The organism is Pantoea sp. DY-15, assembly GCF_019795935.1.
In the GTDB taxonomy this organism is placed as follows: domain Bacteria; phylum Pseudomonadota; class Gammaproteobacteria; order Enterobacterales; family Enterobacteriaceae; genus Pantoea; species Pantoea leporis.
Genome location: NZ_JAIMIF010000001.1, coordinates 1,201,291 through 1,258,729 on the forward strand (window position 1 = coordinate 1,201,291; position 57,439 = coordinate 1,258,729).

At 55.1% G+C, this 57,439-nt stretch carries 52 protein-coding genes (2 of these 52 running past the window's edge); 27 read left to right on the forward strand and 25 right to left on the reverse strand.

Features of this window, described 5'->3' with window-relative positions:
• Positions 1–133, forward strand: partial view of a sugar transporter gene (locus tag K5Y32_RS05760; RefSeq protein WP_101764346.1) — the 3' portion only. 1,052 nt of this gene lie to the left of the window's left edge; only the last 133 of its 1,185 coding nucleotides appear in the window; its start codon lies off the left edge, out of view; the stop codon is at positions 131–133.
• Positions 134–215: 82 nt separating this feature from the next.
• Here K5Y32_RS05760 and K5Y32_RS05765 read toward each other — a convergent pair whose 3' ends face one another.
• Positions 216–473, reverse strand: coding sequence for a YdgH/BhsA/McbA-like domain containing protein (locus K5Y32_RS05765; RefSeq protein WP_101764345.1), 258 nt, complete (start codon positions 471–473; stop codon positions 216–218).
• Between the two features lie 295 nt (positions 474–768).
• Between K5Y32_RS05765 and K5Y32_RS05770 the strand changes: the two genes are divergently transcribed.
• Positions 769–1,422: a TetR/AcrR family transcriptional regulator gene (locus K5Y32_RS05770; RefSeq protein WP_222182152.1), complete on the forward strand. Its 654-nt coding sequence runs from the start codon at positions 769–771 to the stop codon at positions 1,420–1,422.
• Between the two features lie 67 nt (positions 1,423–1,489).
• Here K5Y32_RS05770 and rhaM read toward each other — a convergent pair whose 3' ends face one another.
• Genes rhaM through rhaB form a run of 4 tightly spaced genes read right to left on the reverse strand, consistent with a single transcriptional unit; the run spans position 1,490 to position 5,368 of the window.
• Positions 1,490–1,804 carry an L-rhamnose mutarotase gene (gene rhaM, locus K5Y32_RS05775; protein ID WP_008108878.1) on the reverse strand — a complete coding sequence of 105 codons (315 nt, stop codon included), beginning with the start codon at positions 1,802–1,804 and terminating at the stop codon, positions 1,490–1,492.
• The gene (gene rhaD, locus K5Y32_RS05780) at positions 1,794–2,636 is read right to left on the reverse strand and encodes a rhamnulose-1-phosphate aldolase (RefSeq protein ID WP_110866196.1); all 843 of its coding nucleotides are present in this window, start codon (positions 2,634–2,636) and stop codon (positions 1,794–1,796) included. Before rhaD ends, rhaM begins: the two co-directional genes overlap by 11 nt.
• Positions 2,637–2,646: 10 nt before the next feature.
• Positions 2,647–3,903, reverse strand: coding sequence for an L-rhamnose isomerase (locus K5Y32_RS05785; protein ID WP_222182154.1), 1,257 nt, complete (start codon positions 3,901–3,903; stop codon positions 2,647–2,649).
• Positions 3,896–5,368 carry a rhamnulokinase gene (gene rhaB / locus K5Y32_RS05790; protein ID WP_222182156.1) on the reverse strand — a complete coding sequence of 491 codons (1,473 nt, stop codon included), beginning with the start codon at positions 5,366–5,368 and terminating at the stop codon, positions 3,896–3,898. The genes K5Y32_RS05785 and rhaB overlap by 8 nt, the downstream gene beginning before the upstream one ends.
• A gap of 290 nt (positions 5,369–5,658) precedes the next feature.
• Here rhaB and rhaS point away from each other — a divergent pair, with 290 nt between their 5' ends.
• Positions 5,659–6,480, forward strand: a complete 822-nt coding sequence (gene rhaS / locus K5Y32_RS05795; protein ID WP_222182158.1) for an HTH-type transcriptional activator RhaS — start codon at positions 5,659–5,661, stop codon at positions 6,478–6,480.
• 15 nt (positions 6,481–6,495) lie between these two features.
• Positions 6,496–7,362 carry an HTH-type transcriptional activator RhaR gene (gene rhaR / locus K5Y32_RS05800; protein ID WP_222182160.1) on the forward strand — a complete coding sequence of 289 codons (867 nt, stop codon included), beginning with the start codon at positions 6,496–6,498 and terminating at the stop codon, positions 7,360–7,362.
• Between the two features lie 27 nt (positions 7,363–7,389).
• On the opposite strand, the gene rhaT is transcribed toward rhaR, so the two are convergent.
• Entirely contained in the window at positions 7,390–8,424 is a 1,035-nt protein-coding gene (gene rhaT, locus K5Y32_RS05805) for an L-rhamnose/proton symporter RhaT (protein WP_222182162.1), read from the reverse strand.
• Positions 8,425–8,790: 366 nt separating this feature from the next.
• Here rhaT and K5Y32_RS05810 point away from each other — a divergent pair, with 366 nt between their 5' ends.
• The 3 genes from K5Y32_RS05810 (at position 8,791) to aldA (ending at position 10,866) form a co-directional block, all read left to right on the forward strand.
• Positions 8,791–9,114 carry a hypothetical protein gene (locus K5Y32_RS05810; RefSeq protein ID WP_101764337.1) on the forward strand — a complete coding sequence of 108 codons (324 nt, stop codon included), beginning with the start codon at positions 8,791–8,793 and terminating at the stop codon, positions 9,112–9,114.
• 14 nt (positions 9,115–9,128) lie between these two features.
• On the forward strand, positions 9,129–9,227 hold the full coding sequence (locus K5Y32_RS05815) for a YoaK family small membrane protein (protein ID WP_008108862.1): 99 nt from the start codon (positions 9,129–9,131) through the stop codon (positions 9,225–9,227).
• A gap of 202 nt (positions 9,228–9,429) precedes the next feature.
• A complete protein-coding gene (gene aldA, locus K5Y32_RS05820) occupies positions 9,430–10,866 on the forward strand; it encodes an aldehyde dehydrogenase (protein ID WP_222182163.1) in 1,437 nt (478 codons plus the stop codon).
• Positions 10,867–11,465: 599 nt separating this feature from the next.
• On the opposite strand, the gene K5Y32_RS05825 is transcribed toward aldA, so the two are convergent.
• Positions 11,466–12,740, reverse strand: coding sequence for an MFS transporter (locus tag K5Y32_RS05825; protein ID WP_222182165.1), 1,275 nt, complete (start codon positions 12,738–12,740; stop codon positions 11,466–11,468).
• On the reverse strand, positions 12,737–14,158 hold the full coding sequence (locus tag K5Y32_RS05830) for a M20 family metallopeptidase (RefSeq protein ID WP_222182167.1): 1,422 nt from the start codon (positions 14,156–14,158) through the stop codon (positions 12,737–12,739). Before K5Y32_RS05830 ends, K5Y32_RS05825 begins: the two co-directional genes overlap by 4 nt.
• A gap of 148 nt (positions 14,159–14,306) precedes the next feature.
• Between K5Y32_RS05830 and K5Y32_RS05835 the strand changes: the two genes are divergently transcribed.
• Positions 14,307–15,233: a LysR family transcriptional regulator gene (locus K5Y32_RS05835; RefSeq protein WP_137385838.1), complete on the forward strand. Its 927-nt coding sequence runs from the start codon at positions 14,307–14,309 to the stop codon at positions 15,231–15,233.
• Between the two features lies 1 nt (position 15,234).
• Here K5Y32_RS05835 and K5Y32_RS05840 read toward each other — a convergent pair whose 3' ends face one another.
• Positions 15,235–16,830 carry an ABC transporter substrate-binding protein gene (locus K5Y32_RS05840; RefSeq protein WP_192234519.1) on the reverse strand — a complete coding sequence of 532 codons (1,596 nt, stop codon included), beginning with the start codon at positions 16,828–16,830 and terminating at the stop codon, positions 15,235–15,237.
• A gap of 126 nt (positions 16,831–16,956) precedes the next feature.
• On the opposite strand from K5Y32_RS05840, the gene pepT reads away from it, so the two are divergent.
• Positions 16,957–18,183 (forward strand): peptidase T, encoded by a 1,227-nt coding sequence (gene pepT / locus K5Y32_RS05845; protein WP_222182169.1) that lies wholly within the window; start codon positions 16,957–16,959, stop codon positions 18,181–18,183.
• 34 nt (positions 18,184–18,217) lie between these two features.
• Here pepT and K5Y32_RS05850 read toward each other — a convergent pair whose 3' ends face one another.
• Complete coding sequence (locus K5Y32_RS05850) at positions 18,218–18,997, reverse strand: transporter substrate-binding domain-containing protein (RefSeq protein WP_110866208.1); 780 nt, start codon at positions 18,995–18,997, stop codon at positions 18,218–18,220.
• 16 nt (positions 18,998–19,013) lie between these two features.
• The gene (locus tag K5Y32_RS05855; protein WP_222182171.1) at positions 19,014–20,180 is read right to left on the reverse strand and encodes a methionine aminotransferase; all 1,167 of its coding nucleotides are present in this window, start codon (positions 20,178–20,180) and stop codon (positions 19,014–19,016) included.
• Positions 20,181–20,306: 126 nt separating this feature from the next.
• Between K5Y32_RS05855 and K5Y32_RS05860 the strand changes: the two genes are divergently transcribed.
• The gene (locus tag K5Y32_RS05860; protein ID WP_222182173.1) at positions 20,307–21,149 is read left to right on the forward strand and encodes a LysR substrate-binding domain-containing protein; all 843 of its coding nucleotides are present in this window, start codon (positions 20,307–20,309) and stop codon (positions 21,147–21,149) included.
• Here K5Y32_RS05860 and K5Y32_RS05865 read toward each other — a convergent pair.
• A complete protein-coding gene (locus K5Y32_RS05865; RefSeq protein WP_222182175.1) occupies positions 21,146–22,813 on the reverse strand; it encodes a methyl-accepting chemotaxis protein in 1,668 nt (555 codons plus the stop codon). The genes K5Y32_RS05860 and K5Y32_RS05865 overlap by 4 nt on opposite strands.
• Before the next feature lie 213 nt (positions 22,814–23,026).
• Positions 23,027–24,544 (reverse strand): carboxylesterase/lipase family protein, encoded by a 1,518-nt coding sequence (locus K5Y32_RS05870; protein ID WP_222182177.1) that lies wholly within the window; start codon positions 24,542–24,544, stop codon positions 23,027–23,029.
• A 192-nt stretch (positions 24,545–24,736) separates the two neighbouring features.
• On the opposite strand from K5Y32_RS05870, the gene K5Y32_RS05875 reads away from it, so the two are divergent.
• The gene (locus K5Y32_RS05875) at positions 24,737–25,171 is read left to right on the forward strand and encodes a DoxX family protein (protein WP_222182179.1); all 435 of its coding nucleotides are present in this window, start codon (positions 24,737–24,739) and stop codon (positions 25,169–25,171) included.
• Between the two features lie 54 nt (positions 25,172–25,225).
• Here K5Y32_RS05875 and K5Y32_RS05880 read toward each other — a convergent pair whose 3' ends face one another.
• Together K5Y32_RS05880 and K5Y32_RS05885 are read right to left on the reverse strand one after the other, a co-directional pair.
• A complete protein-coding gene (locus tag K5Y32_RS05880; RefSeq protein ID WP_222182181.1) occupies positions 25,226–26,563 on the reverse strand; it encodes a VOC family protein in 1,338 nt (445 codons plus the stop codon).
• 88 nt (positions 26,564–26,651) lie between these two features.
• Positions 26,652–27,986: an aromatic acid/H+ symport family MFS transporter gene (locus K5Y32_RS05885; RefSeq protein WP_222182183.1), complete on the reverse strand. Its 1,335-nt coding sequence runs from the start codon at positions 27,984–27,986 to the stop codon at positions 26,652–26,654.
• 322 nt (positions 27,987–28,308) lie between these two features.
• On the opposite strand from K5Y32_RS05885, the gene K5Y32_RS05890 reads away from it, so the two are divergent.
• Positions 28,309–29,229, forward strand: a complete 921-nt coding sequence (locus K5Y32_RS05890; RefSeq protein ID WP_101764323.1) for a LysR substrate-binding domain-containing protein — start codon at positions 28,309–28,311, stop codon at positions 29,227–29,229.
• Here the strand turns inward: K5Y32_RS05890 and smrA are convergent.
• Positions 29,226–29,792, reverse strand: coding sequence for a DNA endonuclease SmrA (gene smrA / locus K5Y32_RS05895; protein WP_137385845.1), 567 nt, complete (start codon positions 29,790–29,792; stop codon positions 29,226–29,228). The genes K5Y32_RS05890 and smrA overlap by 4 nt on opposite strands.
• 296 nt (positions 29,793–30,088) lie before the next feature.
• Here smrA and K5Y32_RS05900 point away from each other — a divergent pair, with 296 nt between their 5' ends.
• Positions 30,089–30,841 carry an FNR family transcription factor gene (locus K5Y32_RS05900; RefSeq protein WP_008106391.1) on the forward strand — a complete coding sequence of 251 codons (753 nt, stop codon included), beginning with the start codon at positions 30,089–30,091 and terminating at the stop codon, positions 30,839–30,841.
• A 118-nt stretch (positions 30,842–30,959) separates the two neighbouring features.
• A complete protein-coding gene (gene uspE / locus K5Y32_RS05905) occupies positions 30,960–31,916 on the forward strand; it encodes a universal stress protein UspE (protein WP_222182185.1) in 957 nt (318 codons plus the stop codon).
• 79 nt (positions 31,917–31,995) lie between these two features.
• Here uspE and pntB read toward each other — a convergent pair whose 3' ends face one another.
• Both pntB and pntA read right to left on the reverse strand, forming a co-directional pair.
• A complete protein-coding gene (gene pntB / locus K5Y32_RS05910; protein ID WP_101764320.1) occupies positions 31,996–33,384 on the reverse strand; it encodes a Re/Si-specific NAD(P)(+) transhydrogenase subunit beta in 1,389 nt (462 codons plus the stop codon).
• Between the two features lie 11 nt (positions 33,385–33,395).
• A complete protein-coding gene (gene pntA / locus K5Y32_RS05915) occupies positions 33,396–34,925 on the reverse strand; it encodes a Re/Si-specific NAD(P)(+) transhydrogenase subunit alpha (RefSeq protein ID WP_101764319.1) in 1,530 nt (509 codons plus the stop codon).
• Positions 34,926–35,464: 539 nt separating this feature from the next.
• On the opposite strand from pntA, the gene ydgH reads away from it, so the two are divergent.
• The gene (gene ydgH / locus K5Y32_RS05920; RefSeq protein ID WP_222182186.1) at positions 35,465–36,421 is read left to right on the forward strand and encodes a DUF1471 family protein YdgH; all 957 of its coding nucleotides are present in this window, start codon (positions 35,465–35,467) and stop codon (positions 36,419–36,421) included.
• 225 nt (positions 36,422–36,646) lie between these two features.
• A complete protein-coding gene (locus K5Y32_RS05925; RefSeq protein ID WP_192233953.1) occupies positions 36,647–38,038 on the forward strand; it encodes an amino acid permease in 1,392 nt (463 codons plus the stop codon).
• Here K5Y32_RS05925 and K5Y32_RS05930 read toward each other — a convergent pair.
• Positions 38,035–38,448, reverse strand: a complete 414-nt coding sequence (locus K5Y32_RS05930) for a hypothetical protein (RefSeq protein ID WP_222182189.1) — start codon at positions 38,446–38,448, stop codon at positions 38,035–38,037. The genes K5Y32_RS05925 and K5Y32_RS05930 overlap by 4 nt on opposite strands.
• 176 nt (positions 38,449–38,624) lie before the next feature.
• Here K5Y32_RS05930 and rstA point away from each other — a divergent pair, with 176 nt between their 5' ends.
• The 5 genes from rstA (at position 38,625) to K5Y32_RS05955 (ending at position 43,883) form a co-directional block, all read left to right on the forward strand.
• A complete protein-coding gene (rstA, locus tag K5Y32_RS05935) occupies positions 38,625–39,350 on the forward strand; it encodes a two-component system response regulator RstA (RefSeq protein WP_101764317.1) in 726 nt (241 codons plus the stop codon).
• Positions 39,347–40,657, forward strand: coding sequence for a two-component system sensor histidine kinase RstB (gene rstB, locus K5Y32_RS05940; protein ID WP_222182191.1), 1,311 nt, complete (start codon positions 39,347–39,349; stop codon positions 40,655–40,657). The genes rstA and rstB overlap by 4 nt, the downstream gene beginning before the upstream one ends.
• Positions 40,658–40,669: 12 nt before the next feature.
• Positions 40,670–42,157: a carboxypeptidase M32 gene (locus K5Y32_RS05945; RefSeq protein ID WP_222182193.1), complete on the forward strand. Its 1,488-nt coding sequence runs from the start codon at positions 40,670–40,672 to the stop codon at positions 42,155–42,157.
• Positions 42,158–42,327: 170 nt separating this feature from the next.
• Positions 42,328–42,798 (forward strand): acid resistance repetitive basic protein Asr, encoded by a 471-nt coding sequence (asr, locus tag K5Y32_RS05950; RefSeq protein WP_007888004.1) that lies wholly within the window; start codon positions 42,328–42,330, stop codon positions 42,796–42,798.
• A 278-nt stretch (positions 42,799–43,076) separates the two neighbouring features.
• The gene (locus K5Y32_RS05955; protein ID WP_137385851.1) at positions 43,077–43,883 is read left to right on the forward strand and encodes a serine protease; all 807 of its coding nucleotides are present in this window, start codon (positions 43,077–43,079) and stop codon (positions 43,881–43,883) included.
• A gap of 155 nt (positions 43,884–44,038) precedes the next feature.
• Here K5Y32_RS05955 and hrpA read toward each other — a convergent pair whose 3' ends face one another.
• Positions 44,039–47,935, reverse strand: a complete 3,897-nt coding sequence (gene hrpA, locus K5Y32_RS05960; RefSeq protein WP_222182195.1) for an ATP-dependent RNA helicase HrpA — start codon at positions 47,933–47,935, stop codon at positions 44,039–44,041.
• Positions 47,936–48,166: 231 nt separating this feature from the next.
• On the opposite strand from hrpA, the gene K5Y32_RS05965 reads away from it, so the two are divergent.
• The 3 genes from K5Y32_RS05965 to K5Y32_RS05975 all read left to right on the forward strand — a co-directional run bounded on the left by K5Y32_RS05965 (position 48,167) and on the right by K5Y32_RS05975 (position 50,268).
• Positions 48,167–48,766, forward strand: coding sequence for an FMN-dependent NADH-azoreductase (locus K5Y32_RS05965; RefSeq protein ID WP_222182197.1), 600 nt, complete (start codon positions 48,167–48,169; stop codon positions 48,764–48,766).
• A gap of 89 nt (positions 48,767–48,855) precedes the next feature.
• Complete coding sequence (locus K5Y32_RS05970) at positions 48,856–49,560, forward strand: GNAT family N-acetyltransferase (protein WP_222182199.1); 705 nt, start codon at positions 48,856–48,858, stop codon at positions 49,558–49,560.
• 48 nt (positions 49,561–49,608) lie between these two features.
• Positions 49,609–50,268: an NAD(P)H-binding protein gene (locus tag K5Y32_RS05975; RefSeq protein ID WP_222182201.1), complete on the forward strand. Its 660-nt coding sequence runs from the start codon at positions 49,609–49,611 to the stop codon at positions 50,266–50,268.
• A 5-nt stretch (positions 50,269–50,273) separates the two neighbouring features.
• Here the strand turns inward: K5Y32_RS05975 and K5Y32_RS05980 are convergent, their stop codons facing one another.
• Genes K5Y32_RS05980 through K5Y32_RS05995 form a run of 4 tightly spaced genes read right to left on the reverse strand, consistent with a single transcriptional unit; the run spans position 50,274 to position 54,758 of the window.
• Positions 50,274–51,587, reverse strand: a complete 1,314-nt coding sequence (locus tag K5Y32_RS05980) for an MFS transporter (protein ID WP_101764308.1) — start codon at positions 51,585–51,587, stop codon at positions 50,274–50,276.
• A gap of 35 nt (positions 51,588–51,622) precedes the next feature.
• Positions 51,623–51,943: a YdbL family protein gene (locus K5Y32_RS05985; RefSeq protein ID WP_222182917.1), complete on the reverse strand. Its 321-nt coding sequence runs from the start codon at positions 51,941–51,943 to the stop codon at positions 51,623–51,625.
• Between the two features lie 11 nt (positions 51,944–51,954).
• Entirely contained in the window at positions 51,955–52,143 is a 189-nt protein-coding gene (locus K5Y32_RS05990; RefSeq protein ID WP_008106429.1) for a YnbE family lipoprotein, read from the reverse strand.
• Positions 52,140–54,758, reverse strand: a complete 2,619-nt coding sequence (locus K5Y32_RS05995) for a YdbH family protein (RefSeq protein WP_222182203.1) — start codon at positions 54,756–54,758, stop codon at positions 52,140–52,142. The genes K5Y32_RS05990 and K5Y32_RS05995 overlap by 4 nt, the downstream gene beginning before the upstream one ends.
• A gap of 171 nt (positions 54,759–54,929) precedes the next feature.
• Between K5Y32_RS05995 and K5Y32_RS06000 the strand changes: the two genes are divergently transcribed.
• Positions 54,930–55,922 (forward strand): 2-hydroxyacid dehydrogenase, encoded by a 993-nt coding sequence (locus K5Y32_RS06000; RefSeq protein WP_222182204.1) that lies wholly within the window; start codon positions 54,930–54,932, stop codon positions 55,920–55,922.
• 16 nt (positions 55,923–55,938) lie between these two features.
• Here K5Y32_RS06000 and K5Y32_RS06005 read toward each other — a convergent pair whose 3' ends face one another.
• The gene (locus K5Y32_RS06005; RefSeq protein WP_061718809.1) at positions 55,939–56,211 is read right to left on the reverse strand and encodes a DUF333 domain-containing protein; all 273 of its coding nucleotides are present in this window, start codon (positions 56,209–56,211) and stop codon (positions 55,939–55,941) included.
• A 189-nt stretch (positions 56,212–56,400) separates the two neighbouring features.
• Here K5Y32_RS06005 and K5Y32_RS06010 point away from each other — a divergent pair, with 189 nt between their 5' ends.
• Positions 56,401–57,057, forward strand: coding sequence for an MgtC/SapB family protein (locus K5Y32_RS06010; RefSeq protein ID WP_061718808.1), 657 nt, complete (start codon positions 56,401–56,403; stop codon positions 57,055–57,057).
• Positions 57,058–57,195: 138 nt separating this feature from the next.
• Positions 57,196–57,439: the start of a pyruvate:ferredoxin (flavodoxin) oxidoreductase gene (gene nifJ, locus K5Y32_RS06015; RefSeq protein ID WP_222182206.1), read on the forward strand. 3,284 nt of this gene lie beyond the right edge of the window; only the first 244 of its 3,528 coding nucleotides appear in the window; the start codon lies at positions 57,196–57,198; the stop codon falls past the right edge of the window.

Sequence of the window (57,439 nt, forward strand, 5' to 3'; positions counted from 1 at the left end):
ACTGGGTAATCAGGTCAGTTTGCATATGCAAATGTCGGATGTCGGTAACGTCGGCGGCATTATTGGCCTTGCCGCACTGTTCTGGTGTATCGCTATCTTCCGCCGCTATCCTCAGCTGCGTTCTAACGGATAAGAAAAAAGGCTTCAGAAGGTTATCTTCTGAAGCCTTTTAAACACTTCCTGCGGAATGCTTAATTGACCTCCGCTCAATTCTCTTAGTTATAAATTACTGCTGTGCCATTTAGCTTGTTGTTGCCAGAGGTCGAAGTGATGCGGAATGACTTTGCTCCGGCAGCACTGGCCTTTTCCGCTAGCTGATTCTCCAGCGATGTCAGGTTAGTGCTACCTGATGCGCTAACCACACCAATTTGTTGTTGATTCAGCGGCGCTTCGTTTACTAAGTCTGCAGCCATGCTACCAAACGCGATTGAAGACAATGCTACAGCGGCCAAAGTCAGTTTGATGCTTTTCATAGTTTTGCTCTCTTAAACAGGTGAATTGGGGTCGGTCGCGATTAAGTTAACAACCGTTAATTAAATGCTACTGCCGAATGGGTCCGCGCGTCAATCATTTTATTAACGGTCATTATTTTAATCGGAAGTGGCGTGATTATGGGCTTCCCAGCCCTTTTTAACTTATCCATTTGGGTGCTTGCGCCAGCCAAAAGCACAAACGGGCAAAGACGAATAGACTCATTCCGGGCTGCGCTTGCATATTTATTTAATGATCGGTAATTTAATGGGGTGTTTTTACGCTTTGAGGTGCCCAATGACAGAAGTTATCGATGTGGTGAACAGGAAAACGCGCGGCCGTCCGAAAGTGTTTGATCGCAACGATGCCCTGGACAAGGCATTGATGTTGTTCTGGGCGCATGGCTATGAAGGCACTTCGCTGTCCGATTTGGTTAACGCTACCGGCGCTAAGGCCCCAACCCTTTATGCTGAGTTTGAAAATAAAGAAGGGTTATTCCGTGCGGCGATGCAGCGATACATTGAAACGTTCAGCGCGCAGCGCAACGCCGTGCTAAATGATGATGCTTTAGACGTGAAAACGGCCATTGAAGCCTATTTTCGCGCAACCGCCGCATGCTTCACCGAATGTGATAAGCCTGCTGGCTGTTTCTTTATTTGTACCTCGAGCGCGCTCTCTTCCGGCTCAGAAGAAGTGGCGCAAATGCTGGCTCAACAGCATCACGCGCAGGAATCAGCGTTAAAAGCATTTCTTGATACCCGGCAGCAGCGCGGCGAGTTACCGCAATGTGCCAATAGTGCAAGGTTAGCCCGCTACCTGGCGTGTTTACTGCAGGGAATGTCGGTGCGTGCGCGTGAAGGCGCTAATCGTGAGGACCTTGACCAGATCGTGGATACGCAGATGGCAATCTGGCCCGCTCTGGCGGGATATTGTGAATTGAGCACCAAATAAAATTCAGGCCGACTTCCGTGTCGGCCTAAAATTATTGCCTCCATACAAATACTGAGGTGAGCGAGCGTTAAGGCAGGAAAAACATCGGTTTCAACGCTGCACTCACCGGACTGTTATCCGGATTCGATGGCATTAAATCCTTCATCGATGCCCACCAGCGCTGACACACTTCCGTTTTTGCCACTGCTTCCCAGCGCGCTTCAGACTCAATTTCCACGCTGGCAAACAGCAGATTGCGTTCAGCATCCAGCCAGATAGCGTAATTGTGCGCGCCATGCGCTTTTAGCGTCTCAGCCAGCTCCGGCCAAATTGGCGTATGACGGCGCAGATACTCATCGTGGCAGTGTGCATGCACCTGCATCACAAAGGCTTTACGCAACATCGCTGCGCTCCGCCTGCAGCGCGGCTTGCCACGGCTTAACGTTGAAGCGTTCACCCAGCGCGATCAGCTGCTCAGTAGTGATGCTTTGACGAATACCGCCCATTGACAGCGCTTTTACCACCACTTCGGAGGATTTCTCCGCCGTATCGATCAGGCCGAAAGTCTCGTCGAGGTTTGGACCCGCGCCAAAGATGCCATGGAACGGCCACATCACAATGCTGTGATTTGCCATTGCGTCTGCCGTTGCCTGACCAATTCCATCGGTACCGGGCACCATCCATGGCAGAATACCTACGCCATCCGGGAACACCACCAGACATTCGGTGCTGCCTTCCCACAACAGGCGTGTGAAGCGTGCGGAATCCAGATCGACCACATAGCTCAGCGCCATAAAGTTGGTGGCGTGGCAATGCATGATGACGCGATCAACGCCGTTTGAGACCTGCTTGCGCACGCTGTGCGACTGGAAGTGAGCTGCCAACTCTGATGTTGGCAGGCCGCCGTTACTCAAACCCCAATGGATTTTGTATGACAAGCCTTTGTCATCCACCTGAAGCAGCGCCAGACAGTCGGCCGGGTCGAGCTGAACGTTACGGAAAAACTTACCCGACCCGGTGACCAGGAACCAATCATTGGCCAGTGCTGGAGCAGGTTTGGTTAGCTCAATACAGCGCGGCTCGGCATAGAAATCACCGGCGAAATCTTTAACTTCTTCCGGCAGTAAACGTAAGCTGACGTTGCCGCCGTTACGTTCATCCCAGCCCTTCAACCACATGTCGCTGGTCGCTTTAACCATTCCCTGAACAAAAGCGGAAGAGAGAATATTTTGCATGGTGTGTCCCTTAACGTTGACGCAGTGTTTGTTGTTCATAATGACGGACTTCGCTCAGCCAGCTAGCATCAGCAGGGACATCGTGGCGCAGACACCAGGCTTCCCACACCGCTTGCCACGGCAACGATTTTTGTTCTTCCAGCATCGCCAGGCGGCCGGTGTAATCCCCTTCGCTCTCTAGCTTGCGTAACTGGTCGGTAGGTTCCAGCAGAGCACGCAGCAGCGCTTTTTTGGCATTGCGTGTCCCAATTACCCACGCCGCGATGCGGTTGATCGACGCATCGAAGAAGTCGAGACCGATGTGCACCTTGTCGAACAATTTGTGGCGCGCGATCTCGGTAGCGATGGCTTGGGTTTCATCGTCGAGAATCACCACGTGATCGCTGTCCCAGCGCACCGGACGGCTTACGTGCAGCAGCAGGCGCGGCACATAGAGCATGGCCGTGGAAATTTTGTCGGAAATCACTTCGGTTGGATGGAAGTGGCCGGCGTCCAGAGTCAGCGCGGTCTGGCGGCTGCTGGCATAACCCAGGCAGAATTCATTGGAACCCACGGTGTAGCTCTCTGCGCCGATGCCAAACAGTTTGCTCTCTACCGCATCAATGTGGTGCGCAGGATTGATTTTTTCACTGATCACTTCATCAAGCGCACTCGCCAGGCGTTGACGCGGTCCTAAACGATCGACGGTGAGATCTTTCATTCCGTCCGGCACCCAGATATTCATAACGGATGCAGTACCCAGTTGCTCACCAAAGTGTGCAGAGATACGACGGCTGGCCTTGCAGTGATCGATCCAGAACTGACGAATCCCTTTGTCGGCGTGTGACAACGTAAAACCATCGGCGCTCAGCGGATGTGAGAAGCAGCTTGGATTAAAATCGAGGCCCAGCTTGTGCGTTTTGGCCCATTCTACCCAATTGCTGAAGTGTTTCGGTTCAATCGCATCACGATCGACCGGCTTATCGCTCTCCAGATAAATCGCATGCAGGTTGAGGCGTTTTGCTCCGGGAATGAGTGACATCGCTTTTTCAACATCAGAGCGCAGCTCATCAGCATTACGTGCACGTCCCGGATAGTTGCCGGTGGCCTGAATACCGCCGGTCAGTTCACCGTTGGGATTTTCGAAGCCGCGTACGTCATCGCCTTGCCAGCAGTGCATCGAGACCGGAATGCCATCCAGCTGCGCCATTACCTGTTCCACATCCACACCGATGGCGGCGTAACGTTGTTTGGCCAGTTCGAAGGCCTGTTCAATCAGCTTAGTCATATGCAAGTTCCTTAGCAGGTTGGCTGAGCGCGGTAAAGCGTGCCTGATGGGCAGCGAAGGCGCTGTTGTTCAACGGTTCAAATTTTTCTAACGGGAAGTTTTGGCTAATGCAGCGGCGTAAATCGCTGACGTCACGCAGTTCGCCCAAAGCAATGAGCTGGCAGCCGACGTTGCCGAGCGTCGAGGCTTCAATCGGCCCCGCCAATACCGGCAGCTGGCAGGCATCGGCACACAATTGATTTAACAGCGGGTTCTGACTGCCGCCGCCCACCACATGCAGTTGACGCAGCGGTGCCGCGCGCAGTGTGCCGAGTTCGCCAATCACCTGGCGATAGAGCAAGGCCAGACTGTCGAAGATGGTGCGAGCCAGCGCAGCCGGCGTCTGCGGCACGGGCATGTTCTGTTCGGCGCAGGCGTTTTGAATCTCCTGAACCATGCTGTCTGGATTGATAAAACGACTATGATTGGGGTTAACCAGCGCACGACAGGCGGGCTCTTTTGCGGCTTCTTTGATCAGCGAACAGAGATCGGTAATTTGCAGCTCGGTGCAGACACGTTGCAGCAGCCACAAACCCATAATGTTTTTCAGAACGCGGTAGCCTTCTGCTCCACCTTCATTGGTTACGTTGGCATTGAGCGCCGCCGTGCTGACACAAGGCTGCAAGCTCTCAATTCCCATCAGTGACCAGGTTCCCGAGCTGAGATAAGCGGCATCATCCTGCATTAACGGGGTGGCCAAAACCGCGCTCGCCGTATCGTGAGTCGCAACCGCGATCACCGGAATGTGGTTGCCGCTGGCGCTGGTCCAGTAACCGACAGTGTTACCTGGCGATGTGGGTTTGCCGAACCACTTAGCTGGCACGCCAGCCCACGCAAGCAAATCGCTGTCCCATTCGCCGCTGTGAATATTAAGCAGTTGTGTGGTGGTGGCGTTGGTGTATTCCCAGTTCATCTGGCCGGTAAGGCGATAGTGCAGATAGTCAGGAATCATCAGCGCATGCTGCACTTTTTCCTGCCAATCTGGCTGCTGCTGATGCAGTGCGTGCAGTTGATAAAGGGTGTTGAACGGCAAGAATTGAATGCCGGTGCGCTGATAGATTGCACCTTTGCCGAGATCGTTAATGGCCTGAGCCATGTGCCCTTCTGTACGCTTATCTCGATAACTTACCGCCTCGCCGACGCGTTTACCGTTGGCATCCAGCAACACCAAATCAACGCCCCAGGTATCGATGCCAATGCTGTCCGGCACAATGCCTTCATCATCAAGCTGGGCCAGCCCTAAACGAATCTCTTGCTCCAGTCGCTCCAAATCCCAACAATCATAATCTGCACGGCGCACACGCTGATTGGTGAAGCGACGCACTTCGCGCAGGCTGATCTGCTGATTCGCTGAACTCCATTGTGCGAGCATCACGCGCCCGCTGGATGCGCCTAAATCAATGGCAACAATGTTACGCATACTCATGGCGTGTTCTTCCTGTAATGAGATGACTACAGATTAGAAATCTCCGCTTTTTGCCACCTTCCCCTTACTGCCAGTGCGTAATAGTCACTGGCAGGCTGACAAAGAAGTTCGTGAGAAAGCTCACAGAACCACACAAGTGGCGAGATGTGAGCCTTGCCGCATTTCTGTCAATCGCCGGTGAGATCTTGAAAAATTAGCCATTTTCCTGCGTCACTAAGATGAAAATTCAAGGTAAGGTGCGGGGCGCCTGCGTAGACTCGGCAACGGTTGAGTTAATTAAGAGGCGAATCATGACCGTTCTACATAGCGCAGATTTCTTCCCTGAAGGGAATTACGCCATCGCCATCGAGCCGCGTGTGCCGCAGCAGGCATTTCCGGAGCACCATCATGATTTCCATGAAATCGTGTTGGTGGAACACGGTTCTGGCATTCATGTGTTTAACGGTCAGCCACAAGCTTTATCCGCAGGATGCGTATGCTTTGTGCGCGATCACGATCGTCATCTTTATGAGCAAACGGAAAATTTGTGCCTGACCAACGTGCTGTATCGCAGTCCGGCGTCATTTCGTTTTCTCTCGGGTTTGCAGGCGCTCCTGCCGCGCGAAGAAGAGGATCACTACGCGTCGCACTGGCGCATTAATCACAAGGTGATGGCGCAGGCGCTGCAAATCGTTACGCAGATGAAGCAGCAAGATGTGTGGTCGCTGGAACGTCACGCACGCCAGGAGCAACTTTTTCTGCAACTGCTGGTGTTGTTGCGCGAAGCGGCTCACAACGATCAATTACAGGATCAGGAAGCACGCTTACATCGGTTGCTCGACTGGCTCAATGAGCACTACAGTGAAGAGATTGTGTGGGATGCATTAGCCGATCGTTTTTCATTGTCGCTGCGCACTCTGCACCGCCAGATGAAGCAGCAAACCGGTAATACACCGCAGCGTTACCTTAATCGGCTTCGCCTGTTACAGGCACGGCATTTACTGCGTCATAGCGATATGCGCATTACAGACATCGCCTACCAGTGTGGATTTGGTGACAGCAACCACTTCTCCACGCTGTTCCGGCGGGAATTTGGCTGTGCGCCCAGAGCGGAGCGCCAGCAGATGCTATAACTGGAGCGTTTCCTCATGTCGCTGATCTTAACGCGCGAAGACTATTTTCCGGCCACCAATCTGCCGATTGCGGTGGCCGAGCGCATGCCGCAGCCCTCCTTTCCTCCGCACCGTCATGAATTCAGTGAAATCGTTATCGTCTGGCGCGGTAACGGCCTGCATGTGTTGAACGATCGTCCATGGTTGGTAACCTGCGGCGACGTTTTTTACATTCACGATAACGACTGCCACAGCTATGACAGCGTCAACGATCTGGCGCTGGATAACATTCTTTACTGCCGCGATCGCTTTCGCCTTGGCCTTGACTGGAGCCAGTTGTTGCCGCCGCAAGAAGAAGATTCGCCGGGCTGCTGGCGTTTGACCACTCGCGGAATGGCGTTAGCGCGCGGTGTGATTAGCCAGCTGGAACGCGAAAGCCGCAAAAGTGATTCGCTATCAATTCAACTCTCTGAAGCGCTGTTTCTGCAACTCGCGCTGATTTTGCGCCGTCACGGTTATGCTGCCGATCGGCCCTGGGCGTTACCTGAGGGAGAACAACTGGATCTGCTGATGTCGGCATTGCAGGGTGCCATCAGCCGTCCGTTCGATTTGGCGGTGTTTTGCCAGCAGAATCAGTTGAGCGAGCGCGCGTTGAAGCAACTGTTTCGCCAGCAAACCGGTATGACCGTGGGACACTATCTGCGGCAACTACAGCTGTGTCAGGCGAAGTATCTGCTGCGGACGCAGGATTGCTTAATCAGTGAAGTGGCCGCGCGTTGCGGCTTCGATGACAGTAACTACTTTTCGGTGGTGTTTACGCGGGAAACCGGTTTAACGCCGAGCGCCTGGCGGCAGCGTTTCCTGCCGCAGCGTGAACTCTCAACAGAGAAAGTGAAGGCCTGACGTGCCGTAGCGGCGTCAGGCTATACATCAGGCTGCCATGCCTAATCCAACAATGTTGGCAGCAATGATAATCACCACACAACCCAGTGACAGAACGCGAACCGGACGTTGACCCGCCGATTTCCACTCTTTTAGTACCAGACCAACCAAACCACCGCAAAGCACGTAGAGGCTCATATGCAGCATCCAGCTGATGAAGTCATACTGTGCCGGAATTTTGGCGTGTCCCCAGGCGTAGAAGAAGAACTGCAGATACCACATGGTGCCGCCCAGCACAGCAAACGCGATATTGGCCAGCAGCATTGGTTTAGCGACGGAGAAATCACGGCGTACAGAAATATCGGTTTTTACCACCAGACGGATAAAGCAGTAAGCCAGATTGATTAACGCACCACCGCCCATAATCACCACATAGCTTGGCAACGCAACATAGAGTGGATTGATGCCCAGATTGGCTGCGGCTTCATGCATCGGCTTAGCGGCATCCATCGCAAACGACATGCCGGCCGAAAAGATGCCACACATCACGGCCAGAATCAGCCCTTTTTTCAGGTTGAACTCTTCGGCATTGATGCCCAGCGCCCGCTCTTTTAACAGACCGGCACGCGATACAATCCCCACGCCGATCAGCGCAACTAACACGCCGAGCAGCGTCATGCGTCCGCCGGGTGAGCTGAACAGCTCGACAAAGCGGCCTTGTAGCAGCGGTGTCATCAGGGTTCCCACCACTAGAGTGATACCGATGGCAATACCGATGCCCATTGACATCCCGAGGTAGCGCATGGTCAAACCGTAGTTGATGTTACCGATGCCCCACATGGCGCCAAACAGAAATACCGGCATCAGTTGAGAGAAACTAAAGCTGCCGTAATACGCCCAGAAGTTCGGCAGTAATACCGCACTGACTGCCCAGGGAAGAATCAGCCACGACATGACGCCGCCTACCGACCACATCGTTTCCCAGGACCACTTTTTCACCTGCTTAAATGGAGCATAAAAACAGGCGGCACTGGCGGCACCCACTAGATGCCAGAAAATACCTGCAATGATGGCACTGTTCATTGTTATTCCTTCGTAAGGTTGAGGCCAACAGGAAACCGGCGGTTTCCCGATTACCGGCAGTCTACGGTGAGCAGCTTTTCGTCAGCCTTTGGATGGCTGCCGGAATGCGGAGGTTGCTGGCAAAATTCGGTGGGTCGTCAACATAAGGATCACAAAATCGCATTTGCAGGCAGGTCACGGGGTGATTTTTATAAGTGGCTTATTCTTCAGCATATTTTTCTATTATGCTGTGCCGATCAGCACAGTTTTTGATCCACTGCCACTGCAACAGTTAACATGGCAGTCACACAAAGCCGCGTACCAGACTTTCCCCGCAGGCGTTTAATCCGTATAACGTTGGGAAAATCATCAGGACGAAGGATTGAGATGAATACCAAAAGATTGCGGCTGTTGCTGTCACAATCGGTGAGCCGCGTGATGCTGGATGACATCCGGGCCATCGTGCCGGCGCAGGCGCTGAACGTCTTTATTAATGGATTAGATGAAGCACATTACGCCACACTGGATTGCGTGCAGAGCGAGGAGAATTGCGCCCTGCTGGCTTCGGTGATTGTGGTGTGGCGACAGCTGGGTCACGTTCATGCAATTCATTATCAGAAAGGTGAGCATCTGCGTCAGGTCGACGACGCCACGCAATTCCAGTTGTTCAGTATGATGAAAACCCATCGCGCGATCGTGCAGATCGCTTAACTCTCGGGATAACTATGAAAATCGGACTGCTTTTCCCTATTGCCATCATCATTGCTGGCGTCAGTTTTTTGGCGTGGTTTATTGCCAGCGGCGCGGCGATGCCAGGTTCCTGACATTTATTTAACATACGTTGAATCGCCTCTAAGCCGCTGAAAGCGCGGCATTTCGCCAGGAATGCTGCGTCTGTCGTGCTGTTCTTCCCTTCTTTGCCATCCCTCAAGTTGCATTGGCAATAGCAAAAAGGTACTGCACCTTGATCTGTTTCACTCTGCACTTCACAAATCTTTAACGAAACCGATCGCGGAGAACCTGCACATGACAACACACCATCAACATTACATTAATGGCGCGTTTGTTGCCGTTCAGAACGACAAGTGGATAGAAGTGATTAACCCGGCAACTGAGGCATTATTGTCGCGCGTGCCGGAAGGCAGTAAACACGACGCCGCGCAGGCCATCGACGCTGCTGAAGTGGCGCAGCCGGATTGGGAAGCGCTCCCCGCCGTTGAACGCGGCAACTGGCTGCGCAAAATTGCCGCTGCTATTCGTCAGCGTGAACCGGAACTGACCGCCACTATCGTCGCCGAAGGCGGCAAAACTCAAGGTCTGGCGCAAACCGAAGTGCTGTTTACTGCTGATTATCTGGAGTACATGGCCGAATGGGCACGCCGTTATGATGGCGAGATCGTTAACAGCGATCGTCCCAACGAAAACATCTTCGTGTTCAAGAAGGCGATTGGCGTCACCACCGGTATTCTACCGTGGAACTTCCCCTTCTTCCTGATTGCACGTAAAGCCGCGCCCGCGCTGGTGACCGGCAATACCATTGTTATCAAGCCAAGTGAGCTGACGCCTAATAATGCGGCGATTTTTGCGCAGATCATCCATGAAATTGGTCTGCCAAAAGGCGTAATCAACTTTGTTTACGGCTATGGCCCGGAGATTGGTCAGGAGCTGGCAGGTAACCCGAAAGTCGGCTTGGTCAGTCTGACCGGCAGCGTCAACGCCGGTATCGCCACCATGGAAGCTGCGGCGAAAAATGTTACCAAAGTCTCGCTTGAACTGGGCGGAAAAGCGCCAGCCATCGTCATGGATGATGCCGATCTCGATCTGGCGGTTAAAGCGATTGTTAGCTCTCGCGTGATCAACAGCGGACAGGTGTGTAACTGTGCTGAGCGCGTTTACGTGCAGGAAGGCATCTACGACCGCTTTATCAGCGCGCTGACTACCGCCATGCAGCAGGTGAAGTTTGGTAATCCGGCCGAGCAAAACGATATCGATATGGGGCCGCTAATCACTGCGGCCGCGCTGGAACGCGTTGAGCAGAAAGTGGCGAACGCGGTCGCGGATGGCGGCAAAGTAGTGCTAGGCGGGAAGCGTGCAGGCAGCAAAGGCTTCTATTTTGAACCAACCATTATCACGGGCGTGCGTCAGGATATGGAGATCATGCAGCAGGAGATTTTTGGTCCAGTGCTGCCAGTGATGACCTTTAAAACCCTTGATGAAGCCATAGCGCTGGCGAATGACTGTGAATATGGTCTGACCTCATCGATTTACACTCAGAACCTCAACACCGCGATGGTTGCCCTGCGTAAGTTGAAGTTTGGTGAAACCTATATCAACCGTGAGAACTTCGAAGCGATGCAAGGCTTCCATGCGGGCTGGCGTAAATCGGGCATTGGCGGCGCTGATGGCCGTCACGGTTTGGAAGAGTTCTTGCAGACGCACGTGGCGTATTTGCAGTTCTCGTAGATAGTGATCTCCAGAAGCCATGAACAGCGAAATGCTTGTTAGTAAGAAAGCATTTTTCTTCAGGATTGTTATTCGTGCGGGCACTGACACATCTGCTGCGTCACGGGCCGTCCTCGCGCCGCTAACGCGGTACCTTCGGCTTCCACGTTGTGCCAACGGACCGTTCGCGGATCGGCCATCCATGGCCGGCCCCGAACTGCCTCAAGCATCCATGCGTGAGGCTCCTGGCCCAACGTAAAAGCCTCAGCGCTTCGATTAGCCCTTTTGCCGCAGCAGAAGCGCCAGCGCCTCTGGCAAATGAGCCCTTTTCAATAATACGCACTGAAGTTGATGAGCAGGCCGGGGCCGCTTTTGGGCCGGCAATCCGCAGCGCTGAACGAAGCGAGGAAGCCAGGAGAGCCCGCAGGACGCGGGCGAAAGGCGGAGCCGGGACAAGGACGTCCCGTCTCCGCCGGTCCGTCAGGCAGACGAGTGAAGTGAAGGTACCGCGCTAGCGGCGCGAGGACCGCCGGACCAAAAGTGGCCCCGGCCAGCACACTCGCCGTTGCCTTAGCTGACAAGCATTACGCCATAAGTGGCGACCTGTAACCCTGAAACCTCTATGAAACCCGCTTCTGGCTGCGCAGCAGCGCCAGGCCGCTTAACACCGACATCGCCATCAGATAATAACCGGGCGCCAGACTGGTGCCGGTCACGCTAATCAGCAGTGTACAAATCAGCGGGGCAAAGCCACCAAACACCGTAACCGCCACGTTATAGCTGATCGCCATGCCGCTGGCGCGCGTACCCATCGGGAACAGATCCGCCATCACCGACGGCACCGTTGAGAAGTAGATCGACTTCAGCAGCGCCATCCAGCACACCAGCAAAATCAACGTAGTCGGCGTGGTGTGATCAACCACCAGCTTAAACGCCGGATAGATGGTGACGATCAGCAAAATCAACGATCCCCACATCAGCGGCACGCGCCCCACCCGCTCGGCCCATAACCCCATAATTGGCGTGACCACCGTCAGAATCACACCCGCCAACAAGGTAGAAGTAAACGCCACGCTGCCCGACAGGTGCAGATTTTTGGTGGCGTAAGTCGGCACATAGTTCAGCATGTAGTTCACCGCAGTCGAAATCACCATCAGGCCGATCGCCAACAGCATCAACTCCTTCTGGCGACCAAACAGACTTCTCAGCGGCGCGGCTTCCGGTTTGTGCTCAGCAAAGCTCGCCGGTTCATGTACGTGACGTCGAATATAGATCCCCAGCGGGCCAATCAGCAGGCCGAAGGCGAAGGGAATACGCCATCCCCAATCCTGAATCTGGCTTTCGCTGAGAATCTGCGTCAGTCCGAGGCCAAACGCCGATGCCATCAACGTACTGGCGCCCTGCGTGGCGAACTGCCAGCTGGCGATAAAGGCTTTGCGCTCCGGGAAATGCTCAACCAGGAACGCCGTCGAGCTGCCAAATTCGCCCCCGGCAGAGAAACCCTGCACCAGACGCGCCAGCAAAATCAGCAGCGGTGCCATCAGGCCAATGCTGCTGTAGCTCGGCATAAAGGTGATGACCGCGCCGCCGAGCATCATCAGGTTGATCGATAACAGCAGCGCTTTTTTTCGACCGTGACGATCGGCATAGTTGCCCAGCACAATCGCGCCCAGCGGACGAATCAGGAATGACACACCAAAACTGCCAAAGGTGAGCAACATTGAAACCGACGGATCGCTGGTAGGAAAGAAAGCATGCGCAATGTAGCTGGCAAAAAAGCCGTACACGGCGATATCAAACCACTCCAGCGCGTTACCGATACAGGTCGCGAACAGCGTTTTGTGCAGATTGGGCTTCGCTGCGTTCAACGGCATCGTGGTATTTAATGTACTCATTGGCCACCTCCAACGTGCGCACGATGCTGCGCCACCAGTTCCGTTCCCTGCTCGCCGAGATCCCACAGCAGACGCGTCATAATCTGCAAACCTTCGCGGGCAATCGATTTCAACATATGCTCGTTGACGCCATGCTGGCCGCAGGCTGGATACGAGTGCGGCACCCACAAGGTTGGCAAACCGAGAATGTCGGAGAACACGTCATTGGGCAGCGAGCCGCCGAGGTTAGGCAGCAGCGCCGGTTTCTTGCCGCTGGTTTCCGCCATGCTGGTCAGCACCCAATTGACCAGCGGATCGGTGGGATCAAGGCGTGTCGCGGGCGATCCGCGCATAAACTCCACGTCCACATAGTCAAAACCGTGCTGATGCAGATGGGCGCGCACATGCTGGGCGAGATTTTCCCAGTCGGTACCCACCACAAAACGCAGCTGACAAACGGCGGTGGCGCTGCCCGGAATAGCATTCATCGGACGCGCCGGATTGCCGGTGAGAAACGACAACACTTCCAGCGTGTTCCAGCCATACAGGCGTTCGGTTGGCGTCAGTCCCGGCTCGCCCCAGTTCACATCGATATCGGGATCGCCCGGCATGCCGCCCACCTCGATATCGCCGAGAATATCGCGCACCTGCGGCGTCAAAGAGTTGGGTTTCAGCGCCTCAACCTGCAACACGCCCTGCGCGTTGACCAGCGAGGCGATGGCGTTGGCCAACTGCGTACCCGGATTGCTCAACAATCCGCCCCAGTTGCCGGAGTGATAGGCGTTGTCACGCGCGTTGATCGTCAAACGGAAATTAACCGCGCCGCGTGAGCCCAGGAACAGCGTTGGACGAACCGCATTGAGACGCGGACCGTCTGAAGCAATAAACAGATCGGCTTGCAGCAGTTCGCCATGCTGCTGGCACAACTGCGCCAGCCCTGGCGAGCTGATCTCTTCACCCATCTCGAACAGTATTTTGCAGTTAAAGCCCAGGCTGCTGCCGCGCAACGCAAACACCTGCTCCAGCGCCGCCAGATTGACGCAGTGCTGACCCTTATTATCTGCGCTGCCACGCGCATACCAGCGATCGCCCTCTTCAACCATCTGCCATGGCGATAAGCCGTCGCGCCAGTTTTCATCATCACCAAACACCACATCGCCGTGACCATAGCTGAGCAAGGTTGGCAGCATGGGATCTTCAATGCGTACCGCCACGAGGAACGGTCGATTAGCAGCTTCCGCGTTGTCGATGAAATGCAACGTGAAGCCCAGAGCGATCAGCTGCGGGCCGATCTCATCCTGCAAATAGCGCTGTAATTCGCTGTCACGATCGTCGCGCTGGCTTTCGGTACGTTGCGCCACGCGACGCGCCAAAATTCGTTGAAATTCCCCGCTGTCAAAATAAGCGGTGGCCTGTTGAACCGCCTGTTGTGCTGTCATGTTTGCCCTGTCTTTTATTGTTTTGTCGTTAAGGCATCTTTGCGGAAACACTGCTTTGCCACAATTATCAATTTATCGAGTAAGATTTGCTTTTATAGCAAAGCTAGCCTGCCCGATTTCGAGGCATGCACCACCATGAGGCATCCGCATGTTAAGCAGTGAAATCCGCTATTTTCTCGCCGTCGCTAATACTGGCTCGCTCAGCGCCGCCAGCGAACAGCTGTTTGTGGCGGTGTCGGCGATCAGCAGGCAAATTCAGCGGCTGGAAAATCAGGTTGGCGTGCCGCTGTTTGCGCGTCACGCGCGCGGCATGGTGTTGAACGAAGCGGGCGAAATCTTTGCACATCACGTACGTAAGAACCTGCTGGATATGGAGTATGCGCTGGCGGAAATTAAGGGACTGAAAGCGGTGCGCCGCACGTTGATTCGCGTGGCATGCACCGATGGGCTGGCATTTACGCTGCTACCGCGTTTGATCGCAGATTTTCGCAATGACAATCCGGGCGTGCTGTTTGATGTGAAAGTCGCCAGCACGCAAGGCGTGGCGGAAGCGCTGCGCAACGGCGAGTGTGACGTGGCGCTGCAATTTAGTCTTCACGCTGAGCGCGGTGTGGAAGTGATGGGTTCGTGGCCGGCACCGGTATTAATCGTGATGCATCAAACGCATCCGCTGGCCAACGCGCCGCAGGTCACGCTCGCCGATCTCAGTCACTATCCGCTGGCCTTGCCGCAGCAAAACACCACCGTGCGGCAACTGTTTGAGCTCGCCAGCCATATGAACGGCAGCCTGGTTGAGCCGGTGATGACCTGCGATACCTTTTCGATGCTGTTTCAATTCCTGCTGCGTACGCCGCAGGCGGTGACAATTTGCAGCGCCTTTACCGTGCTGCAGGAAGCGGAAACGCACGGTTTGATTTTGCGCTCGGTAGGCATCGATCAGCTGAGCCAGCGCACCTTGCAGCTGCAGACGCAATCAGGGCGACCTCGCAGTGCCGCCCTGAATGTGTTTCTCACCTTTATGCTGCAACAGCTGGATGCGTTAGAGGAACCGCTGCGCCAGCGCTGGAAGCCGTGACTCAGTTCTTGATATCCACCGGGTAGAAGATGTGTTTACCGAACGGATCGACCTGATAACCACTCACCGATTTGCGCACCGGCTCGAAGATGGTTGAGTGAGCAATCATCACCGCTGGCATTTGATCATGCATAATCTGCTGCGCTTGCTGATACAGCGCCACGCGTTTGTCGTGATTTTGCTCGGCGCGCGCTTCGGTAATGATCTTCTCAAACGGCTGATAACACCATTTCGACGAGTTGGAGCCGCCATTTGCGGAGGTGCAGCTGTAAAGCGGACCGAAGAAGTTATCCGGATCGCCGGTCGCCGTGGTCCAGCCCATCAGCGCCGCCTGATGCTCACCGCCTTTCACGCGCTTGAGGTATTCGCCCCACTCATAACTGACGATATTGGCTTTGATACCCACTTTGGCCCAGTCCGCCTGAATCATCTCCGCCATTCGTCGCGCATTCGGGTTATACGGTCGCTGTACCGGCATCGCCCACAGGGCGATTTCGGTGCCTGGCTTAATCCCCGCCTCCTGCAGCAGCGCTTTGGCTTTCTGCGGATCGTAGTCGTAATCCTTCAGATCTTTATCCGCACTCCACACGTCCGGCGGCAGGATGTTTTTCGCTACCGTGCCAGTACCTTTGAAGATGGCATCAATGATCGCCTGCTTATTGATCGCCATCGCCAGCGCCTGACGCACCTTGACGTTATCCAGCGGCGCTTTGGTGGTGTTGAACGACAGGAAACCGGTATTCAGGCCTGATTTCTGTTCCAGCGTTAAATCGGGATTGGTGCGCATCTTCTCCAGATCGGCCGGATTGGGGAACGGCATAATCTGGCATTCGTTTTTCTCCAGCTTGGCATAACGCACCGAGGCGTCCGGCGTGATCGAGAAGACAATACGATCGAGCTTCGCCTTGCCCTGCCAGTATTCCGGGAAGGCTTTATAGAGAATGCGCGAATCTTTTTGATACTGCACCAGCTCAAACGGCCCGGTGCCAATCGGCTCCATATCGACCTTCTCCGGCGTGCCGGCTTTCAACATCTGGTCGGCGTATTCAGCCGAATGGATCGAGGCAAAATACCAGGCTAAGTCGGCGAGGAATGGCGCTTCAGCGTGAGCTAAGGTGATGCGCACGGTATTGTCATCGACCTTCTCAATGCTGGTGATCAGCTTCGCCAGCTCGAGGCTTTCGAAGTTGGCATAGTTACCGCCGGAGACATTGTGGTAGGGGTTTTTGGCATCCATCTGGCGCATAAACGAGAAGATTACGTCGTCGGCGTTAAAATCGCGCGACGGCTTAAATAGCTTGTTGCTCTGGAATTTCACCCCTTTGCGCAGATGGAAGGTGTAGACCTTACCATCCGGGCTGATATCCCAGCTCTCGGCGAGGCTCGGCACCAGTTCGGTGGTGCCGGGCGTGAAGTCCACCAGTCGGTTAAAAATCGGTACCGCGCTGGCATCGACGCTGGTTCCCGACGTGTACAATTGCGGGTTAAAGTTCTCTGGCGATCCTTCTGAACAGTACACCAGCGTTTTTGCCGAAACCCCGCCCGCGACCGCCAAGCCGATTGCAGTGAGAGTGAGATTTGCCATCATTTTTTTCATCATGATCCTCGCTTTTTATTGACTTCCATGAGTCTGCTTCGTTATGTAATGTTCATCTGATTAATAAATAACATGATTTAACCAGCACGCGTACTACAGACGCCGCAATGCTAATAAGGAATTGTGATGACAGACCAACTTGCCAGCCAATTGACCCAGCGTTTCTACCGTTATCTGGCGGTTTCCAGCCAGAGCGATGCCAAATCAACCACGCTGCCGAGTACGCCGTCCCAACATGCGATGGCGGAGTTACTGGCAAAGGAGCTGGGCGAACTGGGATTACAGGATATCGTGATTGACCAGCACGCCACGGTCACCGCGGTGAAACCTGGCAATCGCCCTGATGCGCCGCGCATCGGTTTTATCACCCATATTGATACCGTGGATGTTGGCCTATCGCCGGACATCCACCCGCAAACCCTCAGGTTCACCGGGGAAGATCTGTGCCTCAACAGCACGCAGGACATCTGGCTGCGCGTGGCGGAACATCCGGAGATCCAACCTTATCTCGGGCAGGAGATTATCTTCAGCGACGGCACCAGCGTGCTGGGCGCCGATAACAAAGCGGCGGTGACGGTGGTGATGACGCTGCTGGAGAACCTGCGTGGCGATCACGGTGATATCGTGGTGGCATTTGTGCCCGATGAAGAGATTGGCCTGCGCGGCGCTAAAGCGCTGGATCTGGAGCAACGCTTTAACGTCGATTTCGCCTGGACTATCGACTGCTGCGAGCTGGGTGAAGTGGTGTATGAAAACTTCAATGCCGCTGCCGCAGAGCTGGTGTTCACCGGCGTGCCGGCGCATCCGATGTCGGGCAAAGGCGTGTTGGTCAATCCGCTGCTGATGGCGCATGACTTCATCTCCCGCTTCGATCGCTTAAAAACCCCCGAACATACCGAAGGCCGCGAAGGTTATATCTGGTTTAACGATATGAATGCCAACGCCAGCCGTGCGGTGTTGAAAGCGTCGATTCGTGATTTCGATTTGCAGGGTTTTGATGCGAAGAAACAGCAACTGGTGGAAGTGGCCGATGAAATCGCCGCGCGTTATCCCACCGGCCATGTGGCGCTAACGATTAACGACACTTACAGCAATATCAGTAATGCGATTGGCGAGGATCGTCGGGCGATTGATTTGATTTTTGCCGCGCTGCAGCAGGTGGGCGTGGAGCCGAAAGTGATCGCGATGCGCGGCGGCACCGACGGTGCAGCGCTATCAGCGAAAGGATTATTGACGCCGAACTTCTTCACCGGCGCGCACAATTTCCATTCGCGTTTTGAGTTTTTGCCGGTTCCCTCATTTGTGAAGTCGTATCAGGTGGCCGAAGCGTTGTGTTATTTAGCCGCGAAATAAAAAAAGGTCGCCATTCATGGCGACCTTTTTTAGGTTATTTACTCGCTGAAACATCAATCCCAGGGAAGAATTTCGCCGCCAGCTTAGTGACGGTGCCATCGGCTTGCACCTTGGTGATTGCCGCATCCAGCTCTTGTTTCAGTTTGTCATCGCCTTTACGCAGACCAAAACCGATACCGGTGCCGAGAATAGTGTCATCTTCTACCGGCTTGCCGGCAAAGGCGAAACCTTTACCCTGCGGCTTTTCGAGGAAGCCCGATTGACCGGCCGCTGACATCACCAGCGTGCCGTCAAGACGACCGGCAACCATGTCGTTGTAAACCTGGTTCTGATCCTGATAAGAGGTCACTGTAACGCCCTGCGCTTCCCAGTGCTTCTTGGCATAGGTTTCCTGGATCGAACCCTGCAGCACCCCGATGTTTTTCCCTTTCAGTGATTCGGCGGTTGGCAGCAGCTTCTCGCCCTCTTTCACGATTAACATGGTCGGAATGCGGTAGATCGGCTTAGTGAAGTCGATGCTTTTCGCCCGCGCTTCGGTGATGTTCATTGCGGAGTTAATGGCATCAAATTTTTTCGCCTGCAGCGCCGGAATCAACGCATCAAAGCTGCTTTCCACCCACTTACAGTCGAAGTTGCCTACCTGACAAATCGCTTTACCCAGTTCGATATCGAAACCTTCCAGTTCGCCCTGCGCGTTGCGGCTCTCAAATGGCGGATACTGCGATTCAAGACCATAGCGTAAGGTTTCCTGCGCCAACGCGTGCGCCGAAGTCAGCATGCCCAAAGCTACAAACAGTGCGTTCAATTTTTTCATTATATTTACCCCTAAGTTACCCTTTGACCTGGCAGAGCGCTTCTGCTCCGGCCTGAAGTGTTGCGTCGTCTTTTGCGAATGACAGGCGAATTAATTTATTGTCAGTGCCGTCCATATAAAACGCCGACAGCGGAATGGTGGCCACACCGTGATCGACGATGAGACGTTTTACCATTTCGCTATCACTTTCGTCACTGAAATGTCCGTAGCTGGCTAACATAAAGAACGAACCGGCGCTCGGCAGCAGTTTAAACGGCGAATCCTCCATCAAGGTCAGCAGGCGATCGCGCTTCTCCTGATAGAACGGCGACAGCTGCAGATAGTTCTTCGGATTTTGCAGATAGTGAGCAAAACCGACCTGCATCGGCGTATCGGCGGCATACATCATGAACTGATGGACTTTGACGATCTCTTCCATCAGCGCTGCCGGTGCCAGCGCATAACCCACGCGCCAGCCGGTGACATGGAAGGTTTTACCGAAGGAGGAAACCACCACGCTGCGCTGCGCCAGTTCCGGATGCGTTGCCATGCCGCAGTGCGTACGGCCATCAAACAGGATGTGTTCATAGACTTCGTCAGACAGCACCACAATATCGGTGTTGCGCGTCAACGCGGCTAACTGATCCAGATCCGCAGCTGACAGCACCTGCGCGCTGGGGTTGTGCGGCGTATTGATGATGATCATGCGGGTGCGCGGCGTAATGGTGGCGCGCAGTTCGTCCCAATTGATGGCGAAATCCGGCACCTGCAACTTCAGGCCAATTGGCGTAGCGCCCTGCAGACGGACCACCGGCGCGTAGCTGTCAAACGCCGGCTCGAAGAAGATCACTTCATCGCCTGCGTGGACCAGCGCGGAAATCGCCATGTAAATGCCCTGGCTGGCGCTGCCGGTGATCAGCACTTCGCTGCCGGCATCATAGTGCTGGCCATACAGCGTGTGAACTTTCTCCGCCAGCGCTTCACGCAGCGACGGCAGGCCGGTCATTGAAGCGTATTGGTTATGACCGTCACGCATCGCCTGGCTGACCAGCTCAACCAGCTGTGGATCACACGGGAAGTTGGGTGCGCCTTGCGACAGGTTAATGGCTTTATGCTGCGCCGACAGCTGGCCAATGACGCTAAAAATCGTCGTGCCGACATCGGGCTGTTTGGAAGAGATGTTCACACTGCTGTTCAAGGTCATCGGTGCCTCGTAAGGTTGCATAACCACGTATCGAAAGTAGATTTCTATTCAACAGTGTGCGGCTTGAGTCGACAAGCGAATTGTTGTCATAATAGCCATGATTAAAAATCATAGCTTGAGGTTGTTATGTCCCGCTCTGCTCTGCCGCTCAATGCCATCCACGCGTTTCTGGTCACCGCGCGCCATCTCAATTTGACGCGTGCCGCCAGCGAGCTGTGCATCACCCAAGGCGCGGTGAGCCGTAAAATCGCCACGCTGGAGAGTTGGCTGGGCTTCGCGCTGTTTACCCGCCACGCCCGTGGTCTACATCTCACCGAACAAGGTGCCGCGCTGCTGCCGGAATTGCAGCAAGGTTTCGCCATGCTGGTGAATGCCACAGAAAAAGCCAGCCGCATCAACGCCTCGATTCGCCTGAAAGCGCCCACCTGCGCCATGCGCTGGCTGGTGCCGCGTCTGGTGGCGCTGGAACAGCAGCGGCCAGATATTCATGTGGCGTTGACCACCACGCTCGATCATGGCTCGCAGCTCGATAATTTTGACGCGGCGATTGTGTTTGGCCCGTCGCCAGCCGGTTCGATTTGCCTGTTTGAGGAGCGTTTGACGCCGGTGATGGCCAGCAGCGTCACGCCGCCCACGCAGATTGGCGAACTGGCGAAGTTTACTTTTCTGCATCCCACGCCGGATTCACGCGACTGGCAACTTTGGCTGGCCGGGCTGGATGCTGCGTTGCCAATGGCGCGCAATCAGCATTTCGCCACCATGGATCTCGCGATCAGCGCTGCGATTCAGGGATTTGGCGTCACGGTGGCGGATGTCACCTTGGTGCAGAACGATGTGGTGAATGGACGACTGATTGCGCCGTTTGCCACCAGTGTGGCGACCGGCGCAAGCTACAGCCTGTTACAGCGGGCGGAAAAAGATGCGCCACCGTTCCTGCCGGAACTGGTGGCGTGGTTATCTGAGGTTTAGAACGAGACCCATTCGTCAGAGGCTGATTTCGGCTGTGCAAGGCCTGCGCCGGTCAACACCGGCCGACGCAGCGCGGTTGGCGATACCACGGCCTTGTTCACAGGCGCGCTGTCCGACAGACGGAATTTCGCCACCGAGGCCTGCAGCTCCTGCGTCTGGCGCTCCAGCGCACTGGCAGCGGCAGAAACTTCCTCAACCAGCGAGGCGTTCTGCTGAGTGACGCTGTCCATCTCGGTGACGGCGGTACCGACCTGCGAAATCCCTTTGCTCTGCTCTTCTGACGCCGCAGCGATGTGCTTCATGATTTCATTTACATCCTGCACCGACTTAAGAATGTCGTGCATGGTGCTGCCCGCGCTGCTCACCAGCGCCGACCCTTTTTCCACGCGCTGCACGGAATCTTCGATCAATGTGGCGATCTCTTTCGCCGCACCGGCGCTGCGCTGTGCCAGATTGCGCACTTCACTGGCCACCACGGCAAAACCGCGGCCCTGTTCACCGGCGCGTGCGGCTTCTACCGCGGCGTTTAGCGCCAGGATGTTGGTCTGGAAAGCGATACTGTTAATCACGCTCGTGATCTCAGCGATCTTCTTCGAGCTGCCTGAGATGCCTTGCATGGTGGTAACCACTTCGCCTACCAACCGTCCGCCCTGCTGCGCGGTACCGGTAGCGGTTTCGGCCAGCGAACTGGCCTGTCGCGCGTTGTCGGCGTTGAACTTCACGGTAGCGGTTAACTGCTCCATGCTGGCCGCGGTTTGCTCCAGCGCGGCCGCCTGCTCTTCGGTGCGCGATGAGAGATCGTTGTTGCCAGAGGAGATCTCCGCTGCGCCGCGATAGATGTTTTCAGTGCCGCTGCGAATCGCGCTTACCGCTTCGCGCAGGCTGTCCTGCATGGCACGCAGCAGCGGCACCAGCTTGCCGACGCAGTTACGGCCAAAATCTTCCACCGGCTGGCTGAGGTCGCCCTGCGCAATAATCGTGAAATGGTTACGGATACGCTCCAGTGGTTTCACCAGCATCGCCACCAGATAGCGATCGGTAAACAGCAAGATAAACAAGCCAATCACCACCGCCACCAGAATAATGACTTTAGTGATGCTGGTGAGCTTATCGACGGTGACGCGCGTCTCATCCAGTTTGCTGCCTGCGGCTTTATTGAAAGCTTCCGCGCTGGCACCAAACGCACGACTAAGCGGCGGCGTGACGTTATTGGCTTGCGCACGATAGGCTTCAAGCGTGCCCTGCTGCGCCAACGAAACCTGCGGTGCGATGCCTTCATCGAGCAGTTTTTGCCAGTTGGCGATGACGCTATTAGCGGTCTCCGCATCCATCGGACCCGGCGCCATGGTTTTAAACTGCGCCAGCAGCGTTTTCATATTGTCGAGCGCTTGTTGCACCGGGGTAAAAGCATCAGCACCGACTGCGCTGCCGGAGGCGCGGCCTTCCATCACGCGAGACAGACGCGTAACGACACGAAAATATTGATCATTTCCTTTGCTTAAAATCGTCATTTGATTGACCAGCTGGCGGTCAATCTCGTTGCCCTCGCCGAGGGCGTTCAGTGAGTGGACGCTAAACAGCCCAACGGCACACCACAGCAGGCAAAACAGCCCAAGAATGGTGAGCAATACGGCGCGGATGGTGAAATTTTTTAAGATACCCATACATAATCCCTTGGTGTGAAACGCGAAGGAGGCCCGATAAAATCGGGCATATTGCGTTTATCGGCATCGGATCGGGAAAATGTAACGGTTTTGTAAGCTAATTAATTGCTTACTGACGCGGGTGAGGAATATGCGCTTTTAAGATTTATCAGCAAGATAGGCGAAAATTTGCCTTATAAATTGATTTGCCAGATTACACCATTAGCACGCTCATTAAAGCTTAACGTGGCTGCGCATCATCAAACGGAACAAACGCAGCCGTCCACGCATAAAGCGCGCCTTCACCACCGCCTGGGCTTTGCCCTGTTCGCCCAGCGCCAGCGTCAGATCGTCGCCCGGTCGCCAGGCTGGCCAATCTACTTCACCCGCTAAGTGCGAGCTAAACTCGCTGGCTTCACGCGCGAAGGTGACCCAATAAGCGCTGACTGTGGAGGCGAACGCTTTATCCTGCTCGCTGTAGCTGCGTTCCGCTGGCGGCGCTAGCGTATCCAGCGTGTTAAAGACATAGGGAATTTCGTTGCCGTGCCAGGTGCCGTGCGGGTAGAGATCGCGCGCGTTTTCGGAGACGTAATCGAACCAGTAACGCCATGCGGGCAGGCCGATATTGTGCTGCGCCTGAGCGATGATTAACGGTAACACCGTGAACGCCATATCGCGCGCCACCGCACGTCCCAGCAGCGCATCATCATGAATGTCGTACAGCCACTTCATCAGGCGATAACTGATGCGGTTTTTGCTGCGCATCTGTCGCAATACTGCCGTGGCATCCACGCCAAAATAGTCCAGTACGCTGGCTTCATCGCTGTTGCTGCCGATCATTAACGGAATGCGATTCTGCTTGCCGGAGATAAACGTGGTTAACATCGGTTTCGGCAGTACCGCATCGCCGCTGATGGGCACCGGGCCGAGCGCCAGCGGGCGTTCTAACGGCCAGAATTGTTCGGCCGGTAGCTCGCGCAGCTGCTCGGCGCTGGCATCTTCGGGTAACGCAAAATGCGCCGCGACCTGTAAACCGATCTGTTGTGCCTGCTTTTGCGGGATGTCGGGCAAGCTGTAGGCGCTTTGTACGATGCCTTTGTGAAATAGCGCCTCGGAGAGCGGCGAGCAGCACAGCGATAACACACTACGCGCACCGGAGGATTCACCAAACAGCGTCACATTATGACGATCGCCGCCAAAGGCAGGAATGTTGCGCTGAATCCACTGCAAAGCAGCAATTTGATCGAGTAAGGCAAAGTTGTTGATTACGCGCCCGTCGGGGTATTGCGCATCCAGCGCCGGATGAGAGAAAAAACCGAAGTGACCGAGTCGGTAGTTAAGCGTTACCACCACCACACCTTGCGCCGCCAGCGCTTTACCGCGATAAGGATCAAGATTACCGGCGCCGATGGAAAATCCCCCGCCATGCAACCAGACCATTACCGGCAACGGCCGCGAAGGCTCAACATCCGGCGTCCAGATATTCAGGTAGAGACAATCCTCACTAAAGCGACCGGGATCGCCACCGCCAGCGGCCACGCAATAGTCACGATTTTGCCAGCTTGCTGCGCCCCATTCGGTCGCATCACGCACCGCTTGCCACGGCTGGACCGGCTGCGGCGGTCGCCAGCGTAAAGCGCCAGTAGGTGCAGCTGCGTACGGTATTCCTTTAAAGACAAAAAGATCTTCGTCCATCAGGCCTCTGAGTTCCCCTTCTGCGGTCATGATCCTCAGACGTCGTTCATTATTCATCTCGGGTTCCCTGATAATGCATCGTTCCATTATTTGCAGGCCTTGGACGAATGTCCATGTTCTGAAAGCATTTGCAGATTAAGCCGAAACGCGGCGCGATTCTTTGAACAACTCCATCAAATATTTTGGCTAACCCCATCGAGGCCATTTGTTTTAAGGTTGCAAGTTAACCTGGCGCGACGGAGAAACACCATGTTTGGTGGCATTAATCAAATGTTCAACCGGATGTGCGATCACCCGGACCTTGGCAAACTGCTTTTGCGCCTGACGTTTGGCGGATTGCTGCTGTTTCATGGGGCGTTCAAAGTGGTGCATGGCGTGGGTTGGATTGCGCACATGCTCGCCGTCAAAGGAATGCCAGGTTTCATCGCTTACGGTGCTTACATCGGGGAAATAGCGGCACCTGTAATGGTGATCATCGGATTTTTGACGCGCCCTGCGGCGTTCGTCATTGCGGTGAACATGATTGTTGCGACACTGCTGGTAAAAATGGGCGCTGTCTGGCACCGCACCGACGTCGGTGCGTGGGCGCTGGAGACAGAAGCGCTTTACCTGCTGGGTGCGCTCGCCATTATGTTTTTGGGTGCCGGGAAGTACACGCTGGTGCGTGATTCGCGCTTGCAATAACCACAAGAAAAGCAGCCGGTCTGCTGAATTTCAGACCGGCTGTAACATTTCTCCTCAGGCTACGCCACAGCGTTCCAGACTGCGCTGCTGCATCTGCTGATACAACGCCATTTCATCCTGCACCACGCAACCTAACGCGCTTTCAAAATCCGCTCGGCTGGCATTACCCGCGCTGCGTGTTTGCGCCACGTCGCCCAAATTCGACTGGAAAATCCCCGCGGCACTGACCGGCAGGAAATCCTCGTAAACGATCGGTTCGGCACTCAAACGCTCTTCAGCCAGCAACTGCGTCACGCTTTCGCCCGCGCGTGGCGGCAAATGCTCGCCTTTTTCGGTCAGGCGATAGCGGAACCACGCCAGCTGCTGCTCGCGCAAAGACTCTTCGTCGTCGGGGAAATCACCAAACACTTCACTTAGATGTTGCTGGTGATGCTGGTTATCGCTGCCGGTACCGGCTTCGGCCAGCAGACGATCGTAAAGTTCGCGTCCTTTCGGGGTGAGCGCCGCGCCGCGCTGTTCGATCTCACCAAAGCGCGCGGTGTGCGTGCCCGGCGTACCATCGTTAAAGTGCACCGCTTCTTCCAGCGCTTTGAAGCTGGTCTGGCGCAGCAGAATCGGTACTTTACGCTGCGGCGGGCCTTCAATCAGGGTTTTGGGATCGATGCCGCGTGAAGGCATCAGCGCTTGCACCCGATCAATATCCAGCGTGCGCGGCGTCAAATGGTTGATGTGGCAACCACGGAAACACACCACATCGGCAATCAGACGATGCTGCTGGCTCAGTGCGCAATAAGTGGCGCTGTCTACGGTGGTATGCGCATGCCAGCGGAAGGTTTCCAGCGCTTCCTGCACGAAAGTGGCGGCATCCGCGGCGTTCAAACCGCCCTGCTGCTGATGCTTAGCGATCAACGCGCGGCAACCGGGCGTAAAGATATCGCGCGCGGCGAGAATTGCAGCGGCCTTCTCGCGCAGCGCCGCATCATCAATCAGTTCCAGACGCAGCAACGAAGTGAAAACGCGGAATGGATTATGGCGCAACGCGCGATCGCTGACCGGACGAAACGCCGTGGAGTGCACCGGCACACCGGCTTGCGACAGGTCGTAATACCCCACCGCTTCCATGCCCATCACGGCGAACATCTGGCGCAACGTGCTGAGTTCATCAGCCTTTCCGACGCGAATCGCACCGTGACGCTCGACGCTCAGGCGACTCAGTTCATCGGCGGCCGACAAGCGGTTTTTTAACTCGGGATTGGCTTCCAGCGTACGTTCATTAACAGCGGTGACCAACTGCGTCAGCGTGCCGTATTGCGGCACTTCCTGCTGATACAGGGTCGACATTGCCTGAGAGAACAGCGTGCGGATGGCATCGCTGCTGAGAAAGTTTGGCATCATCATCACCTTGGGCTAACGGGTTGTTGCTACTGTAGATCAACCCTTTAGCGGCGGGTAACAATTTCGTGGAACTGTGATCGCCTTGTCACTCGATGAGGTTTGACTGGTCACCAAAGCGACATTTCAGCACCAGCATGATGGTGGTTAACACGGCGGGAATCGCCAGCAGCAGGAAGATCTGACTGAACGTCCAGCCAAGCGTTAACAACTCGGCACCGACAAAGGCGCTAATGATGGCGCCGATGCGCCCTATGCCGTGCATCCAGCTGGAGCCGGTGGCACGCGCGTGAGTTGGGTAATAACTGGCGGAGAGCGCATTCATGCCGGTGTTGGCGCCGTTAAAACAGAAGCCGCTGCAGAAAGCGATGGCGCTCATTAAGCCGACCTGCGCGGGTGAAAAACCCAGCGCCACAATGGCAATGCCACCGCAGAAATAGATCACCGCCAGCGCCAGATTGGCGTTGATGCGGTCCATCAACCAACCCGCAAACAGCGAGCCAAGGGTTCCGCCAGCCTGATACATCGCCGTGACAATCGCCGCTTCCGTCACCGACATGCCGAGCGTGCTGATCAATGAGGGCATCCAGCTGCCAATCAGGTAAACGAGGAACAGCCCCATAAAGTAGCCGCCCCACAACATCAAACTGCCGAACAGATAGCGGCGCGACACCACGGTCGCCACCGAGCCTTTACGCGCGGTCGGCAGCTCAGTGCTTTGATAATGGCTATCCGGCTGCACGCTGCCGGGCAGCATACTTTCGAGGATGGCGTGAATACGTGCGGCAGGCGCGCGACGGCTAATCAGAAAACGTACCGATTCCGGTAAGCCGCGCACTAAAAAAGGCAGCACCAGCAGCGGCAGCACGCCGCCCATCAGCATAACGGAGTGCCAGTCATAGCGCGGCAGCAGCCACGAAGCGGCAAAGCCTCCCGTCGCGGCACCAAAGGTAAAGCCACAGAACACCACGGTAATAATAAATGAGCGGCGACGTTCGGGCGCGTATTCGGCCACCAGCGTGCCCACGTTGGGCATCGCGGCCCCAAGCCCTAAGCCGGTGAGAAAGCGGAACAGCATCATCTGTTCGATGTTCTGCGCCATCGCCGTGGCCAGCGTCCACAGACCGAAAAACAGCACGCTGATGAGGATCATCACGCGGCGACCATAGCGATCGGCCAGCGGTCCAGCGACCATCGCCCCCAATGCCAGACCAATCAGCGCCGCGCTGATCACCATGCCGAGTTGATGATTCGTGACGCCCCAACTGGCTTTCAGCGTGGGCGCAATAAAGCCCATCAGCGCAATGTCCATGCCGTCCAGCGCCACTACCACGAAGCACAGCGCGATTAAGCGCTTCTGCCAGCTGCTAAGCGCACTCTTATTGATAAGCTGGCGAACGTCTACTGCTTCAATGCTGGTCACGTAACGACTCCTGCACTTTTAACCGTTTAGGGCATCAGTTTTAGTAAAAAAAACGGCGCTTATCATAGCTCATCGTTAACAATAACAGGCACTCTTTTTGAATGTAACTGAGAATTATTCAACTTTTATCGGTGTATGTTGTTGATTTTAAAACGCGTGAATAGGCTGCAAAAAGTGTCTTTTTCAGCTTTACTCATAAATACATCAGGTTAGCGGCGAAGCTTGCATAGCGGTGTTTTTGTTAATATAAATTTGCAGGCAAGTTAACATAATTAACGTTTCCTCATTGCTGCTCCTCGGCATAACTCATTATGTTGGGCGTATGGACAAAAATATCCTTTTCAATCAGCGCATTCGCTTGCGTCATTTACATACCTTTGTGGCGGTGGCGCAGCAAGGCACGCTCGGTCGTGCCGCTGAAACGCTCAATCTGAGCCAGCCCGCTTTATCGAAAACACTGAATGAGCTGGAAGAGTTAGCGGGCGCGCGACTGTTTGAGCGCGGACGACTCGGCGCGCAGCTCACCACGCTGGGCGAACAGTTTCTGGTTCATGCGGTGAAAGTGCTGGATGCCCTCAATCATGCCGGGCAAAGCTTCAACGCGCCGCAGCCGGGCCGACCGGTGGTGATTCGACTCGGCGCGCTGACGACTGCGGCGATGGGCATGCTGCCGCAAATCCTCGATCGCTTCCATGAACAGCAACCTAACACCACGGTGCAGGTTGCGACATTGCATAACAACGTGTTGTTGGCCGGTTTACGTGCCGGTGAGTTTGATGTCGGGATTGGTCGTATGGCGGACAGCGATATGATGGCCGGACTCACTTATGAATTGCTGTTTCTGGAATCACTTAAACTGGTGGTGCGCCCCGATCATCCGCTATTAAGCGAGAACGTTATGCTGTCGCGCGCGATGCAGTGGCCAGTAGTGATTTCGCCGGAAGGCACCGCACCGCGCCGTATCGCGCAGCATATGCTGAATGAGCAAGGTTGTACCTTGCCAGCAAACTGCGTCGAAACCTCATCGACATCGCTGGCGCGACAGCTGGCATTGCGTTACGACTATGTGTGGTTTGTGCCTTCTGGCGCCATCAAAGAAGATTTAAATCACGATGCGTTGTGCGCGCTACCGATTGCCTCGCCAGGGCCAGGCGAACCGGTGGGCATTATTACACGCAGCGGCAGTCCATTAAGCCTGAGCGCCGAAGTGTTGATGGCGACCATCCGCAAATTCCACAGCTAGCGACTGTGTTTTGCATGACGCTCACGGTTCTCAAGGCGCGCCTGTTCGGTTTTTCGTAAACCGACATAGAGCGCGCCCGCCCCACCATCTTTCGGCTGCGCCGTACAAAAGGTCTGCACTTCTGCAAACTCCGGCAACCATCGCGCCACATAGCTGCGCACGATATTGGCGTGCGACTCATCGTCACGCCCTTTGCCATGAATAATCAATAGATTGCGCAACCCATGTTTATTGGCCTGCTGCATAAAGCTGAACAGCGCCTGACGACAGGTTTCCACCGGCTGACGCAACAGATTAAGGCTGGCTTCAGGCGGATATTTGCCCAGTCGCAGCTTATCCAGCACGCCTTGCTGTACGCCTTCAACTTTGAATTCCAGCGGTGTGGTCAGCGGAACGATGTCGAGATAGCCACGCGTGAGGAAATTTTCCTGCTCGTCACTTTCCTGCGGCGCACGCGGCGCTTTAGGCGAAGGTGCGCGCAGCCATTGGGTATTAGCGCAATTTTTTAATGGTGTCACATCACCCATGGCATCACGGAAAAGGTCTTCATCATCAAGGTTCATGGTGTTTCCTCTCGCCTGGTGTTTGCCTGCGCGTTCAATTCGACGCTAAAGCAAAAGAGTAGCAAAGGATTATGGGCAAAACATCTGTCACTTTTTGCGCTGTAATAAGCGCGCTTTAGTTGTAAACCTGGCAACAAAACGTTCCAGATCAATAAATGCGCTTCAGTCAGACCAGCGCAAACCGCGTAATACCTGACATTTGTGGGGTTTTAAGGACATTTACTGCTCGGATGAGTTCCCTTCGCTTAGAAAAATGTTAAAATTGACCGCAGTCAATAATCATCGAGCGTAACTATATGATCCAGGAAAAACGCAGCATTCGACGTATTCAGTCTGGCGGTTGTGCCATCCATTGTCAGGATTGCAGTATCAGCCAATTGTGTATTCCCTTCACGCTGAACGAGCACGAATTGGATCAGCTGGATAACATCATTGAGCGCAAAAAGCCGATTCAAAAAGGCCAGACGCTGTTCAAAGCCGGTGATGAACTGAAATCTCTCTACGCAATCCGCTCCGGCACTATCAAAAGCTACACCATCACTGAACAAGGCGACGAGCAAATTACTGGCTTCCATTTGGCAGGCGATTTGGTGGGTTTTGACGCCATTGTTGGTGCCAAACATCCAAGCTTTGCGCAAGCGCTGGAGACCGCGATGGTGTGCGAAATCCCGTTTGAAACGCTCGACGACCTCTCCGGTAAAATGCCGGCGCTGCGTCAGCAAATGATGCGTTTGATGAGCGGTGAAATCAAAGGCGATCAGGATATGATTCTGCTGCTGTCGAAGAAAAATGCCGAAGAGCGTTTGGCGGCATTTGTCTGGAATCTGTCGCGTCGTTTCGGTCAGCGCGGCTTCTCACAGCGTGAATTCCGTTTGACCATGACGCGTGGCGACATTGGTAACTATCTGGGACTAACCGTAGAAACCATCAGTCGTCTGCTGGGTCGCTTCCAGAAAAGTGGCATGCTGGCCGTAAAAGGCAAATATATCACCATTGAGAACCACGCTCTGCTGGCAGAATTAGCTGGCCAGACTGAACAAGCCGCGTGATTCTGTGCCGGGTTGATAAAAGTTATTTTATTGATCCGGCAACAACTTTTCCGCTTCTGCCCTGTCCAAACTTAGGCTATCTTTAACCCAACTTGCTTTGGTTTTAGGAGATCGGCTTATGTCCCGGTACCAAAATATTCTGGTGGCTATTGATGCCCAGCAGGACGATCAGCCCGCGCTGCGTCGTGCGGTTTATCTCAATCAACGTATTGGCGGAAAAATCAAAGCTTTCCTGCCTATTTACGACTTCTCATATGAAATGACCACGCTGCTGTCGCCCGACGAGCGCTCCAATATGCGCAAAGGGGTGATCAGTCAACGTACCGAATGGATCCGCCAACAGGCCCAAGCATATATTGAGGCTGGCGTTGAAATTGAAATCAAAGTGGTTTGGCATAACCGTCCCTATGAAGCCATCATCCAGGAAATTCTGGCACATCAGCATGATTTAGTGTTGAAAATGGCGCACCAGCACGATCGCCTCGAAGCGGTAATATTTACGCCGACGGATTGGCATCTGCTGCGTAAATGTCCATGTCCGGTGTGGATGGTGAAAGATCAGGCGTGGCCTGAAGGCGGCAAAGCGGTGGTAGCGGTCAACTTAGCCAGCGAAGAGCCGCATCATGATGAGCTGAATCAGAAGCTGATTCGTGAAACCACGCTGCTTGCCGAGATGGTGAATCACACCGAAGTGCATTTGGTTGGCGCTTATCCCATCACACCGATCAACATTGCTATCGAACTGCCCGACTTTGATCCCAGCGTCTATAACGACGCGATTCGCGGCCAGCATTTAGTGGCGATGAAAGCGCTGCGTCAAAAATTCTCCATCAGTGAAGAGTTCACCCACGTGGCGAAAGGTTTGCCCGAGGAAGTGATTCCGGATATTGCCTCGCATCTGGACGCCGGCATTGTGGTGCTCGGCACCATCGGCCGTACCGGTTTGTCAGCCGCGTTCCTGGGTAACACTGCGGAACAGGTGATTGATCATCTGCGTTGTGATTTGCTGGCGATCAAGCCAGACGATTTCAAATCGCCGATTGATTACGATGACGAAGAAGATGAAGACGATTGATTAAAAAAAGGGCGGCTCGCAATGGCCGCCCTACTTATTTCTACTCAGGGCGGTGAATCACATCACCGCCCTGCTTTTTTTACAGCGCGCGCAGAATGCCTTCCACGCTCGCTTTCGCATCGCCAAACAGCATCTGCGTATTGTCTTTAAAGAACAGCGGATTCTGTACGCCTGCGTATCCGGTGCTCATCGAGCGTTTAAACACAATCACGTTCTGCGCTTTCCACACTTCCAGCACCGGCATGCCAGCGATTGGACTGCGCGGATCTTCCAGTGCGGCTGGGTTAACGGTGTCATTCGCGCCGATAACCAAAACGGTATCGGTATCGCTGAAGTCATCGTTAATCTCATCCATTTCCAGCACCACATCGTATGGTACTTTCGCTTCCGCCAGCAGTACGTTCATGTGACCAGGCAAACGACCGGCAACCGGGTGAATACCAAAGCGAACTTTGATACCGCGCGCGCGTAGCTTTTCGGTAATCTCCGCTACCGGATACTGCGCCTGCGCCACCGCCATGCCATAACCCGGCGTGATCACTACAGAAGAAGAGGCTTTCAGCATTTCTGCCGTCTCTTCCGCCGTAATTTCACGATGCTCGCCCACTTCATCGCTCTCGCCGCCCACGCTTACGTCGGTACCAAAACCACCGGCGATCACGCTAATAAAGGAGCGGTTCATCGCTTTACACATGATGTAAGAGAGGATGGCACCGGAAGAACCGACCAGCGCACCGGTAACGATCAGCAAATCATTGCTCAGCATGAAGCCTGCCGCCGCCGCCGCCCAACCGGAGTAAGAGTTCAGCATTGAGACCACAACCGGCATATCCGCGCCACCAATTGACGCCACCAGATGCCAGCCAAACACCAGCGCAATGACGGTCATCAGCAGCAGCGCAAACACCTGCGCACCGGTGCTATCAGTTTGTACGAACCACAGCATCAGCAGGAAGGAAACCACCAACGCCGCGAGGTTCATTTTATGACGATGTGGCAGCATCAGCGCTGAAGAGGAAATCTTGCCGCGCAGTTTGCCAAACGCCACCAGTGAGCCGGTAAAGGTCACCGCACCGATGAAGATGCCGAGGAACACTTCGGTCAGATGGATATTTTCCATCACCGGCGCGAGGCCCGGAGCGTGATCGATGTAGCTGTTGAACCCCACCAACACCGCCGCCAAACCCACGAAGCTGTGCAGAATGGCAACCAGTTCCGGCATTTCGGTCATTTCGACTTTCTTCGCCAGACGCAAACCAATCGCACCACCGATCACCATCGCCAGCAGAATCCAGGCCACGTTCCCGGTGTTCGGGCCAAAAATGGTGGCGAGTAGCGCAATCGCCATGCCGCTCATACCAAAAATATTACCCTGCTTTGAGGTCTCGTGTTTCGAGAGACCGGCAAGGCTGCAAATAAACAGAATCGCGGCAACAATATATGCTGCAGTAACTAATCCGCCAGACATGTTGCTACCCCTTAATTCTTACGAAACATTTTCAGCATGCGCTGGGTGACGGTGAAACCACCGAAGATATTGATGCTGGCGATCAGTACGGCGATAAACGAAAGAATCGTTACCCAACCGCCGTGGCCCATCTGCAGCACCGCACCCACCACAATAATGCCGGAAATGGCGTTGGTAACGGCCATCAACGGCGTGTGCAATGCGTGACTCACGTTCCACACTACGTAATAGCCGACCACGCAAGAGAGCGCGAACACGGTGAAGTGCGAGAGGAAGTCCGGCGGCGCGACGTTGGCCAGGCAGGCAAACAGCACTACCGCCAGCGCCAGCAGCAGATACTTGCGCCATGGTGAAACCGGTTTGGCTTCTGCCTTCGGCAGCGGCTGTGCGGCGGGTTGCGCTTTCGGCGCTGCGGAAACCTGAATCGGCGGCGCTGGCCATGTCACTTCGCCATCACGAATCACCGTCACCCCGCGCACCACCACGTCGTCGAAATCCACGGTAATTTCGCCGTTTTTCTCTTTGCACAGCAGTTTCAGCAGGTTGACAAGGTTGGTACCGTAAAGCTGTGAGGATTGGGTTGGCAGGCGACTTGGCAAATCGGTGTAACCGATGATCTTCACGCCGTTAGGGGTTAAGGTCACCTGATCGGCCACCGTCAATTCGCAGTTACCGCCGGTTTGCGCAGCCAGATCGACGATTACGCTGCCTGGTTTCATGCTGGCAACCATCTCGGCAGTAATCAGCTTCGGGGCCGGACGGCCAGGAATCAACGCGGTGGTGACGATAATGTCCACTTCTTTCGCCTGCGCGGCAAACAGCTCCATCTCTGCCTTAATAAAGGCTTCAGACATCACTTTGGCATAACCATCGCCGCTGCCTGCTTCCTCTTCAAAGTCCAGCTCAAGGAACTCGGCGCCCATACTCTGCACCTGCTCTTTCACTTCCGGACGCGTATCGAACGCACGCACGATGGCACCTAAACTGCCTGCCGCACCGATGGCCGCTAATCCCGCGACGCCCGCACCGATCACCATCACTTTGGCTGGCGGCACTTTACCGGCAGCGGTGATTTGACCGGTGAAGAAGCGGCCGAATTCATGAGCGGCTTCAACGATGGCGCGATAACCCGCGATGTTCGCCATTGAGCTCAACGCATCCAGCGCCTGCGCACGAGAAATTCGCGGCACCGAATCCATAGCCATCACAGTGACGTTGCGTGCTGCCAGCTTTTCTAACAGCGCGGGATTCTGCGCAGGCCAGATAAAGCTCACCAACGTGCTACCGGCGCGCGTCAGTTCAATCTCCTGATCGTCCGGCGCATTCACTTTCAAAACGATGTCCGATTGCCACACATCGTGAGTGTTAGTAATAGTGGCGCCGACGGCGATAAAGCTTTCATCATCAAAGCTGGCGCGAAGTCCTGCGCTCTGTTCAACGGTGACGCTAAATCCCAGCTTGATTAGTTGCTCAACGGTCTTTGGCGTGGCGGCCACGCGCGACTCGTTGGCTAACCGTTCTTTGGGTATCCCAATTAACATACTGTTTCCTTTCAACAATTAAAGGATGAGGTTCTGTAAGTGGCAAAAAGCTCAAAAGCCGAAACAGTGTTTCAGCTTTTTATGAGCAAAATGCACAATGTAACAAAGTCTTTATAACCTACTGAAAATATGAAGAGTGATCCACAGCGATAACGCCCACTTATGACATTCACACAAATATTCAGACACAAAGATTGAATGCCATGTTTTGCCACTGCATTTGGTGTTTATTAAAAAATATTCTGCTGCGCAAAATCGTGTCATGTCGAATTAAGTGTTTTTAAAAACCTTTAATTAACAATGCGTTAACTATTATGGTACTAAGTGTTACCAGAATAAGTGGTTATCTGTGCAAAAAAGAGCCGTAACAGAAGTCAATGACAGGTCGATGAATAAACGGCAGAGATTGTCAATGTTATGCGCTTAAATTGGCTGAGACAGGCCGATTATTACATGCAATAATCAACGGCTAATCTGTTATACATCAAGAGTCCAGCACGTTTTCGTACTCATTTTGCGTAAGGCGAAGGATCATTTTTATGAAGCTGAAGAACACCATTCTGGCGTCAACCTTGTTATCACTGCTGGCAGCGAATGCGTTTGCTGCTAAAGAGTTAACGCCAGAGCAAGCGGCCGCGTTGAAACCATTCGAACGTATTAATATCAGCGGCCGTTTCAATGCGATTGGCGATGCAACTGATGCCATCTCCAAACAAGCCGATGCCAAAGGCGCTGACTCTTTCTATGTTCAGGGTATTAATGATAGCAACGGCAACGGCGGTAACTGGCGCGTAACGGCTGATTTGTATAAAGCTAACGCACCGAAAGCGGATGACTCCACTAAATATCGCACCTTCTTAGGCGTGAAAGAGCTGCCGAAAGCAGAAGCCTATCGCCTTGAGCCGTATGACACCGTATCGGTAAATGGCTTCTTCTCCAGCCAGCCAGATGTTAATGAAGCGATTGCCAAGGCAGCCAAAAATAAAGGTGCGGCATCGTTCTTTATCGTGCGTCAGGTTGATGCGAACAACGGCGGCAACCAGTTCGTGACCGCGTATGTTTACAGGGCTGATGCGCCAGAGCGTAAAGTACAGAACACCTCTGATTCAATCCCAGCAGATTCTGAAGCCGGTAAAGCAGCACTGGCCGCTGGTGGCACCGCCGCCACTAAAGTGGCCATTCCTGGCGTGGCCTCTTCGGATACCCCAAGCCGCAACGTTGGTCGTTTCTTCGAAACGCAAAGCTCAACCGGCCAACGTTACACGGTGAAAACTGCCGATGGCCGTAGCGTGCAGGAAGTGAATGCGATTACTGCTGCGCAGATGCAGCCGTTTGACACCATCACCTTCTCCGATCACTTTGGTACCCCAACCGAAATCTCGGAAGCGGTTGGCAAACGCGCAGTGGAAAAAGGCGCTAAGTACTACCACATCACGCGTCAATGGCAGAACCAGAGCGGCGGCAACCTGACCGTCACCGCCGATCTGTTCAAGTAATAGCGATTAAGGGCGGCGTCCGCCGCCCTTTTCAAAATCTCCTTCATACTAACTGCATAATCTGTGCGCAGATTTGCATAGTCTTGCATTGCCTTCCCCGTTTGCACTCCGTAAAATCTGCCGCCTGTTTTTAGGGGGATTCCGTTTCAAAGTTGGCTCATTGCCACGCGACACTCCAGCGGAATCGTCACCACCCAGCATACTCTGCTGTTTAGGATGGGCGTTTTGGATAAAAAATTAGGTCTTAGTGCGCTCACCGCGTTGGTACTCAGCTCTATGCTGGGCGCTGGCGTGTTCAGCCTGCCGCAAAATATGGCAGCGGTTGCCGGCCCGGCGGCGCTGCTGATCGGCTGGCTCATCACCGGCGTTGGCATCATCTTCCTGTCGCTCGCCATGCTGTTGCTGACGCGGCTGAAACCAGAGTTGGATGGCGGCATCTTTACCTATGCGCGCGCCGGATTTGGCGAGCTGATGGGCTTCTGCTCGGCGTGGGGATATTGGCTGTGCGCGGTAATCGCCAACGTCTCTTATCTGGTGATTGTCTTCTCGGCGCTGAGTTTCTTTACCGACACGCCGGATCGCGTGGTGTTTGGTGATGGCAATACGTGGCAGGCGATGCTCGGCGCGTCGGTGCTGCTGTGGCTGGTGCATTGTCTGGTGCTGCGCGGCGTGCAAACTGCGGCCAGCATTAATGTGCTGGCGACCTTGGGAAAACTGGTGCCGCTGTTGCTGTTTGTGGTGCTGGCGCTGCTGGCATTCAACTACGATCGCTTCCGCTTTGATTTCAGCGGCGTGGAACTCGGTCAGCCGCTGTGGCAGCAGGTGAAGCAAACCATGCTGATCACCTTGTGGGTATTTATTGGAGTGGAAGGCGCGGTGGTGGTTTCTGCGCGTGCGCGTAATAAACAGGATGTCGGACGCGCCACGCTGATGGCGGTGCTGGCCGCGCTACTGGTCTACTTGCTGGTTACGCTGCTGTCGTTAGGCGTGATTCCGCGTGCCGAGCTGGCGCAGATGCGCAATCCTTCTATGGCGGGTTTGATGAAGCATTTGCTCGGTCACTGGGGCGATGCGGTGATTGCGGTCGGATTGATTATTTCAGTGTGCGGCGCTTATCTGAGCTGGACGATTATGGCCGCTGAAGTGCCGTTCCTCGCCGCACAACAAGGTGCCTTCCCGCGCAGCATCGCGCGTCAGAACCGCCACAACTCCCCTTCGGCGTCGTTATGGCTGACCAACGGCAGCGTACAGGTTTGCCTGATTTTGATCGCCTTAACCGGTGCGGATTACAACACGCTGCTGACCATCGCTTCAGAAATGATTTTGGTGCCCTATCTGCTGGTGGGTCTGTATCTGATTAAGGTGGTGCGCGGGCAGAACAAACCCTGGGCGATGTTTACCGGCGTCGGTGCCAGCGCGTATGGCATTTGGCTGCTGTATGCGTCGGGTCCTTTGCATCTGCTGCTCTCTGTTGTGCTCTATGCGCCTGGATTGCTGCTGTTCCTGTTTGCACGACGCGGCGGCCGTGGCGACAAGGTGTTGTCACAGCTGGAGCGTATCGCGATTGTGTTGTTGATTGCGGCGTCACTGCCCGCGTTGTGGCAGCTAACGAATTAGTGCGGCTGAACCGGAATGGAAACGCACAGCAGGTCATCCTGCTGTGACAGATTGAGCGGCTTACGGTATTCCTGATGAATAGCGTCAAGCTGCTCGGTTGACAGCGGATACGGCAGCTGAATATCAAAGCGGCTGATATGTTGTTGTTCGGCCAGGGTGATCAAACGCGCGATGTTAATCTCGTCGCTCACCTGCGTTGAAATGATTTGTAATGCTAATTCTTTCAGATGATCGTCGCTGGCCTGAAGGTTGTGCGCCGATTTACGCGTCACCATGCCAAAAATAGGCATCACGCCATAAATGGCATCAACAAAACTCCAGCGTTTTTTGCAGGAAGCGGAGAGAAAATCACTGTAATTGAAGCAGATGCGATCACTGTATCCGGCTGAAGCCAGCTCTTTATCAGACACTCTCGCACTCCTCCTGTTTTTCGTTACGGTTCCGAACCTTGCGCGACAACGCGCCGCTAATGATGGCACATTTCACGGTATACATACCAGTCACGCAGGGATATTTCGTGCGATAGCGTAGAGCTCAGGACCAGGAAAAGCTATGCTGCTGAGATTCTCATCCGTCACAGTGAATTATGAACAAAATCGTCTATGTGGAAGATGAGCCAGAAGTAGGCGAACTGATCGCCGCTTATCTTGGCCGCCACGATATTGAAGTTATTGTTGAAACGCGCGGTGACCGCGCCGAAGCCACCATCGCCCTGCACGATCCCGATTTAGTGATGCTGGATATCATGTTACCCGGCAAAGATGGCATGACACTGTGCCGCGATCTGCGTGCTAGCTGGCAAGGTCCGATTGTCTTGCTCACTTCGCTTGACAGCGACATGAACCACATTCTGTCGCTGGAGATGGGCGCTAACGATTACATCCTCAAAACCACGCCGCCGGCGGTGTTGCTGGCGCGCCTGCGTTTGCATCTGCGTCAGGCGCATGCCGGTCAGCCGGAAGTGACGCCCGCCCTACAAAGCTCACAACGCGTGCTGCGTTTTGGTTCCCTGACCATCGACTCGCTCAATCGCCAGGTGACGCTGTTTGAGGAGAATATTGTGCTATCCACCGCCGATTTCGATCTGCTGTGGGAACTGGCGAATCACGCCGGACAGATCCTCAATCGCGATGCGCTGCTGAAAACCCTGCGCGGCGTGACCTACGATGGCATGGATCGCAGCATCGACGTGGCAATTTCTCGCTTACGCAAAAAACTCTACGACAGCGCCACCGAGCCATTCCGCATCAAAACCATCCGTAACAAAGGCTATCTGTTCGCGCCGCAGGCCTGGGATACCCGTTCCGCATGAGAAAGCTCTTTATTCAGTTCTATTTGCTGCTGTTCGTCTGTTTTCTGGTGATGACGCTGCTGGTTGGGCTGGTATACAAATTCACCGCCGAACGCGCCGGACGCCAGTCGATGAACGACTTGATGGCCAGCTCGCTTTTTTTGATGCGCAGCGAACTGCGCGAGATCCCACCGCGCGACTGGAGCAAAACCATTCGCAGCCTCGATCTTGACCTGTCGTTTGATCTGAATATTGAACCGATGAGCAAATATCAGCTGGGTGATGCAGACATGAAGCGCCTGCGCGCCGGGGAAATCGTGGCGATTGACGATCAGTACACCTTCTTACAGCATATTCCGCGCAGCCATTACGTGCTTTCCGTCGGCCCGATTCCTTACCTTTTCTATCTGCATCAGATGCGCATTCTGGATATCGCGCTGCTGGCGTTTATTGGTATGTCGCTGGCGCTGCCGGTGTTTATCTGGCTGCGTCCGCACTGGCAAGAGATGCAGCGGCTAGAGAAAGCCGCGCAGCGTTTTGGCCGTGGCGAACTCGACGTGCGCACCCATTTTGAAAGCACCTCTAGCCTGCACAGTCTTGGCGTGGCGTTTAATCAGATGGCGGAGAACATCAACACGCTGGTTGCCAGTAAGAAACAACTGATTGACGGCATCGCACACGAGTTGCGTACGCCGCTGGTGCGACTGCGCTACCGGCTGGAGATGAGCGATAACCTCACCGCTTCGGAATCCGCCGCGCTGAACCGCGATGTGGGCCAGCTGGAGAGTTTGATTGAGGAGTTGCTGACGTATGCGCGCCTCGATCGTCCGCGCGTTGATCTTCATCTGCAATCCTTCGATCTGGCGCATTGGCTGCGTGTACATATTGAAGACGTGCAAACCATGAATCCGCAGACGCAGATTGCGCTGGATATCCCGCAGCTGGAGAACGTCGGCAGCGCTGATACGCGCCTTATGGAGCGTGTGCTGGATAATCTGGTGAATAACGCCCTGCGCTATGCGCAACAGCGCCTGCGCGTCAGCTTATGGTTTGATGGCGCGTTGGGCTGTTTGCAGGTGGAAGACGACGGTCCGGGCATTCCGCAGGAAGAGCGCGCCCGCGTGTTCGAACCTTTTGTACGCCTCGATCCAAGCCGCGATCGCGCCACCGGCGGTTGTGGTTTGGGTCTGGCGATCGTGCACTCCATTGCGCTGGCCATGCAGGGAAATGTCTCGATTGAGAGCAGCCCGCTTGGCGGCGCCAGCGTTCGCTTTTGCTGGCCGGTTGATCTACCCTTGCGGGACATTGCGCCACGCTTACCGTCATAAGGAGCTTTTTACGTGACTTCAGCTTATCAAGAACTTAGCCGCACTTTTCAGCGTCTCTCCCGCTTTGGCCATTTAGGCGCCATTGCCGGTGTCGATATGCAAACCACCATGCCGCCGGGCGGCAGCCAGGCGCGCGGTGAAGCGATGGCCGAACTGAGCGTGTTCATGCACGAAGTGCTGACCGATAAACGCCTCGGCGTGCTGTTTGATGCCGCGCAGCAGGAATCATTGAATGATGTCGAACAGGTTAACCTGAGCGAGATGCAGCGCGCCTGGCAGCAAGCAACGCTGCTGCCCGCCTCACTGGTTGAAGCCAAGTCGCTGGCCGGTTCGCGCTGTGAACACGCCTGGCGTCAGCAGCGTCCGGCGAACGACTGGCAAGGTTTCTCCGCCAATCTGAAAGAAGTGGTCAAGCTGAGTCGTCAAGAGGCGCAGCTGCGTGCCGATGCACTCGGCGGATCGCGCTACGACGCGCTGCTGGATGTGTTTGAGCCTGGCATGACCAGCGCGCAGCTGGATCAAACCTTTGGCGATCTCAAAAGCTGGCTGCCCGACCTGCTACAAAAAGCCGTGGCGAAGCAGCAGCAAACCCCGATCGCGCAGCCGGTGGGTCCGTTCGCTATCGAATCGCAGAAACAGCTCGGCCTGAGCGTGATGAAAACGCTGGGCTTCGATTTCAATCACGGTCGTTTAGATGTGAGTGCGCACCCGTTCTGTGGCGGCGTGCCGGAAGATGTGCGTATTACCACGCGTTACAACGAGAACGACTTCCTCAGCGCCATGATGGGCGTGATCCATGAAACCGGCCATGCGCGCTACGAGCAGAATTTGCCAAAACAGTGGCGCGGTCAGCCGGTGGCGCAAGCGCGTTCTACCGCAATTCATGAGTCGCAAAGCCTATTTATGGAGATGCAGTTGGGGCGCAGTGAAGCCTTCCTGCAACATATCCATCCGCAGGTGGTGGCGCTGATGGGCGATCAGCCTGCGCTGGCGCTAAACAACTTTATCCGTCAGGCGCAGCGCGTGAAGCCGGGCTTTATTCGTGTCGACGCTGATGAACTGAGTTATCCGGCGCACGTGATTTTACGTTACGAGATCGAGCGCGCGCTGATTGAGGGCGAGATTGAGGTTGATGATATCCCGGCGCTGTGGGACGAGAAGATGCAGCAATCGTTGGGTATTGATACGCGTGGTAATTATCGCGATGGCTGCATGCAGGATATTCACTGGACTGACGGCGCGTTTGGCTATTTCCCAACCTACACCTTGGGCGCGATGTATGCAGCCCAGCTGTTCCAGGCAGTGAAGCGTGCGATTCCGCAGGTTGAGACGCTGATCCAGCAAGGTGAGTTGCAGCCGGTGTTCGACTGGTTACAGCAAAACATCTGGCAGCACGGCAGCCGTTTCCCAACGCAGCAGCTGCTGATTAATGCCACCGGCGAAGCGCTGAATCCGCGCTATTTCCGTCAGCACCTTGAACAACGTTATCTCTCTGAGTAAACTGCGCGGCGGCCGATGCGGCCGCTCTTTTCTCTTCCTTTACGCCGCTTTGTACAATCCGTTACACGCCGATACCAATGCCTCACGGAAAGCCTGAATTGTTTTTCATATAGTGTTTTCACCGGCCCCGCAGTGGGCTACACATGAAAAAATAGTTCGAGGATTTTGCAATGAAAAAATTATTTGCACTGGTGATCGCCGCTGCTATGGGTATGTCTTCTGTTGCTTTCGCTGCTGAGACCACAGCTGCTCCAGCAACGCCAGCAACCACTGCAGCGCCAGCGAAACACAAAGCAGTACACCATAAGAAACCTGCTGCTCAGAAAGCGCAGGCGGCTAAGAAGCACAAAAAAGTAGAGAAGAAAGCGCCAGCTGCACAGAAAGCTCAGGCCGCTAAAAAGCATCATAAAAAAGCAACCAAGCCAGCGGCACAGAAAGCCCAGGCTGCGAAAAAGCACCACAAAAAAGCAACCAAGCCAGCTGCACAGAAAGCTCAGGCTGCTAAAAAGCACCACAAAGCAACCAAACCAGCTGCACAGAAAGCTCAGGCTGCTAAAAAGCACCACAAAGTAACCAAGCCAGCTGCGCAGAAAGCTCAGGCTGCTAAAAAGCATCACAAAGTGAAAAAAGCAGCTAAATAAGATCGCCTTTAGCGCCAACACCGTATTGATGATTGAAAACACCCGGTTATGCCGGGTGTTTATTTACTGGAGTAGCGAAAAATGGTGCGTCGCTATCGCTTCGAAATTATTCTGATTGTGATGATCCTCTGTGGCATAGTTGCAGCCAGCTTTTTTATCTAGTTGTTGTAGCGTGCTGATTACTCCAATATTTCTCCCTTTTTCACCGCTCACCGACTATAGTTATCGCTCAAGCGTGATGACAACAACTTCTACTTATTCTCGCCATTGAGAGAACTATGCGCCTGGCTATCCTGTTACTCGTTGGTCTTTTCAGTTTTACCCACACAGCACATGCCGATGATGAAGATGGGCCAAGCCCGGAAGACATCAAAACGTTGTTCTTTGGCAAAGATCATCGCCAGGCGATTAGCGACGTGAGCGCCGCGCCCTGGGATGCCATCGGTCAGTTAGAGACCGAAAGCGGTAACCTCTGCACTGCCACCCTGATTTCTGCCCATCTGGCGTTGACCGCCGGACACTGTTTATTGGCTCCGCCCGGCAAATTTGATAAGCCGGTGGCGCTGCGTTTTATGGCCAGCGCGAAAGGCTGGCGCTACGAGATTCATGATATTGATGCGCGCGTTGAACCCTCTTTAGCGCGCCGGTTGCAGGCAGACGGCGAAGGCTGGATCGTGCCGCCGGGAGCCGCACCCTACGATTACGGACTGGTTATTTTGCATAACCCTCCCTCCGGTATTGTGCCGATTCCATTGTTTGAGGGTTCGCGTGGCGATTTAACCGCCGCGTTGAAAACCACGCAACGTAAAGTGACGCAAGCCGGATATCCGGCCGATCATCTGGATACGCTCTATTCGCACAGCGATTGTTTAGTGACCGGTTGGGCGCAGCGTGCAGTGTTGTCGCATCAGTGCGATACCTTGCCGGGCGACAGCGGTTCGCCGCTGCTGTTGAAGAACGGTGATGAGTGGCAGTTGATTGCGGTACAGAGTTCAGCACCCGCGCCGGCCGATCGTTACCGTGCCGATAACCGCGCGATTGCGGTGCCGTCCTTTAAAGATAAGCTGGAAGAGTTAGCCCAGTAATTCCGCGCTCTCAGGCAAAAAGGCGGAGCCGCTACGTAACGTCGTCGTGGCCCATCCCTGGGGCCGCTGCCCCGCCTTGCCGTTTTCTTCGAGAATTGTGCGATGTTAAAAACGCGCTGTTTCGTAGCGGCGCGATTTATCGCGCCATCTAACAATTAACTCAACTGCTCCATCGCCTGCAGAATACGCTTATCCGAAATTGGATAAGGCGTGCCCAACTGCTGGGCGAAATAGCTAATTCGCAGCTCTTCCAGCATCCAGCGAATCGCCTGCACGTCGGCATCATCCTGACGCTGGGGCGGCAATTTATTCCGCCACGTCTGCCAGGCTTGCTCCACCGCCTGCACTTTTAGCATACGCGCACGATCGCTGTGAGGATCGACCGGCAGCTTCTCGAGACGACGCTCAATACCTTGCAGATAGCGCAGCGTATCACCAAGACGCGACCAGCCATTGCCGGTGACGAAACCGCGATACACCAGGCCATTCATTTGCGCTTTGATATCGCCTAACGCCAGCGCCAGCGACATGTCCACGCGTCCTTTAAGGAACTTGTTGATATTGAACACGCAGGTCAGGATCTGTTCGACCTGTTTAGCGATGGTGACCACGGTTTCATTCAAATCAGCACGCACTTTGTCGCGCAGCTGTTCGAAGTTTTCCTGTTGCCACGCCGGGCCGCCCGCCTCCGCCATCAGCTTATCCACGCCGCAGGCGATGCAGTCATCGATCAGTTCCAGCACTTTGCCGTAGGGATTGAAGTACAAACCGAGTTTGGCTTTGTTCGGTAGCTTCTCGTGCAGATACTTGGTTGGCGACGGAATGTTGAGCAGCAGCAGGCGACGCTGACCGCGCCACATCATTTTCTGCTGTTCCACTTCGCTATCGAACAGGCGAATCGCCACGCTGTCCTTTTCATCCACCAGCGCCGGCCAGGCTTTGACCTGATAGCTGCCGCGCTTCTGCTCGTAGCTTTGCGGCAAATCGCCAAAGCTCCAGATGTGCAAACCGCTCTGCTCCAGGCCATCGTCCGCCACTTTCGACAGCGTTTCCTGCACTTTGCCTTTCAGCAGCAGCCGCAGCTGATGCAGATTTTTGCCTTCCTGCAGCTTACGGTTGTGCTCGTCAACCACCCGGAAAGTCATTTTCAGGTGATCGGGCACCTGATCCCACTGCCAGGCTTCCCGGTCAATGGTGACGCCGGTCATGCGGCGGAATTCGCGTTCCAGCGCATCCAGCAACGGCAGTTCCATCGCCGTTACGCGACCGAGAAACGCTTCGGCGTAGTTGGGCGCGGGTACCAGATTACGGCGCACCGGCTTGGGCAGTGATTTGATCAGCGCGATAACCAGTTCGCGGCGCACGCCCGGAATTTGCCACTCAAAACCGGTCTCTTCGATTTGGTTCAGCAGCGGCAGCGGAATGTGCACCGTCACGCCATCGGCATCCGCGCCCGGTTCAAACTGATAGCTCAGTTTGAGCTTCAGGTTGCCTTGATGCCAGAAGTTGGGGTAATCGAGCTGGCTGACTTTGTCCGCGCCGTCTTTGATCAGCATTTGCTTATCAAAGCTCAGCAGATCCGGATTCTCTTTGCTGGCCTGCTTCCACCAGCTATCGAAATGGCGTGCAGACACCACGTCGCTGCCGATGCGGCGATCGTAGAAAGCGAACAGCGTTTCATCATCGACCAGAATGTCGCGACGACGCGATTTGTGCTCCAGATCTTCAATTTCGTTGCGCAGTTTCAGGTTATTGCGGAAGAACGCGTGACGCGTCTGCCAATCGCCCTCCACCAGCGCATGACGGATAAACAGCTCGCGGCTCAGTTGCGGATCAATGCGGCTGTAGTTAACCTTACGCGCCTGCACAATTGCCAGGCCGTAAAGCGTCACTTTTTCCGTCGCCATCACCGCGCCCTGTGCTTTTTCCCAGTGCGGTTCGCTGTAACTGCGTTTAATCAGATGCTGCGCCAGCGGCTCGATCCATTCCGGATCGATACGGGCGGCAACGCGGCCCCATAAACGGCTGGTTTCCACCAGTTCCGCCACCATCGTCCACTTCGGCGGCTTCTTAAACAGCCCGGAACCGGGGAAGATGGCGAAGCGCGCGTTGCGAGCGCCGGTAAACTCCTGCTTGTCGTTATCTTTCTGACCAATATGCGACAGCAAGCCGGTAAGCAAAGCGCAGTGCACTTCACGATACGGCGCAGGTTCGCTGTTGACTGGCATCCCCTGTTCCCGCACCACCTGACGCAGTTGCGTGTAGATATCCTGCCATTCACGCACGCGCAGATAGTTAAGGAACTCGGTTTTACACAGGCGGCGGAAGTGATTGCTGGAGAGCGCTTTTTGCTGTTCCTGCAGGTAATTCCACAGATTGACGAAGGCGAGGAAATCAGACTCTTTATCCTCAAAACGACGATGTTTTTCGTCAGATGCCTGCTTTTTATCCGAAGGACGCTCGCGCGGGTCCTGAATCGATAGCGCCGCGGTGATGATCATCGCTTCGCGTACGCAGCCAAATTTTTGCGCTTCCAGCACCATGCGCGCCATACGCGGATCGACGGGCAGCTGCGCGAGCTGGCGGCCCGAAGGCGTCAGCTTGTAGGTTTCGTCTTCACTCAGCGTGATGGCACCCAGCTCTTCCAGCAGGCGCACGCCATCCTGAATATTGCGCTTGTCCGGTGCTTCGACAAATGGGAAGGCAGCAATATCGCCCAGTCCCAGCGCGGTCATCTGAAGAATCACCGAGGCGAGGTTAGTACGCAGAATTTCGGGATCGGTAAATTCCGGGCGGCTAAGGAAATCATCCTCGGAATAGAGGCGAATACAGATACCTTCCGAAACGCGGCCGCAGCGACCTTTTCGCTGATTAGCGGAAGCCTGCGAAATCGGCTCAATCGGCAAGCGCTGCACTTTAGTGCGGAAACTGTAGCGGCTGATACGCGCGGTACCAGGATCGATAACGTATTTGATGCCAGGCACGGTCAGCGAGGTTTCCGCCACGTTGGTCGCCAGCACGATGCGGCGTCCACTGTGCGACTGGAACACACGGTTTTGCTCGGCGTTCGACAGGCGCGCATACAGCGGCAGAATCTCGGTGTGCGCAATATCGCGCTTCATCAGCGCATCGGCAGTATCGCGGATTTCGCGCTCGCCGCTCATAAAGATCAGGATATCGCCGCGGCTCTCTTGTCCCAGCTCATCGACCGCATCAAAAATAGCCTGCAGCTGATCGCGATCGGTGTCGTCAGCCTCTTCCACCATTGGGCGATAACGTACTTCGACCGGATACGTCCGGCCGGACACTTCAATCACCGGCGCATTGTGGAAATGGCGTGAGAAGCGCTGCGGATCGATGGTCGCTGACGTGATAATGACTTTTAAGTCGGGACGACGCGGCAAAAGTTCGCGCAGATAGCCGAGCAGGAAATCGATGTTGAGACTGCGTTCGTGCGCTTCATCGATAATGATGGTGTCGTACTGCAGCAACAGGCGATCCTGCTGGATTTCTGCCAGCAGGATACCGTCGGTCATCAGCTTAACCTGGGTGGTTTCGCTCACCTGATCGTTAAAGCGCACCTTGTAACCGATGGTGCCGCCGAGCGAGGTTTCCAGCTCATCGGCAATGCGGTTGGCCACGGTGCGCGCCGCCAGACGACGCGGCTGAGTGTGACCAATCAGCCCTTTAACCCCGCGCCCCAGCGCCAGGCAGATTTTCGGCAACTGCGTGGTTTTACCCGATCCGGTTTCACCCGCGACGATCACCACCTGATGCTGACCGATCGCATCAGCAATGTCCTGCTGCTTCTGACTCACCGGCAGGTTGTCAGGGAAAGTGATGCGCGGTGTCGCCGCCGTGCGCTGCGCCAGGCGCTGCTCCGCCGCGACAAATTCCGGCTCCAGTTCAGCCACAATGCCCTGCTGCGCCGCAGGATTTTTCACCTTTGCAGCGCCCAGCAGTCGACGTCGCAGACGTTGACTGTCGCGCAGCGTCAGATTATCGAGCCGCGGCCAGAGGGAGGCTAAAGGTGAAGAGTCGGATGATGACATAGCGATGCGTTACCTGTTGTTGCAGCGGGCAGATGATTTCCCGGCGGATTCAAGCAATTAATGGTCGGCATCATAGCACAATTTGGAACACCTGCCTGAACGGGACGTGCGAGGTTATTCAATTATTTCGAACATTGATCTCGAAATATTGCGCTTTTACCCCGCGGGCTAACTCCGTACAGTGTAAAGCATTGAGCGGTAAGCCAACCGCGTAACGCACAGGAAAATACCATGAGCAAAGTTTTAGTTCTGAAATCAAGCATCCTCGCTGGTTACTCTCAGTCAAATCAACTGGCTGACTTCTACGCTGACGAAGCACGCGCTAAAGGTGACTCGGTTACCGTACGTGATTTAGCCGCGCAGCCGATTCCGGTGCTGGATGGTGAGCTGGTTGGCGCGCTGCGCCCATCCGATGCCCCACTGTCACCACGTCAGCAGGAAGCGCTGTCTCTCTCCGATGAGCTGATTGCTGAACTGCAAGCCCATGACACCGTGGTTATTGCCGCCCCCATGTACAACTTCAACATTCCAACTCAGTTGAAAAATTACTTCGATCTGATTGCCCGCGCTGGCGTGACCTTCCGTTACACCGAAGCAGGTCCGGAAGGCCTGGTGACCGGCAAACGTGCGGTGATCCTCTCCAGCCGTGGCGGCATCCATAAAGATACGGCCAGCGATCTGCTGACCCCGTACGTGAAGCTGTTCCTCGGCTTCATCGGTATCACTGACGTAGACTTCGTGTTCGCGGAAGGCATCGCTTATGGTCCAGAAGTGGCGACCAAAGCGGCTAACGATGCAAAAGACGCCATCAAACAAATTGTTGCTGCGTAATCATTTTTTTCGCATGATCAATGCCCGTCAGGCTTAACTGGCGGGCATTTTTTTTGCTGTTATTTTTCAGCACAGCGAAAGGAGATGAAGTGACACAACACAATCAATATGGTCAGCCTATCGGTTTTGCGCTACCCGACTGGCAACCCGCAATCTTCCCGCCCGCTGCTATTCTCACTGGCCGCTTTTGCCATCTCACACCGCTTCAACTCAATCACGCGCCTGCCCTGCTTACCTCCTTTTTGCTGGCACCCGACGATCGCGACTGGACCTGGCTTGGCGCATCGCAGCCGCAATCGTTAGCCGAGATGAACGATTGGATTGCTAACAAAATAGGTGACCGTGGATTGGTCAGTTATGCGGTGATCGATCAGGCTAATCAGCAAGCGGTTGGCGCGGTCTGTTTCGCCAATATCGACGTGCAGAACGGCGCGATTGAGATTGGCCATGTGACCTGGTCGCCGCTGATGCAGCGCAACGTATTGGGCAGTGAAGCGTTATATTTGCTGTTGCAGCAGGCCTTCGCGCTCGGTTATCGCCGCGTGGCTTGGCGTTGTGATTCCCTAAATCTGGCGTCCCGACGCGCAGCTGAACGTATCGGCTTTACCTTTGAAGGTCGTTTTCGTCAGGCCATGACGCGCAAACAGCGCAATCGCGATACCGATTGGTTATCAATCATTGATGGTGAATGGCCGCCGATTCAGCAGGCTTTAAGCCAATGGCTGGCGGTGGAGAATATGGATCAGCACGGACGCGAAAGGCAAAAGCTGCGCTGCTTTTTCTCCACAGATTGACGTTGGCTATACTGACTCGCTGTTATCCACGCAATTGAAGAGGTACTCATGTCCAAGGTATTTATCATTGGCGGCGCAGGCAACATTGGCCGTCGTCTGGCATCACTGCTGGCCGCAAACGGGCACGTTGCGCGCCCGCTGTTTCGCAAAGCGGAACAGGAGCAGCCTTTGCGTGAACGGGGTGCGGAGCCGGTTAACGGCGACTTAACCGCGCTGGACGCAACATCGCTGGCCGCGCTAATGAAGGGCAGCGATGTGGTGGTCTTTACCGCCGGTGCCGGCGGCAAAGGCGGTGAAGAGATGACGAACGCCATTGATGGCAAAGGATTAACCACCGCGGTTGCTGCCGCGCAGCAGGCCGGCATCTCACGCTTTCTGCTGGTGTCGGCTTTCCCTGAAGCCGGCAGAAACAAAAACCTCTCCGCCAGCTTCGAAAATTACATGCGCGTGAAGAAAGCAGCGGATGTCGAGCTGGCGCAAAGCGATCTGGATTGGGTGATTTTACGCCCCGGCACGCTAACGGATGAGCAAAGCCAAGGCCGGGTGCGTGCTGGTTTGGCCATCCCGTATGGCGATATTCCTCGCGATGACGTGGCGGCGACGCTGGCTGAAATCATCGATCAACCGGCGGTCAGCCGGGTGATCATTGAGTTAACCGGCGGTGAAGTGCCGGTGCATGAAGCAGTTAAGCAACTGGCAACACGCTAGCGTCTTCAACCATCTGCTTCATCCAGCGAACGCAGATGGTCTTTTTTGTTTAGCGTCATCAGCGCCGGAATACTGATTGCAGCTGTGACCATGATGTACCAGGCGGGGATATCCAGATTCCCCGTTTGCTTAATCAGGGAGGTGATAATCAGTCCGGCACACCCCGAGAAAACTGCGTTAGAGAGTGAATAGGCCAGTCCCAGCCCGGTATAGCGGACGCGCGTGGGGAACATTTCAGCTAACATTGCCGGGCCCGGTCCTGCCAGCAATCCCACAATCCCCCCCGCCACAAACACTACCAGCGCCTTGATCAACAGCGTTGAGGAATCGGCCTGCAACACTTTGAGTAACGGCAATGCCAGCACCAGCAACAAACATGCCGCGATAACCATCACGCTGCGGCGTCCGATTTTATCGCTAAGCATGCCCGCTGGAATGATGGTGGCGGCAAAGCCAAGATTGGAGATCACCGCAATCAATAGCGCCTGGTTAAAGCCGGTGTGCAGCGAAGATTGCAGATAGGTTGGCATGATCACCAGATAGGTATAGCCCGCCGCTGACCACACCATCACGCGGCTGATTGCCAGCAAGATAATCCTGAGCGTCGCGCCAAAACTGGCGCTGACCGCCATTGGCTGATGCGCTTTTTGCGTTTGCTGCTGACGCACGAAGCTGGGCGTTTCTTCCATGCTATAGCGCAGCCACAGCGCCACCATCCCCATCGGCAAGGCGAGGAAGAAGGGAATGCGCCAGCCCCAACTGTGCATCTGATCCACACTCAACACCGCCGACAGCAACGCGACAATGCCAGCGCCCGCCAGCAGGCCCAACGCCACGGTGAATGATTGCCAGGCACCGTAACGTCCTCGCTGCCCTTTGGGGGCAAACTCTGTCATCAGTGACACCGCACCGCCGTATTCCCCCCCAGCAAACAAGCCCTGCAGAATACGCAGACCGGTAATGATCAGCGGCGCCGCCACGCCAATGCTGGCATAGGTGGGAATAATGCCGATCGCGGTCGTTACCAGCGTCATCATGATCAAGACAAAAATCAGCGTCGGCTTGCGCCCAATACGATCGCCCATGCGGCCAAAAAATATTGCGCCCAACGGACGGAAGAAAAAGGCAATGGCGAAGGAAGCGTAGGTCAAAATAATGCCGGTCAGCTCGGCTTCGCCCTGCAGGCGAAAGAAGTTCTGCGCGATCACCGTCGCGAGAAAGCCATAAACCGCAAACTCGTACCATTCAATGAAATTGCCTACTGAACCGGCGATTAAGGCGCGCTTCTGTGCATCCGTTGTCGTTTGCGGCATTGGCATTTTAAGCTCCCAAAAAGATTATCTGCGGATAAACCTTACTTACGCAGCCACTGCCCATTGATGCCGCGCACATACTCGCCGCTACCTGCGCGGTTCACCAGCTTTTCGCCGGCGATGCGCGCCACTTCGCTGGCGGTCAGGTTATTTTGCTGCCCCACGCGCTGATATTGCTGCAGGCGGCCATCGTTGATGCGCTTGACCAGCGCCAGCGTTTCTTCGTCCTGCTGACGCGCCGCCACATAGCCGCTGAGCGTTTCGCCCACGCGCCCCTGTTGACGCGCCTCATCCAGCGTGAGCGCCCAGGCAGACGGCATCAGCAGCAGCGCTGCAAGCAGCGCGATCCCCTTGCGTTTCATCATGCTTCTCCTCAAAACAGCCCGCTCTGATTCTTCAGCAGCGCTTCCACATCTTTATCCACCTTGATGTGAATCTCATGCTCAATTTTGACGTTCATATTGATGGTGATGGGCTCTTTCGGCGCCGCAACTTCAATGCGCGGCACGCAGCCAATCAGCGGCAGCCAGGCTGCCAGCACCAGTAATGCCCTGAGGCTCATGGTTGGGGATCCTTCTTCGAGGGTAAGGTGGCATTTTGCTCCACCCAGGATTGCAAATTATCGCCAAAGCGCAGGCTGCGCCACAGCTGGAACAAATTTTCCTGATGCCGGTAGTTCAGATTAACGGTCTGTCGGCGGTTACTGAACTGGCTAACGCCTTTCACTTCCGATTGCATGATCAGATTGCCGAAGTTATCCAGATCGATAGTGGCCCATGAACGCGAGATTTCCATGTAGCGCAGCCAATCCAGCGCCGCTCCGGCCGCAAAGTTATTGCTGACAATCGCGTCCGCCATATCTTTATCCAGCCGGAAGGTGAGCGGACCGCTGTTGGCGATCCAGCCCTTTTCAACCAGCCATTGCGGATTATTTACCCACAGCGGCAATTCGCCATTGACCTTGCCAGACATGGCAAACTGCTTGGGTTTGATCGCGCTGACCAGCTTGCTGAGATTGATCTCCTTCAGCGAGACGCGCGCCGCTTGATGCTGTGGCATGCGCAGTTCGGGCATGCTGACGTGTCCGCCTAACAGATCGAGATTGACGTTGCTGAGCGTTAGCGGCTGGCGCTCCTGCCATGGATAGTGACCTTGCAAATCAGCGGTGATGTTTTGCAGTGAGAACTGATTTTTTACTTCGGCGATACGCAGTGAAACCGGGCCGCGCCGTCCAAGCTGCCATTGATGATCCTTCAGCCGGAACGGCAGCGAGAAATCGATGCCGTTGATTTCACTGTCCGGCATCCACAGGCTGCCGTTTTTCACCGCCCAGTGACCGCCCGCTTCAAAGCCCTGCTCGCTAGCCGCCGAGAATGCCACCTGCGCGCGCAGTTCACCCGACTGGATACGCATTTTTAAATCGCTGCTGAGCAGCGGCTGGAACACCGTCAAAGATTGCGCCGGCCACCAGGCTTCGCCGCGCAGACGTTCGCCATCCCAGCGGCCATGCACGCGTACCGGGCCAATATCCTCCGCCGTCAGCTGACCGCGCCAGATAAACTGGCTGGGATCGCTGCCTTTGGCTTCAAAATTGAGTTCTGATGGCGGCAGCCAGCCGCCGTAGCTGAACTGGGTTTGACCGGATTTTAGTGTGAAGCCACCGTTAAACGCCGGATGCGCAGCATCGCGTTGCCAGCGCACCGGCGCATTGAGCGTCAGGCGCGGTTTAGCCACTTGCACCATGCCGTACGCCAGCTGATCGAAACCGGTATTCAGCGTGTCGAGGCTGATCAAGGTGTCCTGCCAGCTGCCGGTGCCCTTCACGTCCCATTTGGCGGTGAGCGGCTCGATCAGGCCGTCCCCCCAATAACGCCACTTCCACACGCCGCTGTCGGGCCAGAAATCGCTGGCGCGGCCATCGAGATGCAATTTGAAACGACCAAAGCTGGGATCGTGTGCCTTAAGTATTGCCTGGAGGCGACCATTAATACCGCTCGACGCCACCGTTACGCCCGCCAGCGGCCAGCGCGCTTCATCCACTTCCAGCGTTGAGAGCAAGCGACCGCGCAAACGCAGCAGCGCGCCTTGTTTCAGGGTCAATTGCGGATCGGTCAGCACGCCGTGCAGTAAGCCCGGCATGCTGCCAAACAGCTGCAGATCGGCGAATTTGCTCTCGCCGGTCAACTGGAACGGCAAGGCGCTATCGACCATGCTCAGTTTGCCAGGGCCAACGCTTAATACCAGATTGCCTTTACCGCCGCGCCCTTGCGTCAGCAAATTAAATCGCCCGCTGACTAGCGTGTTTTCCAGTCCTTGCTGCCAGTTTTCCAGCGTTACTGCCACGCCACCCGATAGCGGCTGATCGGCCTGCGGCCAGCGCCATTGACCTTGCGTAATACGAATCTGCCGCTCATCGACCTGCCACGGCAGCTGCAGCAGCGGCTGATCGTCATCCTGCTGCTTCACCGTCAAGGTGCCTTGCTGTTGCTGCCAGTTGAGCGTCAGCGCCAGCGGCTGCGGCCACTGCACCACATTGAGATCGGCGCTGAGTTCGCCCGCTACCGGCAAACCATCGGCAAAGGTTGGCAAGGTGACATCGCCATGCAGGTTGAGCGGTTTGGGCAGTAAAGGATGACTGAGCTGCAGCTGGGCAATCTGCAGCAGTTGGCCTTGCAACCGCGCATCCACACTCAGGTTGTCGCCCTGATAATGCAGCCGCTGCACATCGTTATTTAAGGTGAGATCGAAACGGCCGGCATATTGTTGCCACGGCAGAATGGTGATTTTTTGCAGGTGGACATCGGCGCCAGGCAACATCTTCTGCCAGTCGGCCAGGCTGCGCGGCGCACCGCTCGCTTCGCTATGCGGCAGCGATTGCAGGCAGTCGCTGTTGAGTTGGACTTCTCCCGCGCTAAGTTGCCAGCGCTTTTGCTGCCAGCCGAGCGCCGCATCGCTGACGTTTGCCAGTACACAATCGCCCGCCAGATAGCGCACCGCCGGGAAATGCAGCGCGCCTTGCTGCCAGCGCGGCGTGCCGTTGAGTTCCACGCGGGTGTTTTCGGGCAGCCAGATACCGGCCAGACGCGGCAACCATTGCGTGAGCGTCAGCAGCAATCCCAATAGCAGCAGTATCAGCGCCAGCAGCGCAGCAAGTGTTCGGCGAAGGCCACGCGTCATGGCAGTTAACGTTCCTGTTCTTTACACAATCCTGACGAGGAGCCAAATGATGGCATGTTACGTCCGGCAAATGAAGGTGTTAGCGACATAGTCTGGCTGAAGAACAGCAAAATGACGCGGAAAACGTTATCCTGTTGTGATACCGACGTTGCATTTTTCAGGAGCGAAACAATGAAAGTTGCGGTTTACAGCACCAAGCATTACGACCAGAAATACCTCGAACACGTCAACGACAGCTACGGATTTGAGCTGCAGTTTTTTGACTTCCTGCTGACACCGGCGACGGCGAAAAACGCTGCGGGCTGTGATGCGGTGTGTATTTTCGTCAACGATGATGCCAGCAAAGCCGTGCTGGAAGAGTTGGCGGCGCTGGGTGTGAAGCACATTGCGCTGCGCTGTGCCGGTTTCAATAACGTCGATCTGGCGGCGGCGAAAGCGCTGGGCTTAAACGTGGTGCGCGTTCCGGCATATTCGCCAGAAGCGGTAGCGGAACATGCGGTTGGCCTGATGATGACGCTGAATCGTCGCATTCACCGCGCCTATCAACGCACGCGCGACGCTAACTTCTCGCTGGATGGCTTAACCGGCTTCAACATGCATAACAAAACCGCGGGCGTGGTCGGAACCGGCAAGATTGGTATCGCGGCGATGCGTATCCTCAAGGGATTTGGCATGCGCCTGTTAGCGTTCGATCCCTATCCAAGCCAGGCGGCGCTGGAGCTGGGCGCTGAATATGTCGATCTTAAAACACTGTTCGCCGAAGCCGATGTGATTACGTTGCACTGTCCGCTCACGCCGGAAAACCACCATCTGCTTAACGCGCAGGCGTTCAGCCAAATGAAAGATGGCGTGATGATCATCAACACCAGCCGTGGCGGTTTGATTGATTCACAAGCGGCAATTGATGCGCTTAAACAGCAGAAGATTGGTTCGCTGGGGATGGATGTGTATGAAAACGAGCGCGATCTGTTCTTTGAAGACAAATCGAATGACGTAATTCAGGATGATGTGTTCCGTCGTCTGTCGGCTTGTCACAACGTGCTGTTCACCGGCCATCAGGCTTTCCTGACCGCCGAAGCCTTGACGGCTATTTCAGAAACCACGCTCAGCAACTTGCAGCAGCTGGAGCGCGGCGAAATCAGCCCGAATCAGGTCACCGCCTAACCCTTCTGCGCCTGCCTTAGCGGGCGCAGCTTCCACCCATTAGCGCCTGTTCGTCACAACGACGACCATTCGCCAACTGGCACATACCGATGCGTGAACCGTCTAACTGACGCGAAAACGCCAGCGATCCCCCGGCATTACTGCAATTCACTTCAGCCATTGATGACATCACAACGCGCGGTTGTACGTGGGCGGCAGTAGCTTGTTGCGGCGGTTCGTTGTCACTGTTGCTGCTGCAGGCAGAAAGTAACAAGGTGGCGCCAGCCAGCAGGAAGAGAGCGGCTTTCATCGATGGGGCTCCGGGGATTGAGCGAAAAAGTCGCACCAGCATATGTCAGGTGCGCTGAGGGATCGATAGGCGACACAGCTTTTTACAAAATTTAATTTCATTGTTTGCAAGCAGAATTATCCTGTTTGAGATGTTTCCGCCCTTTTCGCCCGGCGGAGGGTTTGTTTTTCAATAACTAAGGAGAGAACGATGTTGACGGATATGCTTATCCGCATCGCGCTGGCTGGAATTCTCGGCGGACTGATTGGGCTAGAGCGGCAGCTGCGCGCCAAAGAGGCCGGTTTGCGCACCCATATCCTGGTCGGTATCGGTAGCGCGATGTTTATGCTGGTATCGAAATATGGCTTTGCCGATATGTTAGTCAGCGACCATGTAGCGCTCGATCCCAGCCGTATTGCGGCGCAGGTGGTGAGCGGCATGGGCTTCCTCGGCGCCGGTACCATCATCATTCAAAAGCAAGTGGTGAAAGGTCTCACCACCGCCGCCGGTTTATGGGTGACGGCGGCGATTGGTCTGGTGATCGGTAGCGGCATGTATGAAATCGGTATCTACGGCACCGTGCTGGCGCTGGTGGTGCTGGAGACGTTCCGTCGCATCAGTCACTGGCTGATTGGCCGTCACCATACGCTGCTGGTGCACCTCAAACCCAAAAGCGTGCCGCTGGTGCTGCTGGTGCTGCAACGCGAAAATGTGCGTTACGGTCACATCGCCGTAGTTAACCGTGATGAAGAGGTTGGTCTGTGCGAACTGAGCGTTGAGGTGACGTTGTCACGACGTACACCAATGCATAATATCTATGACAAAGTGATGGAAATCAAAGGGGTTCAATCGCTGGAGATGATGTAAAAATCATCAATGTTAGATTGCGGTGCGCTGCCACCTCGCCAGCACACAGATGAAAAAGTCGCGTCATAGCCCTTTGCTAAACTGAACTGATAACCCCCGTAAAGTTTGCGGGTTTCTCAGCTTAGCAAAGGACGATTTATGATTACCGTCGACGGTAACGGTGCAGTGGCTTCAGTCGCCTTCCGCACCAGCGAAGTGATTGCCATTTATCCCATCACGCCCAGCTCAACCATGGCCGAGCTGGCGGATAGCTGGTCCGGCGAAGGCCGCCGTAATATCTGGGGCGATGTGCCGCGCGTGGTCGAGATGCAATCTGAAGGCGGCGCGATTGCCACGGTGCACGGCGCGCTGCAAACCGGCGCACTCTCAACCACCTTCACCT

Excerpts from the sequence above, each read along its gene's own strand:
- K5Y32_RS05955 (WP_137385851.1), top strand. The coding sequence starts at position 43,077 with ATGCGCCTGGCTATCCTGTTACTCGTTGGTCTTTTCAGTTTTACCCAC.
- pntA (WP_101764319.1), bottom strand. The coding sequence starts at position 34,925 with ATGTTAATTGGGATACCCAAAGAACGGTTAGCCAACGAGTCGCGCGTG.
- pepT (WP_222182169.1), top strand. The coding sequence starts at position 16,957 with ATGACAGACCAACTTGCCAGCCAATTGACCCAGCGTTTCTACCGTTAT.
- K5Y32_RS05875 (WP_222182179.1), top strand. The coding sequence starts at position 24,737 with ATGTTTGGTGGCATTAATCAAATGTTCAACCGGATGTGCGATCACCCG.
- K5Y32_RS05825 (WP_222182165.1), bottom strand. The coding sequence starts at position 12,740 with ATGAGTACATTAAATACCACGATGCCGTTGAACGCAGCGAAGCCCAAT.
- uspE (WP_222182185.1), top strand. The coding sequence starts at position 30,960 with ATGTCCCGGTACCAAAATATTCTGGTGGCTATTGATGCCCAGCAGGAC.
- K5Y32_RS05965 (WP_222182197.1), top strand. The coding sequence starts at position 48,167 with ATGAGCAAAGTTTTAGTTCTGAAATCAAGCATCCTCGCTGGTTACTCT.
- K5Y32_RS05815 (WP_008108862.1), top strand. The coding sequence starts at position 9,129 with ATGAAAATCGGACTGCTTTTCCCTATTGCCATCATCATTGCTGGCGTC.
- K5Y32_RS05880 (WP_222182181.1), bottom strand. The coding sequence starts at position 26,563 with ATGCCAAACTTTCTCAGCAGCGATGCCATCCGCACGCTGTTCTCTCAG.
- K5Y32_RS05865 (WP_222182175.1), bottom strand. The coding sequence starts at position 22,813 with ATGGGTATCTTAAAAAATTTCACCATCCGCGCCGTATTGCTCACCATT.
- K5Y32_RS06000 (WP_222182204.1), top strand. The coding sequence starts at position 54,930 with ATGAAAGTTGCGGTTTACAGCACCAAGCATTACGACCAGAAATACCTC.
- K5Y32_RS05810 (WP_101764337.1), top strand. The coding sequence starts at position 8,791 with ATGAATACCAAAAGATTGCGGCTGTTGCTGTCACAATCGGTGAGCCGC.
- K5Y32_RS05855 (WP_222182171.1), bottom strand. The coding sequence starts at position 20,180 with ATGACCTTGAACAGCAGTGTGAACATCTCTTCCAAACAGCCCGATGTC.
- K5Y32_RS05850 (WP_110866208.1), bottom strand. The coding sequence starts at position 18,997 with ATGAAAAAATTGAACGCACTGTTTGTAGCTTTGGGCATGCTGACTTCG.
- K5Y32_RS05975 (WP_222182201.1), top strand. The coding sequence starts at position 49,609 with ATGTCCAAGGTATTTATCATTGGCGGCGCAGGCAACATTGGCCGTCGT.
- rhaM (WP_008108878.1), bottom strand. The coding sequence starts at position 1,804 with ATGTTGCGTAAAGCCTTTGTGATGCAGGTGCATGCACACTGCCACGAT.
- hrpA (WP_222182195.1), bottom strand. The coding sequence starts at position 47,935 with ATGTCATCATCCGACTCTTCACCTTTAGCCTCCCTCTGGCCGCGGCTC.
- smrA (WP_137385845.1), bottom strand. The coding sequence starts at position 29,792 with ATGAACCTTGATGATGAAGACCTTTTCCGTGATGCCATGGGTGATGTG.
- K5Y32_RS05835 (WP_137385838.1), top strand. The coding sequence starts at position 14,307 with ATGTTAAGCAGTGAAATCCGCTATTTTCTCGCCGTCGCTAATACTGGC.
- K5Y32_RS05890 (WP_101764323.1), top strand. The coding sequence starts at position 28,309 with ATGGACAAAAATATCCTTTTCAATCAGCGCATTCGCTTGCGTCATTTA.
- K5Y32_RS05980 (WP_101764308.1), bottom strand. The coding sequence starts at position 51,587 with ATGCCAATGCCGCAAACGACAACGGATGCACAGAAGCGCGCCTTAATC.
- K5Y32_RS05770 (WP_222182152.1), top strand. The coding sequence starts at position 769 with ATGACAGAAGTTATCGATGTGGTGAACAGGAAAACGCGCGGCCGTCCG.
- K5Y32_RS05900 (WP_008106391.1), top strand. The coding sequence starts at position 30,089 with ATGATCCAGGAAAAACGCAGCATTCGACGTATTCAGTCTGGCGGTTGT.
- rhaB (WP_222182156.1), bottom strand. The coding sequence starts at position 5,368 with ATGAGTATGCGTAACATTGTTGCCATTGATTTAGGCGCATCCAGCGGG.
- K5Y32_RS05765 (WP_101764345.1), bottom strand. The coding sequence starts at position 473 with ATGAAAAGCATCAAACTGACTTTGGCCGCTGTAGCATTGTCTTCAATC.
- K5Y32_RS05830 (WP_222182167.1), bottom strand. The coding sequence starts at position 14,158 with ATGACAGCACAACAGGCGGTTCAACAGGCCACCGCTTATTTTGACAGC.
- rhaS (WP_222182158.1), top strand. The coding sequence starts at position 5,659 with ATGACCGTTCTACATAGCGCAGATTTCTTCCCTGAAGGGAATTACGCC.
- K5Y32_RS05995 (WP_222182203.1), bottom strand. The coding sequence starts at position 54,758 with ATGACGCGTGGCCTTCGCCGAACACTTGCTGCGCTGCTGGCGCTGATA.
- pntB (WP_101764320.1), bottom strand. The coding sequence starts at position 33,384 with ATGTCTGGCGGATTAGTTACTGCAGCATATATTGTTGCCGCGATTCTG.
- K5Y32_RS06010 (WP_061718808.1), top strand. The coding sequence starts at position 56,401 with ATGTTGACGGATATGCTTATCCGCATCGCGCTGGCTGGAATTCTCGGC.
- rhaD (WP_110866196.1), bottom strand. The coding sequence starts at position 2,636 with ATGCAAAATATTCTCTCTTCCGCTTTTGTTCAGGGAATGGTTAAAGCG.
- K5Y32_RS05840 (WP_192234519.1), bottom strand. The coding sequence starts at position 16,830 with ATGAAAAAAATGATGGCAAATCTCACTCTCACTGCAATCGGCTTGGCG.
- rstB (WP_222182191.1), top strand. The coding sequence starts at position 39,347 with ATGAGAAAGCTCTTTATTCAGTTCTATTTGCTGCTGTTCGTCTGTTTT.
- K5Y32_RS05985 (WP_222182917.1), bottom strand. The coding sequence starts at position 51,943 with ATGAAACGCAAGGGGATCGCGCTGCTTGCAGCGCTGCTGCTGATGCCG.
- rhaR (WP_222182160.1), top strand. The coding sequence starts at position 6,496 with ATGTCGCTGATCTTAACGCGCGAAGACTATTTTCCGGCCACCAATCTG.
- K5Y32_RS05860 (WP_222182173.1), top strand. The coding sequence starts at position 20,307 with ATGTCCCGCTCTGCTCTGCCGCTCAATGCCATCCACGCGTTTCTGGTC.
- K5Y32_RS05870 (WP_222182177.1), bottom strand. The coding sequence starts at position 24,544 with ATGAATAATGAACGACGTCTGAGGATCATGACCGCAGAAGGGGAACTC.
- ydgH (WP_222182186.1), top strand. The coding sequence starts at position 35,465 with ATGAAGCTGAAGAACACCATTCTGGCGTCAACCTTGTTATCACTGCTG.
- K5Y32_RS06005 (WP_061718809.1), bottom strand. The coding sequence starts at position 56,211 with ATGAAAGCCGCTCTCTTCCTGCTGGCTGGCGCCACCTTGTTACTTTCT.
- K5Y32_RS05785 (WP_222182154.1), bottom strand. The coding sequence starts at position 3,903 with ATGACTAAGCTGATTGAACAGGCCTTCGAACTGGCCAAACAACGTTAC.
- K5Y32_RS05990 (WP_008106429.1), bottom strand. The coding sequence starts at position 52,143 with ATGAGCCTCAGGGCATTACTGGTGCTGGCAGCCTGGCTGCCGCTGATT.
- rhaT (WP_222182162.1), bottom strand. The coding sequence starts at position 8,424 with ATGAACAGTGCCATCATTGCAGGTATTTTCTGGCATCTAGTGGGTGCC.
- rstA (WP_101764317.1), top strand. The coding sequence starts at position 38,625 with ATGAACAAAATCGTCTATGTGGAAGATGAGCCAGAAGTAGGCGAACTG.
- asr (WP_007888004.1), top strand. The coding sequence starts at position 42,328 with ATGAAAAAATTATTTGCACTGGTGATCGCCGCTGCTATGGGTATGTCT.
- aldA (WP_222182163.1), top strand. The coding sequence starts at position 9,430 with ATGACAACACACCATCAACATTACATTAATGGCGCGTTTGTTGCCGTT.